Source organism: Bogoriella caseilytica (assembly GCF_003752405.1).
GTDB classification, from domain to species: Bacteria; Actinomycetota; Actinomycetes; order Actinomycetales; family Actinomycetaceae; genus Allobogoriella; species Allobogoriella caseilytica.
The window spans coordinates 2,680,687-2,738,357 of the sequence record NZ_RKHK01000001.1 but is presented as its reverse complement, the minus strand read 5'-3'; the positions used below and the strand labels follow the sequence as shown (position 1 = coordinate 2,738,357).

Below are 57,671 nucleotides of genomic sequence, written 5' to 3'. Positions count from 1 at the left end.
AGTGTCCTGGGACGCCGCCACACTCGCCCCGGTGGTCCTCATTCGCGGAAGCGAAGGCCTCCTGGCCGACCGGGCTCTGGCGGCGCTGCTCGATCAGGCCCGGGACGCCGATGCCGCCGTTGAGGTCACACGCCTGGAAGCCGCTGCCTACGAGCGTGGCCGCCTGGAGATGCTCGCCAGTCCGTCGCTCTTCGGCGAGCGGCGCTGCATAGTGGCCGATGGCGCCGAGGCCATGAACGACGAGTTCCTCACCGACGCGCTCGCCTATCTCCAGGCACCACCGGACGACGTCTGGCTGATCGTGCGCCACGGGGGCGGCACCCGGGGCAAGAAGTTGCTCGACGCCCTCTCCGCGAAGCACCCCGTCATCGTCTGCGACGCGATCAAACGTGACGCCGACAAGGCCCAGCTCGTGCGCGCCGATGTGCAGCGCGCGCGCCGTCGCATCGAAGGCGAGGCCGTGGAGGCGCTCGTCGATGCCCTGGGTTCCGATCTGCGGGAGCTCGCCTCAGCCACCAGCCAGCTCGTGGCCGACACGACGGGAACGATCACCGTCGATGATGTGTTGCGCTACCACGGGGGCCGGGTGGAGGCCACAGGCTTTGCCGTCGCCGATGCCGCTGTGGCGGGGCAGGCCGGGCAGGCGGTGACTCTCCTGCGCCACGCGGTGGCCACAGGGACCGGGCCGGTCCCCATCGTGGCGGCGCTGACGGTCAAGCTCCGCACCCTGGCCAAGGTGGCGGCCACGCGCGGGCGTTCGGGGGTGACCACAGCCGATCTCGGGCTGGCACCGTGGCAGGTCGATCGGGCGCGCCGGGATCTGAACCGGTGGACTCCGGAGGGCCTGGCCGCGGCCATCACTGCCGTGGCTGCTGCCGACGCCGAGGTCAAAGGGCTCAGCCGTGACCCGGTCTTCGCCGTGGAACGGGCGGTGTTGCGCGTCGCGGCCGCCAGCGGACACTGAGGCAATCCGGCGATGGGCACCGCGGTCTTCACCGAACCGACATCAACACGTCGCCCCAGACACCCCCGATGGTTACCCACGGCGGGCACGGTGAAACCGTGAGAGTCGCCATCGTGACCGAATCTTTCCTTCCGGCAACCAACGGCGTCACCACCTCAGTCCTGCGCGTGCTGGATCACCTGGCCGCCCGCGGGCATCAGGCCATGGTGGTCTGCCCTGGCCCGGCGCCCGCCCACTACGCCGGCTTCCCGGTCCGAGAAGTGACGTCCTTCACTTTCCAAGGCTTCCGTGCGGCTGTGCCCAGCCCGCTGCTGGCCCGGCACCTCGACGAGTTCCGGCCCGATGTCGTCCATGCCGCAGCGCCCTTCGCACTCGGCTACCAGGCTTTGCTACTCGCGCGCCGCCGCGCGGTGCCCACTGTGGCCATCTTCCAGACCGACATCGCCCGCTTCGCGCTGAAGTACGGACTTGTCGGCACCGAGTGGGCGTCGTGGCGCTGGGTTCGCACGGTCCACGACCAGGCAGATCTCACCCTGGCGCCATCGAGTGCGGCCCTGCACGACCTGCACACCAATGGCGTGGCGCGCACTCGGACGGCCTTGTGGGGCCGGGGCGTCGATGCCGTGACGTATCACCCGCGCCACCGCGCCACCGCCGCCGGCCAAGCACTGCGCGAGGAACTCCTGCGAGGAACTCCGGCAGGGACGGCCCTGGTCGGCTACGTGGGCCGGCTCGCACCCGAGAAGCGCGTCGAGCGCCTGGCGGCTCTCGAGGGGCTGGGCGTGCGGTTGGCGATCGTCGGTGATGGCCCCTCGCGTAGCGCCCTGGAGCGCAAGCTCACGAACGCGGTATTTCTCGGCAAGCGCACCGGGGAGGAGCTCGCGCGCTGCTACGCCGCTCTCGATGTCTTCGTGCACACCGGCATCCATGAGACCTTCGGCCAGACCCTCCAGGAAGCGATGGCTTCCGGTGTGCCCGTCGTGGCTCCGGCTGCCGGAGGGCCACTTGACGTGGTGGCCCCCGGGGAGACCGGGTACCTCTACGGCCCCGAGGACGACGCCGATCTGCGCAGCGCCGTCGCCGCGCTCAGTGCGCCGGATGCCGCCGCCCGGCGCGCACAGATGGGCGAAGCCGGACGGCGGCGCGTGCTGCCGCGCTCCTGGGAGGCTCTCGGTGAGACGCTCCTGGAGCATTACGCCGCCGTGGCCGACGCCACGCCGGTCCTGAGCCGCTAAGCGCTCCGCACATCCGGGGAGCAGACGCAACAGCGGCGCCGCACCCGTGGGTGCGACGCCGCTGGCGAACCGGCTGAGTCAGCGGGTTCAGGACAGCTGTGCGACCTGCTTGGCCAGCTTCGACTTGCGGTTGGCTGCCTGGTTGGCGTGGATGACGCCCTTGGAGACGGCCTTGTCCAGCTTGCGGCCCGTGACCTGCAAAGCCTCGGTGGCTGCGCTCTTGTCGCCAGCGGCGACAGCCGCACGGGTCTTGCGCACGTGCGTCTTCAGCTCCGACTTCACGGCCTTGTTACGCAGGCGCGCCTTCTCATTGGTGAGGATGCGCTTCTTCTTGGACTTAATGTTCGCCACGTGTGGTCTTCCTGTTGCGGACTGTCAACGGTCGGTGAGGGTATCGCCTCGACCGGGACTGGGGCGTGGGGTACCTCGTGGTCGGTCGTTGGCCGGGGCTCTGCTCGCCGCACAATGGTAGAGGTGCCACCATGAGCGAGCTGGAAGCCCGAACATCCATGCTAACAGTGGGCTACATTGAGCGGCCAGGCACGGAGATGAGACGGCGCTCTCATTCGATGCGGAAACACATCGGCAATGGCGATACGTCATACTCCTGGCCACGACCCCGATGCCGGCGAACCTCGCCGGCATCATCCTTCGACCCAAGGGGACGAGCATGAAGATCCGTGTTCCGATTGCGATCTCAGCAGCAGCAAGCATGCTGGTGCTGGCCGCCTGCAACGGCGACTCTGAACCAGAGGACCCGGCCACCGACGACGCCACCACCGACGAGGACACCGACGACGGTGACGAGGACACTGACGACGACGCCGATGACGAGACTGATGACGGCGCGGCCGAGGGTGACTTCATCACCAACCTGACCTTCGCCTCCGGTGGCACCGCCGGCACCTACTACCCCCTCGCCGGCGAGCTCTCGACGATCTTCGCCGACAACACCGAGGCCACGGTCGACTACGTGGAGTCCGGCGGCTCGATAGACAACCTCGGCCGCCTCCTGCAAGGCCAGGCCCAGCTGATCCTCACCCAGAACGACACCGCGGCCAATGCCGTCAACGGCACGTTGGGCGATGACCTCGATGGCGTCGAGGTGGACAACGTGGGGTGGATCGCGAACCTCTACCCCGAGGCCATGCACATCATCGTCCTCGACGACTCCGAGTACCAGAGCATCGAGGACCTCAACGGTGCCACGATTGCCGTCGGCGACGTCGGCTCGGGTACTCGCGCGATCTCGGACGCCATCCTCGAGCACTACGACATCGACTACACCCCGGAGGAGACCGACTTCGGTTCCTCCACCGAGATGCTGGCCGATGGCCAGATCGACGCCACCATGTTCGTGGTCGGCGTTCCCGTGGCCGGGCTGGTCGAGCTCACTGCCACCCGGGACGCACGCCTGATTTCGCTGGACGAGGGTGACGCCGAGGACATCGCCGACGGTGGCTTCTACGAGTCCTACTCCATCTCCAGTGACTCCTACGACTTCCTCGACGAGGACGTCACCACCATCTCGGTGTTCGCTGCCCTGGCGGCCTCGACCACCGAGGTCAGCGAGGAGCTCGCCTACGAGATCACCGCCGCGCTGTTCGAGTACGCCGACCAGATCACTGTCTCCGCCGGCGAGAACATCGACATCGATGAGGCGCTCCTGGGTATCGGCGACATCCCGCTGCACCCGGGCGCTGAGCGCTACTACGACGAGCAGGGCATCGAGCTGCCGTGACCGCAGCCGCAGCAGCGGCGGATCAGCCTCGGGCGTCGGTGTCTGACCAGACACCGACGCCCGGGGCGTCGGCCGAGGACGAGCAGGCCGATGAGCTCCTCCGTGAACATGACATCTCCAGCCGCTACCGCACCGACCTGGGGTGGTGGGGCTGGCTCATCGGGGCCCTGGCGGTGGCCTTCACGCTCTACCACCTGTACGCGGCGTTCTACCGCCCCTACAACGTGTGGATGCACGCCTCGCTGCACGTCGCGGGCGGCACCAGCCTGATCTTCCTGCTGTACCCAGCCTCCAAGCGCCTACTGCGCCTGGGAGGCGGATCCTCGGCGCTCAACGCCTTGACCGGGCGCCACCGGGGCGTGGCCTGGTACGACGTGGTGCTCGCCGCCGCGGCCATCGGTTGCAATCTCTACATCTTCTTCAACTACCAGTACCTGGTCTCCCCGCGGGTCAACCTGGTCGGTCATGAGACCCTGGACATCGTCGTCGCCACGGTCGGTCTGCTGCTCGTCCTCGAGGCCACGCGCCGCTGCGTGGGCCTGCCCATCGTCATCGTTGCCGGTGTGGCCATCGCCTATGCGCTGTTCGGTGATCGGATCACCGCCTCCGGCTGGGGCCACCGCGGCCAGGACTGGAGCGAGCTCGTCGGGAACATGTTCCTGTCCTCCGGCGGCGGCATCTTCGGCACACCGATCCAGGTCTCCTCGACCTTCATCTTCTTGTTCTTGTTTTTTGCCGTGGTGCTCATGCGCACCAATATCGGCCAGTTCTTCAACGACCTGGCCTTCCGGGCCGCCGGCCGCTTCGCCGGCGGGCCGGCCAAGGCCGCGGTGGCGGCCTCAGGGCTGCAGGGCATGATCTCCGGATCCTCGGTGGCCAACACGGTGGCCTCCGGTTCCTTCACGATCCCGATCATGAAGAAGGCTGGCTTCAAACCGCACATCGCGGCTGCCACGGAGGCGACCGCATCCACGGGCGGTCAGATGATGCCGCCGATCATGGGTGCTGCCGCCTTCATCATGGCGCAGAACATCACCGACATCGATTACAACGATCTGATCATCATCGCGATCATCCCCTCGGGTCTGTACTTCCTCGGCGCCTTCCTCTCCGTGCATTTCGAGGCGAAGCGCAACCGCCTGAAGGGCCTGGCGGGCAGCGAGCTCCCGAGCTACAAGAGCCTCTTCCTCCGCATCGACATGCTGCTGCCCCTGGTGGTCATCATCGGCTCCCTGCTCAGTGGCACCAGCGCCATGCGCGCCGCCCTGTTCGGGATCGGCACCGCGCTGGGCCTGAGCCTGGTGCGCGCCATCATCACCCAGTTCCTCATGCCTCGGCTCATCGCCCACCGCGGCGTGGAGGTCAGCGACGCCGCCATCGAAGCGGGGACTCGCACCAAGCCGGTGGGGACCCTCACCCTGGTCGTGGGACTGGTGCAGGTGGTGGTCGCCATGCTCGTCGGTGGCGCCCGCACCGCGCTGCCGGTGATCGCCGCCTGCGCAACCGCCGGGATCGTGGCCGGCACAGTGACCACCACGGGCCTGGGCGGGCAGCTAGGCCGGGGCTTGGTGGACCTGGCCGGAGGCAACTTCATCCTGGTGCTGTTCTTCGTGATGATCGCCTGCATCGTGCTGGGCATGGGCCTGCCGACCACGGCGAACTACGTGGTCACCGCCACCGTGGCCGCCCCAATCCTGTACCAGAACTTCGATGTGCCTTTGGTGGCAGCCCACCTGTTCGTGTTCTTCTTCGGCATCCTCGCTGATATCACCCCGCCGGTGTGTCTGGCGGCCTACGCCGGCGCCGGGATCGCGCGCGCGAACCCGCTCCGGGCTGGCGTGGCCGCGCTGCGCATCGCGGTGGCCGGTTTCCTCATCCCCTACGTCTTCGTGCTGCAGCCGGCTCTCCTGCTCGAAGGCAGCATCACCGAGCTGTTCGAAGCGCTCACCACGGTGATCGTCGGGATGATCGCGCTCGCCTCCGGCTTGGCCGGGCATCTGCTGATCAGAGCCAATGTCCTTGAACGGGTACTCCTCATCGCGGGCGGTTTGGCGCTGATCTACCCCGAGCTCGTCATCTCCGTCGCAGGCATGGTGGCCATGGCGCTCGCTGTCGTGCTGCAACTTCTGCGGTGGCGAGCTGGGCGCGGAATTGGTACCTCAGGCGAAGCCGACGCGGACAGTCCTGACCTGGACACTCCCGAGGGCGGCGGCTCCGACGAGGAAGTCCCTGACGAGAACGACTGGGACGAGGACTTCCCCGACGACGTCGTGGCGGGTGCCACGGCGGACCGATAGCCATGGCACGTGCCGGCTTGACGGCACGTGCGATTTAGAGAGCTGACGCGTGGAGGAGCTCGATAATCAGATGCTCGCGGCGCCTGCCATCATCGTCCGATACCGGCTCGGGCGGATGTCGAACTGGCGGGTGAAGGCCGTGCTCAGGGCATAGGCACTGGAGTACCCGACCTGACGGGCGATCGACTCGACCGTGTCCTCGCTGCGTTCCAGCAGATCGGCCGCTAAACAGAGCCTCCACCCGGTGAGGTAGGCAATGGGCGGCTCGCCGATCACCTCGGCGAACTGGCGGGCGAAGGTGGCCCGGGATGCCCGTGCCGTCCGAGCCAGGCTCTCGACGGTCCATGGCCGGGCCGGATCGTCATGGATGGCGGCAAGGGCGGCACCCACGACAGGATCGGCCGATGCTCGATGCCACCCGGGCACGGCCGATCCTGGCAGGGCAAGCCAGTCGCGAAGGGTGCCGATCAGCACCAAATCGAGGAAACGGCCGAGCACCGCCTGCTGGCCGGGCTCGTCACGTACGAGTTCGGCCTCGAGAAGCTTGAGAGCCGCTGATCGTTGTTCGTGGTGCGGAACCACGAGAACGCGCGGGAAACTGGCGAGCAACCGCTCGGCAACTCGGCCGGTCAGCGTAAAGGATCCGGTGAGCAATGCGTGCTCAGCATCCAGGCGCGTCCCACAGGTTCGCACGTCCAGGCAGATCTCGTCGGTGAGTACACTGCCCGTTCCATCGGTGCAGACACCGTCTTCGGTGAGCACGTAGAGGACGTCAACAGTCGAATCGATCTCGCTGGCGAGGGTAAACGACGTCGGCCCCTGGACGATGGCAACGTCCCTGTGCTGAAGCCGCACCGGCGGGGCGCCGTCGGGGACCACCCATCCCTCGCCCCGCAGCATCGTCACGAGCGTCATCGATGCGCCCTCGGTGAATCGTACTGACCACGGCGGGGTCATCAGGCTCTTGCCGAGCAGCGCGCCCGCCGAGCGGAACTCGTTGAGCATGTTGGTCAAGGCATCCATGTGCCAACGTTAGACGATGGCGTATCCGCTCAATACGTTGAAGCATTGAGCGTCTCACCCACGGCTGATGCAATGGGGCCATGACCACACAACAGACCATCGGTGTCCTCGGCGTCACCGGCAAGACCGGACGACGGATATTCGCGCAACTGCGAGACGCCGGCCATGAGGTTCGAGCCGCGTCCCGAGGCGGGATCCCTCGATTCGACTGGGATGAGGAAGGAACCTGGGACGCCGTCGTGAGCGGCGCAGACAGCATTTACATCCTGCCCCACGAAGCACCAGGCGGAAACGATCGGCTTGCAGCGTTCACCAGCCTGGCCGCGAAAGCCGGCGTGCAACGTCTGGTACTGCTCTCGGCTCGTGAGTGGACCGACCTCCGTTTCACCGAGGCGCTGGAGCGAGAAGACATCGTGCGCAATTCCGGACCGGACTGGACCATCCTTCGACCCGTGTGGTTCGCGCAGAACTTCAGCGAGGAGCCCTTCTTCGCGGAGGGCGTCGCTGAGGGCGAACTCGTGCACGGAACTGGCGAGGGCCGTCACCCCTTCGTGGATGTCAGGGATATTTCCGCCGTGGCGAGCGCCGCCCTCACGGACGATCGTCACGCCGGGCAGTACTACGCGCTGACCGGCGCACGCGCCATCTCCGTCGACGAAGCTGTGCAGTCCATCGCGACCGCCACGGGTCGCGCGATTCGCACCCGATCCCTGGATACGGATGCCTATCGCGACTACCTGAGTCGGCACTACCCTCCCGGGGTCAGCGAAGGGGTTGTCACCCTGAGCGAGTACATCCGCAACGGTGAGGATGCCCACCTCTCCGACGGGGTTCAGCGGGCGCTGGGGCGCGAACCACGTGATTTCTCGGATTACGTCGCCGAAACCGCGAGCGAAGGAGTGTGGGGATCATGAGCACGGGGCGCGAGATTCACCTGCGATCCCGACCCACGGGGCTTCCCCGCGCTGAGAACTTCGCACTCATCAGCGCCGACCTGCCGGAGCTCGAGCCCGGCCAGGTCCTCATAGAAAATACCTGGATCTCTGTGGACCCTTACATGCGAGGACGCATGGACGACGTCGAATCGTACTTGCCCCCGTTCGAACTGGGCTCAGCGCTCGATGGCGGCGCCATCGGTCACGTCATCGACTCCCGAGACGACACGTTGCCCGCAGGCACGACGGTCTCCCATTTCGCCGGATGGCGCAGCCATGCGGTACTCACCCGCGACGCCGTCGTGCCGATCGATACCGGTATCGGGCGCCCGCAGGACTACCTCGGTGTGCTGGGCACGACCGGCCTGACCGCTTACGTCGCCCTGACGGACATCGCTCCGGTGCACGAGGGAGACGTCGTGTTCGTCTCGGCCGCGGCGGGTGCTGTCGGGAGCATCGCCGGGCAACTCGCACGTTTGCAGGGAGCGTCCAAGGTGATCGGATCGGCTCGCGGGAAGGCGAAGGCGCAGCGGCTCCGTAACGACTTCGGATTGGATGCGGCCCTGGACTACACAGCGAGCGATCTCGCCGAGCAGTTGCGGGAAGCCGCACCAGAAGGAATCGACGTCTACCTCGATCTCGTAGGAGGCGATCACCTCGACGCAGCCCTCGACGTGCTCAACCCCCACGGTCGCGTCGCGCTCGTGGGCGCGGTCAGCGGCTACAACGCCACCGATACCGTTGCCGGCCCGAGCGACTTCTTCAGGGCCTACGCGAAGCGGCTGTCCTTGCGCGGAATGTTGATTTCCGACCATCTGGACGCTTTTGGCGAGTACATTCCGAAAGCCGCGGCCTGGCTGGCCGACGGGCGCCTTCGCGCCGAGTCGACGGTCGTGGATGGACTCGATCACGCCCCGGAAGCGTTCATCAGTCTGTTCCGAGGCGCCAACATCGGCAAGATGCTCGTCCGGTTGTGACTGCCCAGGCGCGATGGGAAGAACCCACCGGCGAGGCCAAGGGACAGCCACCCTTCTGATCTCTCGCGGCACGCGCCACGGCGGACCGATAGCCAGGGCACGTGCCGGCTGACGGCACGTGCCATGGCTACGGTTCAGTGACCGCGCTCGAAGACCCACTCGGCGCGCAGGCGGCGGCTGTGGCCGGGGGCGATCAGCATGGCGTCCAGTTCGCGGTTGAGCGCGTCGGCACCGAAGGTGCAGGGCTCGATCGCTGCTGAAGCGCGGCGGTCGCGTTCGAGGAAGTCACCGGTGAAGAGGTGCACGATGTCGGTTTCCTCGGCCCGCTGCCACAGGCTCAAGCGGTCACCGGTGCGCGGTGAGCTCAGCGTGGTTTTCACCATGCCTTCGTCGTCGGCATGTAGCCCCGCAAAGGCGAGGTCGATCTCCGCACCGGCCACCGGGGTCAGGGAGAGCTTTCCGCCGGTCGATTCCAGGGGATCGGCCAGTGGGATGAGCTTGTCGTCCACCGTGACCACCGAGGCGGCGGGCACCTCCAGGTGAAGTTCGTCGATGGTGGCGTGACCGGGCAACCGCACGTAGGGGTGCCAGCCGAGCCCGACCGGGGCGTGCCGATCCCCGGTATTGAGCGCAATGATCTCGATGCTCAGGCTCTGCTGGCCGTCCGGGCCCTCGGCCAGGGCGTAGTGCACGCGCAGCTCAAGCTCGAAGGGGTAGGCGGGACGCGCCGCGATCGTGGTCGCGAGGGTGAGTTCATGCGCGGTCTCCCCCGGGGTGATGTCGCCCCCGGCGGGCTGGAAAGACTGATCGGTGACCAGTCCGTGCAGCGAGGCGTCCTCGCGCTCCTCGTCCACGCCGGGAGCGACATCGAGGATGTCTCCCTCGTAGCGCCATCGGGCGTCTCGCAGCCGGTTGGACCACGGCGCGAGCACCGCGCAGCGATAGCCGTCTTCGGCGGCCAGCTCCTCGGCGTCACGGTAGCCGTCGAGCAGATCCACGAGTGCGCCGTCAGCCCCGGGGACGTGCCAGCTCAGAGCGGTGGCGCCAGTGGCCGCAACATCGAGGCGGGCGCCGGAGGGATGGGTCAGGGTCCAAGTGGTGGCAGTATTCACAGCCCACAAGCTACCCACTGCCGAAGGCTGAGGGGCACGGGCCGCGCCCGTGAGACCCAGGATCAGCGCAGTTCGACCTCGCCGGCCGGCCCTGCCAGCCTGGCCACCAGTGCCGGACGGGCTGCCGGGCGCACCTCGACATCGAGGCCGATGGCGGCGTACTGGCGGCTTAGCACCTCAGGTGCGGGGTGCTCGGCGTGCAGCCCGAGCAGCTCCACTGTGGGGAGTTCGGCGAGTGCCGGGTGCGCTGTGCTGCCCCAGTCGATGAGGAAGGGGACGAGCGGCTCCTCGCTCTCACCGGGCTCCTGAAACGCCAGAAGCCACTCGAGCAGCTCACCCGAGGGCGTGCGCCGGGAGAGGGGTGAGATCTCCGCGTAGGGCACCCCGGCGGCCCGGCCGGCCCGTGCCGTGGCCTCGATGTTCTCGGGATGAATCGCCCAGGTGGCCAAGGCGGGGGCCGTGCGGCGATCGATCCCGAAGATGGTCACTGGACCGGTGGTCTGCCGCTGCGGATCAGGGCCGATGACCTCGAGATACCAGGGCGAGCGCCGGCCCTGATGCGTGAAGGCCACCAGGGCGTTGGCCGTGCCTGCGCCGGGGTGCCGACCACCGGCCGCGGGGCGCACACCGAGCAGATCCGCGGTGTGCTCCACCGCCTCGGACAGGCGAGGCCCGGCCAGCACCAGGTGATCCAGGGTCGCGGGGATGACCATCGGTACGCCTCGGGATCGCCGGCTCAAGCCGGGACGATGTTGACCAGACGGGGGGCCCGCACGATGACCTTGCGCACTCCCCGGCCGTCCAGGGCACGCTGCACTCCCGCAGTAGCCAGCGCCTGCGCCTCCAGCTCCTTCTCGGCGATATCCGGGGCGACCTCCAGGCGATCGCGAACCTTCCCGGCCACCTGCACCACGCAGGTGACGGTCTCCTCGACCAGGAGGGCCGGATCGGCCTGTGGGAAGGGCTGGTAGGTCACCGAGTCCTGGTGGCCCAGCTTCGCCCACAGCTCCTCCGCCACGTGCGGCGCCACCGGCGCGGTCATGAGGACCAGCGGCTCGATGGCTTCACGGGGCACCCGGTCCAGGGAGGTCAGGTGATTGTTCAGCACGATGAGTTTGGCGATAGCGGTGTTCGGGCGCATGGCCGACATCTCCGCCTCGACGTCAGCGATCGTGCGGGCCACCACGCGGCGAGTCTGATCGTCAGCCGGCTCATCGGTGACGGTGACCTCGCCAGTCTCCTCGTCGATGACGTTGCGCCACAGGCGCTGCAGGAAGCGGTGTGAGCCGACCGCGGCGCGGGTGTCCCAGGGCCGGGAATCTGCCAGCGGGCCCATGGACATCTCGTAGACGCGGAAGGTGTCGGCACCGTAGGACTCGTACATGTCGTCCGGGGTGACGATGTTCTTCAGGGACTTGCCCATCTTCCCGTACTCGCGGAAGACCTCCTGGCCCTGCCAGATGTAGCTCGCCGGCTCTCCGTTCTCGACCTCACCGGCCCCCTCGGTGGCCTCGACCTCCTCGGCCGGCACGTACTGACCCCGGGCGTCGGCGTAGGCGTAGGCCTGAATGTAGCCCTGGTTGAACAGGCGGTGGAAGGGCTCGGAGGAGCTCACGTGGCCCAGGTCGAAGAGCACCTTGTGCCAGAAGCGCGCGTACAGCAGGTGCAACACAGCATGCTCCACACCGCCGACGTACAGATCCGCTCCCCCGGCCGGCTTGGTCGCGGTGGGGCCCATCCAGTAGCGCTCGGTGGCAGCATCGACCATGGCGTCATCGTTCGTGGGATCCAGGTAGCGCAGCTCATACCAGGAGGAGCCGGCCCACTGGGGCATCACGTTGGTCTCACGGCGGTACCGCTTCGGCCCGTCGCCCAGGTCCAGCGTGACGTGTACCCAGTCCTCGGCCTTCCCCAGGGGAGGCTCCGGGGCGGAGGTGACATCGTCGGCGTCGAAGGAGCGCGGGGAGAAGTCCTCGACCTCCGGCAGGTTCACCGGCAGCTGTTCCTCGGGGATGGCGTGGGGGTGGCCGTGCTCGTCGTAAACGATCGGGAAGGGCTCACCCCAATAGCGCTGACGCGCGAATAGCCAGTCGCGCAGGCGGTAGGTGATGGTGCCCCGCCCCGTTCCCGCACGCTCCAGGTAGGCGATCATCGCCTCCTTGGCCTCGGCGCGGTGCAGGCCGTCGAGGCTCACGTGCTCGTTCGCGGAGTTGATGGAGGGCCCATCACCGGTGTAGGCGCCCTCGACGTCCTCCTCCGGAGGCTGGACGGTGCGGATGACCGGCAGATCAAAGGTCTCGGCGAAGGCGAAGTCACGCTCGTCCTCGGCCGGGACGGCCATGACCGCTCCCGTCCCGTAGCCCATCAGCACGTAGTCGGCCGTGAAGACCGGGACCGGCCCGCCGGTGACGGGATGGGTAGCGAAGATTCCGGTGAACACACCGGTCTTGGTGCGCTCATCGTCCTGGCGTTCGGCCTCGGTCCGGGCTGCGGCCTGGGCCCGGTAGCTGGTCACCGCCTCGGTGGGGGTCGCGGCACCGGCGGTCCAGGCTTGCTTCGTACCCTCGGGCCAGGTGCCGGGGATCAGCCCTTCATCCAGCAGAGGGTGTTCGGGAGAGACCGCCATGAAGGTCGCACCGAACAGCGTGTCGGGCCGGGTGGTGAAGACCGTCAGCGACTGCTCGCGCCCGGGAACGTCGAAGTCGACCTCAGCGCCGGTCGAGCGGCCGATCCAGTTGCGCTGCATGATCTTGATGCTCTCGGGCCAGTCGATGCCCTCCAGGTCATCGGCCAGCCGGTCGGCATAGGCAGTGATCCGCAGCATCCACTGCCGCATGGACCGCTTGAAGACCGGGTAGTTCCCCACCTCGGAGCGGCCGTCGTTGGTGACTTCCTCGTTGGCCAGCACCGTGCCCAGGCCCGGGCACCAGTTCACTGGCGATTCGGCGACGTAGGCCAGCCGCTGGGGGTCGACCAGCTCGGCACGCTCGGCAGGACTCAGCTCGCCCCAGGAGGCACCGCCCGGGATCGGACGTGATCCGTTCTCATAGTCGGCGACCAGTTCTGCGATCGGGCGTGCCCGTCCGTGACCGCCGTCCGGCCGTTCGGCCTCGGGGTCGTAGAAGGACTCGAAGATGCGGGTGAAGATCCACTGGGTCCACTTCACAAAGGCCGGGTCCGTGGTGGAGAAGGAGCGGCGCTCATCGTGGGCCAGGCCCAGCCGGCGCAGCTGGCGGCGCATATTGCTGATGTTCTGCTCAGTGGTGATCCGCGGGTGCTGCCCGGTTTGCACGGCGTACTGCTCGGCCGGCAGCCCGAAGGCGTCGTAGCCCAGCGCATGCAGCACGTTCTTACCCTTCATGCGCTGGTAACGCCCGACGACGTCGGTGGCGATGTACCCCAGCGGGTGCCCAACGTGTAGCCCTTTACCGGAGGGGTAGGGGAACATATCCAGCAGGTAGAAGGGCTCGCGGTCCGCCGCAGGTCCCGCTTCCGCCGATCCGTGGGCCAGTGGACCGCTGGGATTGGGCGCGTGGAAGGTCCCCTGCTCGGCCCAGCGCTGCTGCCAGGCGAGTTCGATCTCGTTGGCCTTCGCCGCTGTGTAGCGAAAGGCGGGAACTGCGCCGCCGTCCGGTGCTGGAGTAGCGGGCTCCGCCGGGGGCTGGCCGGTGCGGGGGTCGGTAGTCATCGGATCCTCACTCGCTTGCTTCTCGTCTGCGTCGTCTCACGGCTCCTGACATGAAAAAACCTCCCGGGCAGGGAGGTTCGCCGCGCTGAGGCGATGCCTGGTGGCATCTGCTGTCGTCAGCGCGGCTGCGTAAGGAGCAGACGTCCAGCCGTCATGGCAGCGAGTCTATCGCACCACACCTCACACCCCGCCGGGCCGCGACGAGGCGATCACGGGGCAGAACGTCCACCCGATGCTTGGCAGCCCAGCCGCAGCTTGACCGTGAGCTCATGCAAGGTCCGCATCTCCTCATCGGTGAGCGCCTTGCCGAGCTCACGGCTGATGGAGCGCACGTGCTGGCGGCCCACCTGCTTCTGGAGCTCCAGGCCTTTCTCCGTCAAGGAGACCACGAGGCCGCGAGCATCATCATCAGCCTTGCACCGCTCGACCAGGCCGCGATGCTCGAGCCGCTCCGCCATGCGCGACATCGACGGCTGCGAGAGCAGCATCGACTCGTTGAGGTCGCGGAGCCGCATGCGATGCCCGGGGGCGCGAGCGAGGGTGAAGAGCACATCGTACTCACGCGCCGGCAAGGGTGAGAAGTCGCCCGCAGCTTCGAAGCGGCGCATCAGAGTGACCTGGGCACGGAAGAGTGACTCCCAGGTCTCCGCGGCCAGCCGGGTGTTCGACTCACCGTTCATGGGTGCTCTCCTCGGTTCCTTCGGGCTCCGGCCCGGCACGCACCGGGCCTGTCCCCTGCCCCGCTCACTCTGCCACCATGAGTGGCATGTCCACCATTTTCACCTCGATCATCGAGGGTCAGATCCCCGGCCGCTTCGTGTGGGCCGACGAGCACTGCGTGGTCTTCGCGACCATCGCCCCTATCTCCGACGGGCACATGCTGGTGGTGCCCCGCGAGGAGGTCGAGCGCTTCACCGACGCCGACGATGCCCTCGTGGCCCACCTGATGATGGTGGCCAAGCGGATCGGCTCGGCCTTGGAGGAATCCTTCGATGCGCCGCGAGCAGCGATCCTCGTGGCCGGCTTCGAGGTCCCGCACCTGCACATCCACGTGCTGCCGGCCTGGGGGGAGTCCTCCCTGAGCTTCGAGCACGCCGACCCGGATGTGCCGCCCGGGCGCCTGGATGCCGCGACCGAGAAGCTGCGCGAAGCACTGCGGCGCGCGGGACACGGTTCCCAGGTGCCACGCGAGATGGGCTCGCCCGCGCTCTGAGAGCCGGGCGCCCAGCGGGCTAGAAGCCGAAGATCAACCGCCACTGGTCCCAGAACCACACGGCGATCAGGACCACCAGAGCGAGATACCAGCCGGCGATGATGAGCCAGCGGTCCATCACCAGGAAGCGGGTCAGGCGCTCACCGAGAGGCAGGTGGCCGCCCTGCGCCGCCCGCGCCATCACGTGGACGAACACCGGGATCGTCACGGCCCAGACCACCAGGCAGTACGGGCAGAGCATGCGGAAGTTCACCAGGGCGTGGTACTGGAACCAGATCACCCAGCCGATCCCGAAGGTGGTGCCGGCGGCCAGCCCGCGCCAGAGCCAGGTCGCGGGCCGCGCCCCCGCAGCGAAGAGAACGCCCACAGCCAGGAGGGCGGAGAAGCCGATCGTTCCCAGGACCGCGTTCGGCCAGCCGAAGGCTGAGGCCTGCCAGCTCGTGATGAACTCACCGCAACCCACCAAGGGATTGAGATCGCAGCCGAGGGAAGCGTCGGGGTCCAGCGCGAGCGTGATGCGCGAGAGGATCAGCTGGACCGAGGCCCAGGTGCCCAGCACGCCGGCGATGATCAGCACGACGATCAGTTCGCGGGGCGCTCCACCGGCGCGCTGATGCGCGCTGGGTCTGGCCCTGTCGAGTCGCGCCAACTCCTGGTCGAGGAGCACGTCCTCGTCCAGGAACTCCTCGTCCTCCGGCTCCTCGGCGTCATCGAAGCGGTCACTCGGGGTGACCTCGTAGCCGAGGTCGGCGTCGGCGTCGCGGTCGCGCTCGCTCTGGGGCGGCTCAGCGCGCCGCTGCTTCCTGCTCACGCTCTCAGTATTGCCTGTCCCACCAGGTGCTTGAGATGAAACGGATCACAGGGAGGAGCCTGTGTCCATCAAGCCACCCACCCAGGCGAAGACGGCGCCCACGAAGGCGTAGAGGCCGACAGCGAGCCCGGCCAGCCCTGGCCATCGGGGCTGGCGGCGCTGGGCGATGCCGACGATGCCGAGTACCGCTGCGGCCAGCCCGAGCACGAGGGTCACGAAGAGGGAGACCGGGTAGAACGAGTTCCATGCCGAGGGGTCGTTGGCCGGATCGATACCGCCGAGGTGCAACGAGGAGATCGCCTCCCAGACGGTGAGCAGGACCGCCACGAGCAGGGCGATCCAGGACACGATCGCTTTGTCCCGGCCCGCCGCCGGCTCGTCCCGGGCGGGCGCACGGCTGGTGCCGCGCTGCGCGCCGCCGGCACTCCCTGAGGTCGCGGAGCCGGGCGCACCCTGGGCTGGCCGTGACGCGGGTGCTGCTGCGGCCTCGCGGCCGCTACCGCTCTGGCTGGATGTGGTGTTCTCGGAGCCATCGGCACCCTTGCGTGCTGCGTTCACCGTTTCCTCCTTGGCCTGTGCCCGGGGTCGGGCTGGTGCGGCGTGAGCCTTAACACTGCCAGGTCACATGCCCTCGCGCACTGATGGCAAGCTGGCGGCATGACTCACACCTCACCGACATCATTGGCCATCACCGGCGGATACGTCGTGCCGATCGACGGCGCGCCCATCGACGGCGGCACCGTGCTCATCGAGGAGGGGCGGATCACCGCCGTCGGGACCGACCTCGCCCTCCCGGCCGACGCCGAGGTCATCGACGCCACCGGGCAGTGGGTTCTGCCCGGATTCGTCGATGCCCACGCCCATCTGGGCGTGCACGAGGAGGGCATCGGGCCCGCCGGAGGTGACGTCAACGAGATGACCGGCACCAATATGGCTGCGGTACGCGCCATCGATGCCATCAACATCGATGAGGAAGGTTTCCGTGATGCCCTCAAGGGGGGCGTGACCTCTGCGGTCATCAAGCCCGGCTCCGGCAACCCGATCGGCGGCCAGACCGCCGCCATCAAGACCTGGGGCGGTCGCACCGTCGACGAGCAGATCATCAAGGACACCGTTTCGATCAAGTCCGCGCTCGGCGAGAACCCCAAGCGCGTCTACGGCGAGCGCAAGCAAACCCCCTCCACCCGGCTCGGCATCGCCAAGGTCATCCGCGAGGCCTTTGTGGCCGCGGCGAACTATGCCGCCAAGCGTGACCACGCAGAGGAGGAGGGCAAGCCCTTCGAACGCGACCTCACCAAGGAGACACTCGCCCGCGTGCTCGCCGGGGAACTGTACTGGGACCAGCACACCCACCGTCACGATGACATCGCCACTGCGATCCGCCTCGCAGAGGAGTTCGGCTACAAGCTCGTGGTCAACCACGGCACCGAAGGTCACAAGATCGCCGATGTCCTCGCCGAGAAGAACATCCCGGTCATCTACGGCCCGATGATCACCTCGCGCTCCAAGGTCGAGCTCAAGGACCGCGCCATGGAGAGCCTCGCCGCCATGGCGAAGGCGGGAGTGAAGGTCGCCATCACCACGGACGCACCGGTGGTGCCGATCGACTTCCTGGTCCACCAGGCCTCCTTCGCGGTGAAGGCCGGCCTGGACCGCGAGACGGCCCTGCGGGCACTGACCATCAACCCGGCCGAGATCCTCGGCCTCGATGACCGGGTCGGGGCGCTGCGGCCGGGTCTGGACGGCGATGTCGTGGTCTGGTCCGGCGACCCCCTCGATGTCTACAGCCACGTGGAACACACCGTCATCGGCGGCGTGCCGGTGTACTCGCGCAGCGGCGGCGTCGTCGAGCGACCCACCCGCTTCGCGGGCTGAGCACCCGGGCCTGCGCACGCTGAGCACGGCGCGTGCGCAGGCCATAGGCTCGGTCCATGACCACCAGCGAGCAGCACGGTTCAGACCGCCCCGAGCACCGCACGGGCGGGAAGTACACCACCGCGGGCCAGGAGTTCGTCCGAGACACGAACTACATCGAGGACCGCGTGGTCGCCGATGTCGACGCCGTCCAGTCGGCTCCGCGTGAGGAGGCCTCGACCATCGGGGATCCGCGCTGGCAGGGCCTGACCGAGGGCGCGCAGGCCTGGCCGGTCGAGCCCGGGCGGTACCGGCTGGTGGCCGCGCGAGCCTGCCCGTGGGCGCACCGTTCGATCATCATCCGCCGCCTCCTCGGCCTGGAGCAGGTCATCTCGCTGGGCACCCCCGGGCCTACCCACGACGAGCGTTCCTGGACCTTCGATCTCGACGAAGGCGGCCGCGACCCCGTGCTGGGCACCGAACGGCTGCAGGAGAATTACTTCGCCCGCTTCCCCGACTACCCGCGCGGCATCACCGTGCCGGCACTGGTGGACATCCCTTCCGGCGGTGTCGTGACCAACAACTACCCGCAACTGACCTTCGACCTGTCCACCCAGTGGCGCGCGCACCATCGCGAGGGCGCCCCGGACCTGGTCCCGGCGGACCTCGTGGCCGACATGCTCCCGGTCATCAAGCGCATCTATACCGAGGTCAACAACGGCGTATACCGCACCGGCTTCGCCGGTTCTCAGCAGGCCTACGAGGATGCCTACGAGCGGCTCTTCGTGGCACTGGACTGGCTGGAGGAACGTCTCTCCGGGCAGCGATATCTCATGGGCGAGTCACTCACGGAGGCGGATGTGCGGCTGTTCACCACGCTGGTGCGCTTCGACGCCGTCTACCACGGCCACTTCAAGTGCAACCGGAACAAGCTCACCGAGTTCCCGGCCCTGTGGGCCTATGCGCGCGATCTCTTCCAGACACCAGGATTCGGCGACACCACCGACTTCGAGCAGATCAAGCGGCACTACTACGTGGTCCACACCGACATCAATCCCACTCAGATCGTGCCGGCCGGGCCCGATCTGGGCGCCTGGTGGAGCGAGCACGGCCGTGAGGCGCTCGGCGGTCAGCCCTTCGGCACGGGTACCGCGCCGGGCCCGGTCGCCGCCGGCGAAGAGGTCCCGGCTACTGGTAGGAGATGAACATCGGTTCGGGGTCGACCTGATCGATGGTCTCCTCCGGGGTGAGCATGGGCTCGTCCTCATCGATGAAGTTCTTCCACCCCCACCACTCGATGTTGGAGGCATGCTCGCGTAGGGTCCGCCACGTCGTGTGCTTGGCGCTGGGTGGCCCCTGGCCGTCGGCGTGCAGCACGACAGCCAGCTCCGGCCGGGAGAGGTCCACATCCTGCACGTCAGGGATCATCGAGTTGCGGAAGGCGTGCAGGATCAACATTTTCTGCGGGAGATGGTTCTCCTGGGTGAGGTCGGCGAGATAGTCGACCACCTCGTTGATCTCGGCGGCGTCCACCGAGCCGATCTGGGCGAGGTGCACCTGGTCGTCCTCGAGACGCCACTCTGGGTCCAGCGCCAGCCCCACGTGCGGTTCGAGCAGCAGTTCCTCATACATCCGGGCCTGGGTGAGGAAGTCGAGGCGCCCCGGCTGCAGATCCAGCACTACGTACTGGTCGTTCTCCCCCGCGGCATCGACCAGTGGCCGGATCTGGTCGATCGCCAGGGCGCGGGTGTACATCCCGCCGTCACCGGGATCGGCAGTGGCGATCGAGGTGATGATCTCCATCGTGGGCACCACGGTGTTCTCGGTGAGCGGCGCATAGTCGGCTGCGTACTGCTCAGCGAGCGCGATGGTGTCCTCGATGCCCTGCTGTCCAAGAATGCCCAGGGCGGAGGAGCCAGGGCTGCCGTACAGCGCCACGTAGGTCTTGTCGGGCACGATCAGCTGGCCTCCGCCGGGGAGGTTCACGCCCGTGGCGGCGGCATCGATGCGCCAGCGCAGGGTCTCCTCGTCACCGAAGGCGGAGCCCAGGGCCACGACCACCGCGGGATTGCGGTCGGCGATCTCGGCGACCAGGTCGCTGGTCTCACCCGGGTGCCCGCCCGGCACCTCCAGGATCTGGGCGCCGGCAGCCTGGGCCGTGGCCTGTGCCGCGCCATAGCCGTGGCCTCCGGTGGTCAGCACCAAGGCGTCCCGGGCATCCCGCAGGGCTGGCGCGGTCTGCGGCAGGCTGCTCACGTCAGTGACCACCTCGACCTCGGCCTCCTCGGGGAGTTCGGCCTCACCGAGAAGGAGCACCACCTCGGTGCCGAGTTCCTCGAGCGCCCCGAGGAGTGCCTGCTCCTCCGGCGTGAGCTCCGGCGCCTCCTCGGCACCCTCGTCGTCAGTGCTCTCGCTGTCAGGATCGCCCTCGGCATCGTCCTCGTCCTCGTAGCCGTCGCCGGGGTCGGCGTTCTCGGCACGCAGGGCGCGGTGCTGTCCGGTGCTCGCGCTGGCCTGCTGGGTCGGCACGGCAGAGGACTGCGCCCCGGCGCTCTCCTCAGCCTCATCCTCAGGTTCGGCCGGCTCCTCACCGTCCGGGTCGGGAGCCGGGTCCTCGCCGTCCTCGCCGTCCTCGTCTGGCTCCTCGGAGGGCTCTTCGGTGAGCAGGGCGGGCAAACCGAGTTCACGCGCCAGGTCACCCGCGCTGGTGCTCCCCGGGACGGCCACGACCACGACGGGTGCGTAGGTGAAGAAGGTGGTGGCCGTCTGCGCAGCGATCTCGGCCGGCGTCTCACCCTCGATGACGGTGGTGGCCTCCGGCAGCCGTGACTCAGCGGTCAGCAGCGACTGCTCTGTCTCGTCACTCTCCTCCTGCTCCGGGTCCTCTGTCGGGCTCGCCGTGGGCGTGGGGGACGGCGGATCCTCGGCCGGAGCCGTCCCCGAGCAGGCCGCCACGGCCAGGGCGCAGGCGGCGAGCGCCGTCAGGGCCATCCGGCGCACCGGCGTCGTGGATTGCCGCATCAGTCCTCCTCAAGCCTTAGGTGCATCGGCCGGACACCACGCTACCGGGCTCGCAGCATGCGGTGTTGGCGACGGTAGGCCCGTGCCAGTGCAGCGGTTCCCGCCTCGAAGCCGATCTGCGGCTCCCAGTCCAGGGCCTTCCGGGTACGGCGGATGTCGAACCAGTGAGCGGTCGAGAGCTGCTCGGCGAGGAAGCGCGTCATCGGTGGCACGCCGTCGTCGGAGAGCCGGGACGTGAGGCGCTCCGGCAGGACTGTCCACAGCCCTTCCACCGCAGAGCCCGCTGCCTTGGCGAGAGCTGGAGGCAACCGGCGGCTCGGCGGCCGGACCCCGGCGGCCTCGCACCAAGCGGACAGAATGTCAGCGATCGGCCGTGGATCGCCTCCGCTGACCACGAAGGCCCGGCCGTGGACCTCTGGGGCCTCCGCGCGGTCCACGGCCGCCACGATCGCCGAGACGGCGTCGTCGACGTAAGTGGTGTCCACCAGAGCGGCGCCGGAACCGAGGATGGGGAGCCGCCCGGCACTGGCCCGGTCCACCACCCGCTGCACGAGCTGGGTGTCTCCTGGGCCCCACACGATGTGCGGCCGGATGGCCACCACGGAGAACCCCGCGGAATCGGCGCCGAGCGCTTCGATCTCCGCCGCGGCCTTGGTACGTGCGTAGGGGCCTCGCGTGCCGAAGGGATCGGCCGGACCGGCGCCCTCGCCCACGATCGAGGAGCCGGTGTGGGCCACCGAGGGTGTGGACAGGTGCACGAAGCGGGTCACGCCCGCCTGACGAGCCGCACCCAATAGCGAGCGCGTGCCATGGATGTTGACACGCTCGAACTCCTCAAGGTCGCCAGTCATGGTGACCTTCGCGGCGAGGTGGATGACGGCATCCTGGCCGGAGACGGCGCGGGCAACGGCAGACTCGTCATCGATGGAGCCGAGGATCTCGCCGGCCCCGTCGATACCGGCCGGCCGGCGCTGCAACACGGTGACCTGGTCTCCGCGAGCCACCAGGGCCTCGGCCACGGAGCGGCCGAGCATGCCGGAGGCGCCGGTGACCAGCACCCGCATGACGTCCTGACCCTGGGAAGCAGTGGTCATGGGGCACCGACCTTTCCGCCGGCGAGCACGCCGGCGGCCCAGGTGGCCAGCCGTGATCGGTCGACCTTGGCGTTGTGCCGAACGTCGGTCGGGATGACCGGTACCCGCAGGACGGCGGAGACCGGGACGACCGGGTCGCTGGCAAAGGCATCGGCGCAGGCTGAGCGGACCGCGCGGCTCAGGCCGGGCGGCGCCAGGCCCGGCGCGGCGAGGGCACCACGGTGGAACGCGGGGTCCGTCTCGACGACCACGACCAGGCGCTGCGTGCCGGCAGGCCCCACGCCGACCGCTGCTGCGCGCAGCACCCCGGGCAGATCCAGCACGGCGTTCTCGATGCCGACGGGGGTCACGATGCCGCGGTCGCTGGTGATGAGGTGCGCCATCCGGCCCTCGATCCAGAGCCTGCCGGAGGTATCGAGGTGACCGACGTCCCCGGTGCGGTGCCAGCCGGGCCAGGTGCGCGAGTCATCCTCGGTGGCCCAGAGCCGGTCGTAGCGATCCTTCACGTGCGGGCCGCGCACCACCACCTCACCGGTGACGTGAGGGTCCTGGGTCGGGTCACCCACACGGGCACCGGCCTCCACCGCGGCGATCCGCACCTCGACGCCCGGCACGGGGAACCCCACGCAGGTTCCGCGCCGCGCAGGAGAGACGCCGGCGGCCTGGGATTCGGCCTCGAGGATCTCCTCGAGGGAGATGTTGGTGACCGGGAGAGCCTCGGTCATGCCATAGGGCGTGCGCAGCGAGGCATTCGGCAGCAGTTGCTGAGCCCGGGCGAGCCGCGAGGCCGAGATGGGAGCACCGGCGGAGAGGAAGATCTCGACCTGTGCCAGCGCCTCGCGGCCGGCGCCGCTCAGGCCTCCCGCGGTGCGGACGGCATTCTCCAGCGCCGAGGGCGAGGCGAAGACGGCACTGGCGCCGATGGCCGCTGCCGCCTCCCCCAGTGCCGCGGCGGTGAGGGTGGCCGGAGCGGTGACGTCCATCGCCGGAACAGCGCTCGGCGCCCCAGTGGCCGTGCCCAGCAGGGCGAAGGGCGCGAAGCCCGCCACGAAGGGCCGTTCCGGCGATAGCTGGCAGATCTCTGCCACGGTGGCGACCATCGCGGACAGGCTCCGGTGGGTGTGGACCACGCCCTTGGCGGGTCCGGTGGAACCGGAGGTGAACAGGATCGCGGCGTCGTCCTCGGGCGCAGGCTCACCGGGCAAGCTCGCGCCGCGACGGGCCATTCCTTCGCCGCGTTCCACCAGCTCGCCGGTGGTGCCGGCATAGCCGAGGGCACGCCGCCGCCACGGGCTGCTCTCCAGGCCCGCGGCGAGGTAGCGCTGCCCGGGCCAGCGCAGCGTGCGCGCAGCGGCCAGCGCGCGCTCGATGCCGATGATGTGGTCGGGGCGTGCGCCGCGGACCGCGCGGGTCAGTCCGCTCACGCCCAGCCCGGCGTCGGCAACCACCGCCACCGCTCCGAGGCGGAGCACGGCGAAGAGGGCCGCCGTGAGCTCCGGGCCGGGCGGGATGAGCAAGGAGACCCGCTGCCCGGCCCGGACGCCGGAGTCGCTCAGACCCAGGGCCAGGTGCTCGGTGCGTTCGAGCAGCTCCCCCCAGGTGGTGATCTGCGGCCCGGCGTCCTCGGTCATGGCAACGACCGCCGGACGAGCTGCAGACTGGGGATCGGATCCCTGCTCCTGCATGGCCGACCAGATCGGCTGGAAGGGTCGTTCGGTCCCCGTGGGGTCGGTGGTCAGCGGCCCGGCAGCCGGAAGGCCGTCGATCCTGCGCTGGATCCAGCGCAACGCGACCCCGGCGACGTCGGCGTCTTCCGGGAGCAGATGGCTGGCGCCCTCGAAACGGTGGACATCGGCATGCGGGAGGCGCTGGAGCAGGTCGTGCAGGTAACGCTCCTGGAAGACGGGATCGCGCGGGCCCCAGAGCAGCAGGGCGGGGCGCTCAAGGTCGCTGATACCCGCGGCCACCTCCGCCAGGGTCTCGTGGCTCGGGTGCCCCGGGTGTGCCGGGATGTCCTCCACGAAGCCCCGGATGGCGGCACGAGAGCGAGCAGAACGGTACGGGGCGCGGTAGGCGTCCTTGACGTCCTCGTCGAGGTCGGCGAGAGCGAGCGTGGCTTGCAGGAAGGCCGGACTGCGCTCGGTGGCACCCGGCAGCACGCCGGGCATCAGGGCCAGGCGCAACAGGGCGGGCAGATGCTCTCCCTCATCCTGGTGCAGGCCAGTGTTGGTCAGGATCAGTGCCGCGGTCTCCCGGGGATGCCGCCCGGCCCACCCGCTGGCCACCACGCCACCCCAGTCGTGACCGAGGGGGATGACCGGCCGGCCGTCCCAGGTCGCGCCGGACAATCCGAGTTCGTCGGTGAAGGCAGCCAGATCATCAAGACGCTGCCCGAGACGGCGGGGCTGACCGGGGGGTGAGGGGGGTCGTTCGGAATGACCCATGCCGATCTGGTCGACCGCCACGACGCGCCACGCTGCGGCGAGGCCGGCATCGAGGACGGTGCGCCACACGTACGACCAGGTGGGGTTGCCGTGAACGGCCAGGATGGTGCCCCGTGGCTCCAGACCGGCGGCGCGCAGATCCGTGAGGTTGTCGAGGTAGTGCCAGTGAAGGCCGCCGGCGACGCCGTGATGCGACCATGAGGCGGGAACGCCGGGCCAGAGCTCGTCGCGGCGGACCGAGGACTCGTTCGCCGTGAGGTCGTCGGCGCCGGTCACCACGCGAGTTCCAGCATGGCGGTGTTCAGGCCGGAGCCCACCCCCAGGCACATCACGCGATCACCAGGTTCGAGGTTCTCGGACTGCTCCGAGAGGGTCATCGCGATCGCGGCGGGCCCCACGTTGCCCCATTTGTCGAAGGTGATCGGCACGGCACGGGGGTCGAGGTCCACCGCATCGATGATGGCCTTGGTGTACGGCGTGGAGATCTGGTGAGTCACGTACCGGTCCATACCGGAGAACTCCCAGCCGTTCCCCTCGGCCTCGCGCCACGCGTCCACCACGAGCTTGAGACCGTTCTCGAGCAGCCCCTTGGTATCGGTGCTCATCTTGCCCACCGAACCGATGCAGAGCTGGTGGTGCTCGGAGCCGGAGCGCGCCACTGCGCCGACGATGCGGTGACCGTCCGGGCGCAGTGAGGCACGCGAGACCACGGCGGCTGCGGCGCCGTCACCGAGCGTGAGGGAGGCGAACTGATCGGAGAAGTCCTGCCGCGTGGTGCCGTCCTGTCCGAGACGCGCGATGGTGTCCTCCTGGGTGCCGCGCACATCTTCGGCGTTGACCACCACGGCGTGGTCGATCTGCCCGGCATCGATCATCGCCGCGGCCATCTGCAACCCGTTCACGAAGCCGAGGCAGGCATTGGTGATGTCGAAGTTCAATGCGGAGGACGGCAGACCCATGCGGTGGTGCACACGGACCGAGACCGAGGGCTCCAACTGAGCGCGGGAGACCGAGGTGTTGATGAGCAGGCCCACGTCAGCGGCATCCACGCCGGCCGCTGCCAGTGCTTTGGAGCCCGCCTCCGCGGCCATGTCCTCGAAGTCGGTATCGCGGTGCCACCAGCGCCGTTCGATCACGCCCGAGACCCGCTCGAGCAGGTTATTGGGCAGCTTCAGCCGCTTGCGGGCCGGCGCAAGGCGCTCCTCGAACTCTGCGGAGGACACCACCTGCGGAGCCTCGATGTGGGAGAGGCCGACAATGGCGGCGTCGCGGTAGCGAAAAGTGGAGTTGCCCGGGATCACTTGGTCAAGATTACGGAAGGTCGCGGTCCTGCGCAGACCAGCCTCATCCCCTGGGCAATCAGTCACAGATCGAGCGCTGGTGGGAACTCATTGATGCCGCCGTTCGTCTTGTGCTCTTCCTGTGCTGTCCTGGGAGTGGCCGGGGGACTGGCCACCGGGCTGCTCGAGGCGGCTCGGCTCGGGAAGCACGCGGGGCCTACGATGCGCAGGTGATGCCCTTGCCCTTCGCTCCGGAGCGCTCCCCTGCCGTCCTGGTGCCCGTCCTCGCGGCGCAGCCCGCCGATGTGCTCACTCAGGCGGCGTCGCTGGCCGCCCTCGGCGCGGGTGAGCGGCCGGACGTCGTGGAATGGCGTGCCGATCACCTCGCCACGCTCGATGCCCACCACGCCGCGGAGACCGCTCGCGCCGTGAGCGGCGTGCTCTCCCCCGTCCCGCTGCTCGCAACGCTGCGCTCTGCCGACGAAGGTGGTGCCGCTGGTGTCCGCAACGCGGACAGTATGCAGATCCTGACCGCCCTCGCCTCGACCGCCGGCGTGGCAGCCGTCGATGTCGAGTTCGCCTACGGTGGCGCCTTCGTCGAGGAGATCCGGGCCTGCGCGCGCGAGAACGGCACCGCCGTCGTGGTCTCCGCGCACGACTTCGCACACACCCCACCGGTGCATGCCATGGTCGATCACCTGCTCGCCATGCAGGCCACGGGTGCTGAGGTGGTGAAGCTGGCGGTCACACCGGGCTCTCCGCGCGACTCCGCGGCCCTGCTGGAGGCCACCGCCGAGTTCACTGCGCACCACCACACGCCCGTCATGACCATGTCCATGGGAGCCATAGGGATGGTGACCCGCTTGACCGGTCACCTGTTCGGATCAGCGGGGACCTTCGCCAGCGCCGGGCGCTCCTCCGCTCCCGGTCAGCCCGGCTTGGCCCAGCTTCATGCCGCGCTCCGGGCGATCCGGGCGGCCGGCTAGGCGGGAGAAACCGTGCCCGAGGGTGACATCGTGCTGCGTGTGGCGCGCCGACTGGACCAGGCCCTGGCGGGGCAACGGCTCAGCCGCGGTGAACTGCGGTGGCCGAGCGTAGGCGGGTACGACCTCCGTGGCCGGGTGATCACCGGCCACGCGACGCACGGCAAGAACCTCTTGGCGCGACTGGATGATGGCCGGACCTTGCACACACACCTGCGGATGGACGGGGTATGGCGGATCATCGCCACGTCCGAGCTGACCTCCGCGGGACGCGGCAGCGGGCGAAGGGCGGACCGCTCACCTCGCGTGCGGGCAGTGCTCGCGACCCCGGCCTGGACAGCGCTGGGAATCGAACTCGGGATGGTGAATCTCGTGGCCACGCGTGATGAGCACCAGGTCATCGGTCACCTCGGACCCGATGTACTGGCGCCGGACTTCGATGCCCCTGCGAGTGCGGTACGTCTGGTGGACCAAGGCCAGCGACCCGTCTGCGAAGCGCTCCTGGATCAGCGCGTCATCGCCGGATTCGGCACCATCTACTGCGCGGAGACGCTCTGGCACCATCGAGTGTGGCCGTGGTTGGCCTGCGGTGACCTCGACGCCGAGACCGCGACAGCCCTGCTGAGCGCCGGACGTCAGCTCATGTGGCGTTCCGCGATGGCGCGCACCCCGACCGCCACGGGCGAGGAGGGTCCCCGGAGCAACGTGCACAGCCGACTCAACCGGCCGTGCCGTCGCTGCGGCCAGCTCATCGCACGAGGCGTGGCTCAGGCCGGTGATCCCGATGCCGGCATCGGGGAGCCTGGATCAGGCCTGGGGACGCGGCCGATCTTCTGGTGCCCCGGCTGCCAGCGGCAGAGCTGACCCGGTGCGCGCACGGGAGGTGCGGATGTGCCCGGCCCTGACGGACCGGGCACATCCGGCCACAGCGAGAAGGGTCTCAGCCGACCGGTTCGAGCAGATCGCGGTCGCCGAGCAGATCCTCGGGCCGGAACAGGTCCTCCGGCACGGTGTCCGGAATCGCGACGCCCTCCACCACGGCCACACGATCCGAGACGGCGCGCAGGACGAAGCTCAACGGCACGTTCAAAGCCTCGCAGATCGAGGCAAGCAACTCTGAGGAGGCTTCCTTCTGGCCTCGCTCGACCTCGGAGAGATATCCCAGCGACACCCGTGCAGCTGATGAGACCTCACGCAGGGTCCGACCCTGACGTTGGCGCGCCTCGCGGAGCACGTCCCCGATTTCCCGGCGGAACATGATCATTTCCCTGCCTCCTCTCCCCGATACCTCGGGCTGACTGGCGACCCAGCCCTGTGATGGTTTTCTACGCTACACGGATGGAACGACACGGCGCCTTGCTTTGTTCCCCGTCTCAATCTCGGAGCACCTCACCCAGCAGTGCCAGCCCCGCCTCGACCGCCGCTGTCCTCACTGCAGCGCGAGGGCCGGACAGAAGCAGGTACCGGGTGGCCGTCACGCGCGGGCCGATGGCCGCGAGGTAGACAGTCCCGGCGGGGTGTCCGTCCGAAGGCCCGGGACCGGCCACGCCGGTGGTGGCCACGGCGTAGTCGGCCTCGAAGATCTCACACGCCCCGCGTGCCATCTGCCGTGCGACCTCCGGGTGCACGGTGCCGTGCTCATCGAGCAACGCACTGTCCACGCCGAGGACCCGCGACTTCGCATCCGGGGCGTAGGCGGTGACGCTGCCACGCAGCACTGCGGAGGTCCCGGGGACCGAGACGAAGGCGTCACACAGAATTCCCCCGGTCAGGGACTCCGCGATGCCCAGGGTGACGCCGCGGGCGTTGAGTGCGGCGATCACGGCCTGGGCGCGCGAAGCCCGGCCCGCCGCTTCTGGGCTGACGTGGCCCACCTGAGCCACTTCGGTGCGACCCTCAGCCTGCCCTCGGGATCGGTCTCCCGAGTGCGGGCGTGGTGAATCAGGATCGTTCAGCGCAGTTCCTGTTCTGGTGCGCGCTCCAAGGAGGAGCAGACGTCGTCGAGCTCGTGGCCGGCGTGCAGGGAGTCCTCCTCCGCAGCAGACGCAGAGTCGGCTGTGGGAGCTTGCCGCTCCTGCTGGGTGGAGCGGGAGATGCGCACGGCACTGACGACGTAGTCCAGACCCGTCACCACCGTGATCGCCACGGCGATCAGGGCCAATGCCCATCCAGCCAGGTGCAGCACGTCAGCCACGCCACCGGGGACCATCTGCCCCCACGGCACCAGGAGCACCATGATGAAGGCGAACTGGAAGACGGCCTTGATCTTGCCGCCCTGGGAGGCGGCCATGACGGCGCGCCGGACCATCACGAAGCGCAGCAGGGTGATGCCGAGCTCACGCACGATGATGACGATGGTGACCCACCAGGGCAGCACCGTGGACCAGGAAAGCAACACCAGGGCGGCGATGACCAGCGCCTTGTCGGCAATGGGGTCGGCGAGCTTGCCGAAGTTCGTGACCAGGCCGCGGGCGCGCGCGATCGAGCCGTCGAGCTTGTCGGTGGCCGCGGCCAGAGCGAAAACGCCCAGCGCGGTCAGCGAGTATCCGACCGTTCCGGTGAGGTCGCCGACGGCGCCGGCCAGGAAGATGGCGATGAAGACCGGGACGAGAACCAGCCGCAGCACCGTCAGTGCGTTGGCGATGTTCAGCAACGGGGGTTGCTCAGCTGGTACGTCAGTCTCCGTAGAGGTTGACTGCTCTTGAGACACGAGGGACACCATAGGACGGCAACGATAGACCCGAAAGTCACTGTGCGGCGGTTCACCAGAGTGCGACCGGATCGTTATGGGCGCTCGGCACGCCACAGTGGCGTTCCCAGGCCCCTGGGCTGGCGTGTCGCCGTGCCAGGTTTCTCGCCAGAGCACGGCTCCCGTGCCGGTAACCTCGCGCTCATGAGGGTTGTCCACACTGCCGCGCGCCGCCGCCGATTCGTGATCGGCCCGAGTCTCGCGGCGGCGCTGACGCTCCTGGCATGCACACCCAGCAGCCCGGGCGTGTCCGACCCCGATCCGCCCCACGCGCCGAGTCGCACTGCCGCCCCGGAGCCGGAGACGCCCGCCACCGAGCCGGAGACGCCGGAGGTCGCTCCGGAGTCGCCCGACGTCGAGCCGGAGCCCGAGTTCGAGGCCGCAGAGTTCACCATCGTCTCCTCCGGTGATGTCCTCCCCCACCCGTGGGTGGTGCTCTCTGCCGAGCGGGAAGCGACGGAGGCCGGCGGTGGGCAGGGCTGGGACTTCTACCCGTTGATGGCCGGGGTGGAGCACTGGATCGCCGGCGCGGACCTCGCTCTGTGCTCCCTGGAGGTACCCATCGCCCCTCCGGGCCAGGAGATCACCTACTACCCCACCTTCGGCGCCCCGGCACCGATCGTGGCCGGGTTGGGCGAGTTGGGCTTCGACGGCTGCACGACGGCGAACAACCACTCGATGGACCGAGGCGTTGCCGGGGTCGTGCACACCCTCGAGGTCTTCGATGAGGCGGGGATGGGGCATGTGGGCACCGCGCGCACCGAGACCGAAGCCGAACAACCCCAGCTCTACGTCCTCGAACGCGGCGGACGAGAAATCACCATCGCCCACATCGCCGGCACCACCATCGACAACGGACTGCCCCCACCGGCCGATCAACCCTGGATGGTCTCCGACGCCGACCCCGACCGCCTCAGCGAACAAGCACGCCAAGCCCGCGAAGACGGCGCAGACCTCGTCATCGCCTCCCTGCACTGGGGCATCGAATACGTCCACGAACCCGTCACCGAACAACTCGAGATCGCCGAAGCACTGGCCGCCGACGGCCAGATCGACCTCATCTACGGCAACCACTCCCACACCCCCCAACCCATCGAGACCCTCGACGGCGGCCCCCACGGAACCGGCATGCCCGTGGTGTGGTCCATGGGCAACTTCATCTCCAACCAGAGTGACCACTGCTGCGCACCCGAGACGGCGACCGGGACCATGGTGGTCGCGACCGTCGAAGCAGCGGCCACGGGTGAGGTCCGGGTCACCGGTCTTGAGTGGGCCGGCGTGGCCAACGACCGCGACGGTCAGCAGTACCTCTACCCCATCGCCGAACTTCTCGATGCTGATCCGGCCGAGCGGCCAGCGCGATTGACGCTCTCCGAGACGACTCTGGTCGCGCGTTACGCCCGGCTCCAGGAGGTCATGGGCACGGAACACGAGCGTTCCAGTGCCCCGGAATCCAGCGGCACACCCGCCGTGGTGGTGCCACGCGAACAGTGAGCACGGGTAGCCTCCGGGCCATGACCTCCCCTCGACTGGCGCGCAGGCGCTCCGCCGTGGCGATCGCCGCCCTCGTCGCGGTCGCGGCCTGCACGCCGAGCACCCCCGACTCCGCCGTCTCCGGCGCTGACCCGAGCCCGGAACCGACATCCGAGGAGCCCGGTGCCGAGCCGAGCCCGGATCCCGAGACCAGCCCGGAACCCACGCAGGAACCTGAACCGGAGTTCGAGCCGGCCGAGTTCACCATCGTCTCCTCGGGTGACGTCCTCCCCCATGCGACCGTGAACTGCTCCGCGGACTGGGCCACCACCGGAGATGCCTGGGAGGCCTACCCGCAGAACTGCACGCAGACCTGGCCCGGCGATGGACAGGGCTGGGACTTCTACCCGTTGATGGCCGGGGTGGAGCACTGGATCGCCGGCGCGGACCTCGCTCTGTGCTCCCTGGAGGTACCCATCGCCCCGGAGGGCGAACAGGTCACCGCCTATCCGATGTTCGGCGCGCCCGATGAGCTCATCGCCGGTCTCGGTGAGCTGGGCTTTGACGGCTGCAACACCGCCACCAACCACTCCATGGACCGCGGAAGCGCCGGCCTGATGCGCACACTCGATCTGCTCGATGAGGCGGGGATGGGGCATGTGGGCACCGCGCGCACCGAGACCGAAGCCGAACAACCCCAGCTCTACGTCCTCGAACGCGGCGGACGAGAAATCACCATCGCCCACATCGCCGGCACCACCATCGACAACGGACTGCCCCCACCGGCCGATCAACCCTGGATGGTCTCCGACGCCGACCCCGACCGCCTCAGCGAACAAGCACGCCAAGCCCGCGAAGACGGCGCAGACCTCGTCATCGCCTCCCTGCACTGGGGCATCGAATACGTCCACGAACCCGTCACCGAACAACTCGAGATCGCCGAAGCACTGGCCGCCGACGGCCAGATCGACCTCATCTACGGCAACCACTCCCACACCCCCCAACCCATCGAGACCCTCGACGGCGGCCCCCACGGAACCGGCATGCCCGTGGTGTGGTCCATGGGCAACTTCATCTCCAACCAGGACGAGCTCTGCTGCATCATGGAGACGGCCACGGGAACGATGGTCGTGGCCACCGTGGCCGTCGATACCGAGGGCGTGGCTCAGGTGACCGACCTGCAGTGGGCGGCCAACACCGTCGACCGGTTGGGCGCGCAGCGAATCTGGCCTCTGGCGGAACTGCTCGAGACCGATCCGGCCGAGCGCCCTAGCGGACTCCAGCTGAGCGAAGCCGATCTGGAACGTCGATACGCGCGAGTCACCGAGGTGATGGGCACGGAGCTCGAACGGCCCGAGGCGCCCGAGCCCAGTGGTGAGCCGGTCGTGGTCGTCCCACGCTCGCAGGAGTAGGCCAGCGCTGTGCGCCCGGCGGCAGCGCCGCCCGGGGAGGACCAGCCTCAGCCCGAGTCAGCGGCGATCGGTGAGGCCCCAGGCGTCCTCATCGCCCTCGTCCTCCTCGTCGTCCCAGCTGTCGGCGGCCGGCGGCAGATGACCGCTCGTGCCCTCGGCGTAACGGTCGGCCGGGAGCGCACGGGTGACGCTCTCAGCGTCCTGGTCGTCGGTGCCGGTCGAGACGGAGTCCTCGCCGTAGCCCACGGTCTCGTCCTCCTCGGGTTCCTCGCCGCGCATCCGCGCCAGGGTGGCCGGCAGGTCATCGGGGCTGATGAGCACGTCGCGGGCCTTCGAGCCCTCCGTGGGCCCGACGACCTCGCGTGACTCGAGCAGGTCCATCAGCCGCCCGGCCTTGGCGAAGCCGACGCGCAGCTTGCGCTGCAGCATCGAGGTCGACCCGAACTGGGTGGTGACCACGAGCTCTGTGGCCTGCAGCAGCAGATCGAGGTCGTCACCGATGTCCTCGTCGATCTGCTTCTTCTGCACCGAGGGGACGACGTCCTCGCGGTAGGTGGGCTTGAGCTGGGACTTCACGTGCTCGACGACGGCGTGGATCTCCGATTCGGTGACCCAGGCGCCCTGCACGCGCATCGACTTGGCAGATCCCATGGGCAAGAAGAGCGCATCGCCCTGGCCGATGAGCTTCTCGGCGCCCGGCTGGTCGAGCACCACGCGCGAGTCCGCCAGGGAGGAGGTCGCGAAGGCGAGCCGTGAAGGAACGTTCGCCTTGATCAGGCCGGTGACCACGTCCACCGAGGGGCGCTGGGTGGCGAGCACCAGATGGATCCCGGCAGCGCGAGCAAGCTGGGTGATGCGCTGGATCGCGGCCTCCACGTCGCGCGGAGCGACCATCATCAGGTCGGCCAGCTCATCGACGATCACCAGCAGGTACGGATAGGGCGCGACTTTGCGCTCACTGCCCGGAGGCGGGGTGACGTGCCCGGCACGGACCGCGGCATTGAAGTCATCGATGTGCTTGTAACCGAAGAAGGAGAGATCGTCGTAGCGCGCGTCCATCTCCCGCACCACCCAGTCCAGGGCTTCGGCAGCCTTCTTGGGGTTGGTGATGATGGGGGTGATCAGGTGCGGGATGCCCTCGTAGATGGACAGCTCCACGCGCTTGGGGTCCACCAGCACCATGCGCACCTCTTCGGGCGTGGAGCGCATCATGACCGAGGTGATCATCGAGTTCACGAAACTCGATTTACCTGCCCCAGTGGCTCCGGCGACCAGCAGGTGCGGCATCTTGGCGAGGTTGGCCACCACGTAGCCGCCCTCGACGTCCTTGCCGACACCCACCACCAGCGGGTGCTCGGTCCGCCGGGCCACCGAGGAGCGCAGCACATCCCCGAGCGCGACAGTCTCCCGGTCGGCATTGGGGATCTCGACCCCGATGGCCTTCTTCCCGGGGATCGGCGAGAGGATCCGGACGTCGGCACTGGCCACGGCGTAGGCGATGTTCTTGCTCAGCGCCGTGATGCGCTCGACCTTGACGCCCGAGCCGAGTTCGACCTCGTAGCGGGTGACCGTGGGGCCGCGGGAGAATCCGGTGACCTCGGCATTGACGCCGAAGTCCGCGAAGACCTGAGTCAGGGCCTCGACTACGCGATCGTTGGCCGCTGAGCGGGCCTTGTGGGGAGCCCCCTTCACCAGGACTTCGTCGGAGGGCAGGGTGTAGGTGATGTCCGGCGAGAGTTCGAGTTGCTCGGCGCGCGCGGGCAGCGGCTCGGTGGGCGGGGCCTGAAGCTCGGGCTTGTCCCCCTCGCCTGCGGCCGGGACCTTCTTCTTGCCCGGCGTCGCCGGCTTTGGTCGTTCTGCAGCGCCACCCGACGTCTCAGTAGGACCGACGGCCTCGTCCGGGGTGCCGCGCAGGGCCGGGTTCTCGAAGGCCTCGTCATGCGCGTACGCACCCGGCATCACCTCGGTCGCGGCACCGCCCTCCGCTTCGGCTCGTGCCCGGCGCCCACGTCGCTTGGGCTGCACGGGGCGCGTGGAGTCGATCAGATCCTCCTGGTCGACCTCATCCTCAGCTTCCGCACGAGCCGGGACAAGACGCCGGAAGAGGTCGCCGACCTGACGGCCGAAGGTGGCCACAGGCGTACCGGTGATGACCAGGACGGCGAAGAAACCCAACAGGATCAGGATCGGTACCGCACCCCACTCCGAGAGGAGCACGGTGAGCGGAGTACCGATGAGCCAGCCCAGGAGTCCGCCGGCTGCCATGAGCGCGTCGAAGTCCCCGCTGGGTGCCGGGAGACCGGAGAAGACATGGATGAGGGCGCACACCGCCATCACCAGAGCGGTGGTACCGATGACGATCCGCACATCGGCCTGCGTCTGCCCACGACGCAGGAACATCCGGATCGACAGGCCGACCAGCACCAGGGGTAGCAGCACAGCGAGGAGGCCGACGGCGCCGGCCGCAGCGTAGTGGATCGCTTCGCCCGCGATTCCGGACAGGCCCGCCCATTCGCGCAGCGCGATGATGATCGCCAGGCCGATCAGACCGAGGGCGATGCCATCGCGGGCCAAGGCCGACTCACCGGCGGGCTGCTTCTCCGGCGGAGAGTCGGCCCCCTTCTTCGGGCTCGCCGCAGCAGCCGCGGAGCGCGGCGAGCGGGGCTTTCGCTCGTTGGCCGGCTGCTTCCGTGGGGCAGATTCGTTTTTCTTGGTGCGCGCACTCATGACCTGGCCACGCTAACCGTCACGGCCGACGCCGCCCGGGACGACTCCCGGTGTGGCGGGGTTTCAGGCCTCGACCACCGTGGGAATGATCATCGGCGAGCGGCGGAGTTTCCGGGCGGCCCAGCGCCCGACGACTCGCCGCATGGCCTGCTGCATCTGGTGGGTGTCTGCGTTGCCGCGCGCCACCACCTCGTTCAGGGCGTCGGTCACATCCGGGAGGATCGCATCGAAGACCGCATCATCCTCAGCCATGCCGCGTGCCTGGATGTGCGGCCCGGTGAGTACCGTGCCGTTCGTGGCGTCGACGGCAGCGAAAATGGCGATGAAGCCCTCTTCGCCGAGGATCCTGCGGTCCTTCAGCTCCGCATCGGTGATCTCACCGACGGAGGAGCCGTCGACGTAGACATAACCGGCCGGCACGGCCCCGGCGATCCGGGCCTTGCCCTCGAGGAGGTCGACCACCACGCCATCCTCGGCGAGCACCACGCGTTCGGCGGGCACACCGGTCTGGACCGCGAGCGCTCCGTTGGCCACGAGGTGGCGGATCTCGCCGTGCACCGGCATGACGTTCTTCGGGCGCACGATGTTGTAGCAGTAGAGCAGCTCACCGGCCGAGGCATGACCAGAGACGTGCACCTTGGCATTGCCCTGATGGACCACCTTCGCACCGAGACGCATCAGGCCGTTGATCACGCGGAAGACCGAGTTCTCGTTGCCGGGGATCAGTGAGGACGCGAAGATCACGGTGTCGCCGGGTCCTACGGAGACGCGATGGTCCTTGTTGGCGATGCGGCTCAGCGCCGCCATGGGCTCGCCCTGGGAGCCGGTGGCCATCAGCACGGTCTGTTCCGGGGGGAAGTCGGTGATGTGCTTGACGTCGATGAGAGTGCCCTCGGGGACGTCGAGGTGCCCCAGCTCCTTGGCGATCCCCATGTTGCGGACCATCGAGCGACCGACCAGGGCGACCTTGCGGCCGTGTGCGTGTGCGGCGTCGAGGACCTGTTGGACGCGGTGAACGTGTGAGGCGAAGGAAGCCACCACGATCTGGCCACCCGCCTCGGCGAAGACGTTCGACAACACCTTGCCGATGTCACGTTCCGGCGCGGTGAATCCCGGGACCTCGGCATTGGTGGAGTCGACCAGGAACAGGTCGACGCCCTCCTCGCCCAGACGCGCGAAGGCGCGTAGGTCGGTGATCCGCCCATCGAGCGGGAGCTGGTCCATCTTGAAGTCACCGGTGTGGAGCACGCTGCCAGCGGTGGTGCGGATCATGACCGCCAGCGCGTCGGGGATGGAGTGGTTGACCGCGACGAACTCCAGATCGAAGGGCCCCAGGGAGTCCTGCTGCCCCTCGCGCACCAGGCGGGTGACGGCCTTGATGCGGTGCTCCTTGAGCTTGGCCTCGATGAACGCGAGTGTGAGTTCCGAGCCGATGACCGGAATCTCGCGATGGTGCCGGAGCAGGTAGGGCACCGCACCGATGTGGTCCTCGTGGCCATGGGTGAGCACCACCCCCACGACGTCGTCCCAGCGGCCCTCGAGGTAGCTGAAGTCCGGGAGGATCAGATCCACGCCAGGTTGGCTGTCCTCCGGGAAGAGGACGCCGCAGTCCACGATCAGGATCTTGCCTGCGTGCTCGAAGACGGTCATGTTCCGGCCCACCTCGCCGAGGCCGCCGAGCGGGATGATCCGCAGACCTCCGTCGGGGATGGGACTCGGCTCGTTCAGTTCAGGGTGGGAGTGACTCACGGGTTCGATTCTGCCAGGTCGGTGCGGCAAAGGCCCCGCGGACAGGCCCGCGGGGCCCATGTCGAAACCCACCGCCCCATCTCCGAAAGCCCACCCCGCGCGTCGAGCACAGACCGGTCCGAACGCCACGGATGGTCACGGTTGGACTACAGCACGCCGGGGATGTCGATTTCGAAAGACTTTCGTGTCAGACTCTGAAACGTTCCGGGCAAGAGAACCTTCTGGCCCCGTCAACGGTGACTGGAGAGGACGATCACGACAATGCGATCAACGACGAGAAGTACCCGCAGGCGGAGAGTGGTGGCGCTCAGTGCCGCCGCTGCCATGGCGCTGGTCGCCGCCTGCGGCAACGGCGACTCGGAGGACCCGCTCGCCGGGACCGATGACGACGCCACCGAGACGGACGACACCACCGACACCGACAGTGAGACGGACGACGCCGGCGAGTCCGGTGACGCTGTGACGCTGACCTGGTGGCACAACTCGAACAACGAGCCGGGCCAAGGCTTCTACGAGGAGGTGGCTGCTGATTTCGAGGCCATGCATGAGGGCCTCACCATCGAGATCGAGGCGATGGAGCACACCGACATGGTCGACCGGCTTGCCGTTTCGTGGCAGACGGGCGACAACCCCGATGTCTTCATGGAGCGCGGGGGCGGCGAGATGGCCGCCAAGGTCGAAGCGGGTCTGATCAAGGACCTCACCGACCTGGCCCCGGACACCATCGACACCATCTCGGCCACCGCTGCTGCCTATGAGCTCGACGGCCGCACCTACGCCCTGCCCTTCTCGATCGGCCTGGTCGGCTTCTGGTACAACACCGACCTCTTCGACGAGGCCGGCGTGGAGCCGCCCACCACGATGGATGAGCTCTACGACGTCATCGACGGGCTCAAGGCAGCCGACATCGAACCGATCTCGGTCGGAGCTCAGGACGGCTGGCCGGCAGCGCACTACTGGTATTACTTCGCGGTGCGTCAGTGCTCGGTGGAGGCTCTGGAAACGGCCACGGTCGACATGGACCTCTCCGACGAGTGCTTCACGCGCGCCGGCGAGGACCTGCAGGCCCTCATTGACGTCGAGCCCTTCAACACCGGATTCCTGGGCACCCCGGCTCAGGCTGGTCCCACGAGCGCCTCGGGCCTGCTGGCCGCCGAAGAGGTCGCCATGGAACTCGCCGGCCACTGGGAGCCCGGAGTGCTGCAGGGCCTGACTGAGGACGGCGAAGGACTCGACGGCCGCTTGGGCTGGTTCCCCTTCCCGGCCGTGGACGGCGCCGACGGCGACCCCGAAGCACAGATGGGCGGCGGTGACGCCTGGGCCTGCGCCGAGAACGCCCCGGACATCTGCGTGGACTTCATCGAGCACCTGCTCTCCGATGAGGTGCAGCAGGGCTTCGCCGAGAACGACATGGGCCTTCCCACCAACCCCTCGGCCACGGAGTACGTGGCCGACGAGTCCATGGCCCAGCTGCTTGAGTACCGCGACACGGCACCGTACGTGCAGCTCTACCTGGACACCCTTCTCGGTGAGGCTGTCGGCGGTGAGATGAACGACGCGATCGTGCGCATGTTCGGCGGACAGGCATCACCGGAAGACATCGTCAACGCGATCGAGTCCGCTGGCTGATGTCCGACCTTCACACCCTGTCCCGGCGGCGGACCGAGGTCCGCCGCCGGGATGGGGACCCCGCACCCCAGCGCCGGCGACGCGACGGCTCACGTCCCAATTCCTGGCGCACGCGCGCCGAGATCGCCTTCTTCGTCACCCCGGCACTCGTGCTCTTCGCGATGTTTGTGGTGGTCCCCGTCATCCAGGCGGCGCGCTACTCGGTCTACTCCTGGAACGGCCTCGGGCCGCCGACCGACTTCGTCGGCCTGGACAACTACCGCCGCGCGCTGACCACACCGACCTTCACCGGTGCTTTCTCGGGCAACATCGCTGATCCGTCACTGAGTGACTTCTTCTCCGGCGCGATCATGCACAACCTGGTGATCGTGGTGCTCTCGATCGTGATCCAGTTGCCGCTGGGCCTGGCCATCGCGCTGTTGCTCAACCGGAAGATCTGGGGACGCACCCTGCTGCGCGTGGTGATCTTCATGCCCTACGTACTGGCGGAGGTCGTCGCCGGCGTGATCTGGGCCATGTTGCTCCAGCCGCGTGGCCCGTTCACGGCCATGTTCGAAGCCGTCGGCCTCGGTGATTACGCGCAACTCTGGTTGGCCGATCCGGACATCGCCCTGTTCACCGTCATGGGCGTCATCACGTGGAAGTACCTGGGCCTGGCCATCATCCTCTTCCTGGCCGGTCTGCAGGGTGTGCCCGAAGACCTCTACGAGGCCGCGCAGCTCGATGGTGCGAACTGGTGGCAGGTGCAGTGGCGGATCACGGTCCCGCTGCTCGGGCCGACCATCCGCACCTGGGGCTTCCTGTCCATCATCGGCTCACTGCAACTCTTCGACATGGTCTACATCCTCACCGGCGGCGGGCCCCTGGACTCGACGATCACCATGGCGATCTACATGATCGACAACGGCGCCAACCGCAGCCTGTACGGCTACGCCTCCGCGGTGGCCGTGATCCTGTTCGTCATCTCCTTCACCATCGCCGTGCTCTATCAGACTCTTGTGCTCAAACGCGACAACGCGGATGACACCGTGGTGCGTACCCGGAAGCAGCGTCGCGCCGAGGAGGCAGCCCGATGAGCCCCCAAACTGCGAACCGTGGCCTGCGCCGCGGCGGCGGTGGCAACCCGCTGGTCTACGCCGTGGCGCTCATTGTCGTGGCCGCGACCGTCGGGCCGGTGCTCTATGCCGTCCTCGGTGGTTTCCGGTCCAACGCCCAGCTCGCCAGTGAGCCGGTGGGCCTGCCCGATCCGTGGATCTTTGAGAACTACGCAGGGATCTTCAACTCGCCGACCTTCTGGCAACTCACCCTGAACTCGGCGATCATCGCCATCATCACCACGGTGATCGTGGTGATCTTCGGGGTGATGGCCGCCTACCCGTTGGCGCGCTACCGTTTCGCCGGGCGGGACCAGCTCTATCTGGTCTTCGTCCTCGGCCTGCTGTTCCCGCTGACCGTGGCGATCGTCCCGCTGTTTCTCATGGTGCGCGATCTGTCGATGACCAATACGTGGTGGGGCGTGGCGCTGCCCCAGGCGGCCTTCGCGCTGCCGATGACGATCGTGATCCTGCGGCCTTTCCTGAGGGCACTGCCCAAGGAACTGGAAGAAGCCGCCCAGATCGACGGCGCCTCGCGCATCGGTTTCTTCTGGCGGATCCTGATCCCGCTCTCCGGTCCAGGCATGGTGACGGTCGGCGTTCTCGCCTTTGTGGCCTCGTGGAACGCCTACCTGCTCCCGCTGCTCATCCTGCGGGGCAGCATGCGAACTCTGCCGCTGGGTGTGGCGGACTTCTCCAGCCAGTACGCCTCGGACACCGCCGGGGTGCTGGCCTTCACCACGGTGGCCATGATCCCGGCATTGGTCTTCTTCCTCGCCATGGAGCGCCGTATCGTCTCCGGCCTGCAGGGAGCCGTGAAGGGCTGAGCACCCAGCTCCGTTGAGCAGACGATTCCGCTGTGGGCGGCCGGCGCCACGCCGGCCGCCCACAGCGGTTCAGGCGTCAGCGGTTCGGAGCAATCCCTCAGTCTGGAGCTCGGACGTCAGTTCCGCCACCTCGGCCTCGGTGGCGGTCACCAGCGGAAGCCGGACCGCCGGGGAGGGGATCACACCCATCTGGTGCAGGGCGTGCTTGGCCATCACCGCCCCCTGGCCGGTGCCCATCAGCGCGGAGACCAGTGGTCGCATGCGGCCGGCCACCACCCGCGCCGCCGGGAGATCTCCGGAGTCCACCGCGGCGATCATCTCGGCGTAGGACCTCGCTGCCACGTGCCCCACCACGGAGACCACGCCGGAGGCTCCGTGGGCGAGCCACGCGAAGTTCAGCGCGTCGTCCCCGGAGTAGAACTCCAGCCCGGTGCGCGCCATGCGCTCGAAGCCCGCCGGCACGTCTCCGGTGGCGTCCTTGACGGCGAGGATGCGTGGGTGCTCGGCCAGGCGGTCCAGAGTATCGTCGGCGATCGCCACGCCGGTGCGGCCCGGGATGTCATAGACCATGACCGGCAGGTCGGTGGCGTCGGCAATCGCCACGATGTGCCGGTACACGCCCTCCTGAGAGGGCCGGTTGTAGTACGGGGTGAGAGCGAGCAAGCCGTGGGCGCCGGAACGTTCACCAGCCTTGCCCATGCGGACCGCGTGCGCGGTGTCATTCGATCCGGCGCCGGCAATGATCATCGCGCGGTCGCCCACGGCCTCGACCACGGCGCGGGTGACATCGTCCTTCTCCGGCTGGTGGGTGGTGGAGGACTCACCTGTCGTGCCGTGCACCACGAGCGCATCGGCGCCGTCGCGGACGAGCTTGTCCGCGACGACCGCGGCCGCGTCGGCATCGACTGAGCCGTCCTCTCTCATCGGGGTCACCATGGCCACGGCTACCGAGCCGAATGTTCGCTGCATAGCGGCACCGTACCGCCGGATCCGAGCCATCGCCGCCACCCCGGCAGGCCTCCTGCCGCGGCACTGTCCCACCGGAAATCCTCCGGCTGGAGAGCACACGTGAGGGACGGCCCGTCGATGACGGCACGGAGTGACCACCGCCGGGCCGTAGGCTGAGTAGATGCGCCTCGCTTCTCCCACGGCCGATCTCTCAGTGCGGCCTGCGCTCCCTGAGGACGCCCCGATGATCGGTGACATCCACGCCCGCACCCTCCGTGCCTCGTTGGCGGCGGGACTGGGGCACGAACTCGATGCGGCGGTGCGCGAGATCCTGGATGCGGATCATTTCGCGTCGCAGTGGCACGAGGCCATCACGGCGCCCCCCTCCAATCAGCACCGGGTCCTCACCGCGCTCGACGGTGCCCGGGTGGTGGGCTTCGCTGCCTACGCACCGGCTGAGGTACCCGTCGAGATCGTGAGAGCAGAGCAGAGGGAGGCAGAGGACGGATCCATGTTGGCGGGATCCGACACCCCGCCCACGGCGGAGATCCTGGCCCTCGAGGTCCCAGCTGCCGAGCAACGCCGCGGGCACGGATCGCGCCTGCTCGCCGCCTGCGCCGATCTCGTGCGCGACCAGGGCATGGAGCGCGTACAGATCTGGATCGTCAAGAACGACGAATCTCGCACCCGCTTCCTCTCCGAGGCCGGGTTCGCGCCGGCCGGGGCACGGCGGACCCTCGACGTCGCCGGAGACGACGTGGAGGAGATCTGCTGGTTCGCCGGACTGTAGGGCGGGTCTCTCAGGAACGTGCCGGATCGTCGGGGAACCGGGTCGGCTGACCAGCACCGTCGACCTCGCGACCTGGTGACTGATCGCTCTTGCCCACCGTCCCGGTCTTGCTGAGCAGGGCCGCCTGCTCGGGGGTGCCGCCGGCCTCGTCCACGCGCCGCTGGGCTTCCTCCGGCGGCAACACCTTGCGCCAGCGCCGGGTGCGCAACGGGGGCCGCTCTCCGGCGTCTTCCTTCAGGGCACGCAGCAGGCTGTACATCATGAAGTAGCCCAGTGCGAAGAAGGGCAGGCCGACCACGATGATCACCTGTTGCAGGGCACTGAGTCCGCCTTCTCCGGTCGCGCCGAGCAGCGTCGCTGCCACGGCGCCCACGCCCACTCCCCAGGCAAGCCGCTGGCGCGTGGGCGCCTTCTCCTCGTGGCCGTTGCTGATCATGTCCATGACCAGCGCAGAGGAGTCCACGGAGGTGGTGAAGAAGATGATGACGATGAGGATGGCCACCGCGGAGACCGCGGGCGCGACGGGGAAGGACTCGAGGAACACGAACAGGGCGCTGGCCGGGTCGTCGTCGTCGACCACCGGCTCAATGAGGGTGCCCGGGGCGTTGAGCTCGATGTCGAAGGCCGCCCATCCGAAGATGCCGTACCAGATCATCGAGAAGGTCACCGGGATGGCCAGCACCCCGACCACGAACTGCCGGATGGTGCGACCGCGGGAGATGCGGGCGATGAAGATGCCCACGAAGGGCGACCACGAGATGGTCCACGCCCAGTAGAAGACGGTCCAATCGTTCTGCCAGCCGGAGTCGGCCAGCGTGTCGTTCCAGAACGCCAGCTCGGGCAGCATGCCGAGGTACCCGCCCACGCCCTCGATGGTGCCCTTGAGCAGCAACAGGGTGGGCCCGGTGACGAGCACGAAGACCATGAGCGCCACGGCGGCGATGATGTTGATGTTCGACAGCCGCTTGATGCCCTTGTTCAGGCCCACGGCCACCGAGATCAGCGCGATGAGGGTGACGGCGGCGATCAGCAGCACCTGGACGAGCCGCGATTCGTCGATCCCCCACAGGCTGCTCAGACCGGAGTTGATCTGAAGAGTGCCCAGCCCGACGGAAACGGCGACGCCGAACATGGTGCCCACGATCGCCGCAACGTCGATGGCGGCACCGAGCGGTCCATGAATCCGGTCGCCCAGAATGGGGTGGAAGACCGAACTCACCCGCGGCGGCAGGTTCCGCTTGTACATGAAGTACGCGAAGGCCAGTGCCGGCAGGCAGAAGATGGTCCAGGTGTGGAGGCCGAAGTGGTAGAAGGTGACGCCGAGCGCCTCCCTGATGGCCTCGGGGCTGCCGCCCTCGACATCCCCCATCGGCGGGTTGGCGAAGTGGTTGATCGGCTCAGCCACCCCCCAGAACATGAGGATCGTGCCGATACCCGCGGCGAAGAGCATGCCGAACCAGGTGCGCCCGGAGTGTTCGGGGCCTTCGCCCTCAGGCCCGAGCTTGACCCTGCCGAAGCGAGAGACGGCGAGGTACGTCAGGAAGACCAGGAAGGCGGTCACCCCGAAGATGTAGAACCACCCCATGTTGGTCAGCAGCCAGCCCGAGGCACCGGCGAAGGCCGAGTCCACCGGTTCGGTGAAAGCGATGGTGCCCGCCACGAAGATCACGATGATCGCCAGCGCCCCGAAGTAGATGCGAGGGCTGGTGCGCAGGCCCAGGGCGTCGTGCAGTCGGTCCAGCATCGTCACAAGACTTCTTCCGCTCGCCGGTGTGGGTCGCCGAGAGCGTAGCGTTTTCGGCCCCGCCGTGCCCACCCAGAGCGACGGCAGGCCGGGAGCTCAGAGGTCGAGCAGATGCTCCAGGCCCACGGTCAGGCCAGGTCTCGTGCCGATCTGCCGGATGCCGAGCAGAACCCCCGGCATGAAGCTGGAGCGGTCGAAGGAGTCCGTGCGGATGCTGAGCTGCTCCCCCGGGTTTCCCAGCAGGATCTCCTCGTGGGCGACCAGACCACGAAGCCGGACCGAGTGGACCGGAATGCCGTCCACGTCGGCACCGCGGGCACCCTCGAGCGCGGTCTCGGTGGCGTCGGGCATGGGGGCGAGGCCGGCCTCGCGGCGCGCTGCGGCCATGCCCTGCGCGGTGTGCACCGCGGTGCCAGAGGGCGCATCCACCTTGCCGGGGTGGTGGAGCTCGATGACCTCGGCGGACTCGAAGTACTGCGCTGCCTGCGCCGCGAAGCGCATGGCCAGCACGGCGGAGAGAGCGAAGTTCGGCGCGATCAGCACGCCGAGCTGGGGGTCGGCGGCGCCCGCACGCCCAGCATTGGCGGCCTGCAGGTGATCGCGCACCCGGCCCAGTGAGTCCTCGTCCCAGCCGGTGGTGCCGACCACCGCGTGCACGCCGGCGTCGATCAGAGCATGCACGTTGGCTTCGGTGGCCGAGGGCACGGTGAAGTCAACCGCCACCTGCGCACCGCTTGCTGCCACGGTGGCGGCGTCGTCCCCGGCGTCGAGTCGACTTGCCAGGGTGAGGTCGGAGGCCGTCTCGACCGCGTGGCAGACGGCCTGGCCCATTCGCCCGGCGGCACCGAGCACTGCTACATGAGTCACGCGGTCGAGCTTAGTGCGTGGCGCCGCGCGAGCGCCGTCGCCACCAGCTCCGTGCCATGGCCACGCAGGCAGGGATCTCAGCCGAGCAGCTGCTCGGCCAGACCCTCCTCGAAGGGCCCGACCAGCACCAGTGACCGAGGCCGGCCGGCCAGGTCGGCCGCGAGTTCGCGCACCTGCTCGGCGGTGACCGACGAGATGTGCTCGACAGTCTCGTCCAGGGTACGGAGTTCGCCGTGGACGATCTCACTGCGGCCGAGCCGTGACATGCGCGAGCCGTTGTCTTCCAGGCCGAGGACCATCGAGCCGCGCAGCTGGCCGATCCCCCGGCTGAGTTCCTCGGCCTCCAGCCCTTCGTCTGCGAGACGCTGCCATTCGGCTGCGAGCAGGCCGACGACATCTCCGACGTTGCCCGGGGCGCAGCCGGCGTACAGACCGAAGATCCCAGCCTCGGCGTAGGTGGAGGCAAAGGAGTAGGTGGCGTAGGCCAGTCCGCGCTTCTCGCGCACCTCCTGGAACAGCCGGGAACTCATCCCGCCACCGAGAATCGAACTCAGAACCAGCATCGCGTAGCGGCGCTCATCCTCGACCGCCAGCCCGAGCGTACCGAGCAGCACGTTCGCCTGTTCCGTGGGGCGCCGGATGGTTCGAGCGGCGCCGCCCGCCGGGAGCGCCACGCCGCTCGATCCGCGCCGCGCGGCAGGTACTGCCGCCGGGTCGAGTTCCCACCCGCCCTTGCGCACGGCGTCGAGCACCTGGGTGCACAAGGCCTCATGGTCCACGCTGCCCGCCGCGGTCACCACGAGTTCCCGCGGCACATAGGTCCGCTGGTAGTGCTCCCACACCGCTTCGCGCGGAACGGCGCGAATGGTGGCCGCGGTGCCGCCGATGGGGCGGCCGAGCGGGTGATTCCCGAGTACGGCCGCGGCGAAGGCCTCGTGGGCGACGTCGGTGGGGTCGTCGTCGTTCATGGCGAGTTCTTCGAGGATCACGCCGCGCTCGAGCTCCAGCTCCGCGGCCTCGAGCCGGGCCGAGGTGACCATGTCGAGGATGACCTCGGTGGCCATGGGGAGATCGGCGTCGAGCACGCGCGCGTAGTACGCCGTGTGCTCCTTGCCGGTCGCCGCATTGGCCTCCCCGCCGACCGCGTCGAAGACCTCGGCGATTTCTCGTGCTGAGCGGGAGGGTGTGCCCTTGAAGAGCAGATGCTCCAGAAAATGGGTCGAGCCGTGGTGGCCGTCGGTCTCATCACGGGAACCGACGGCCAACCAGGCTCCGATGGCCGCCGAGCGCTGACCGGGCAGCGACTCGGTGAGCACCCGGATGCCGCCGGGCAGGACGGAGCGCCGGATGACGCTGCCGTCCTGCTCGGTGCGGATCTCGGTGGCCGGATCGCCGGCGGGCCCCAGGTGCAGGGGGAACGCCATGGACCGGATCAGTCCTCGGAGCGGGTGCGGGTACGGCGGCGGTTGCGTCCGCCGCTGCGCGGGCGCTCCGTGCCCTCGGAGGAGGCAGCCTCGTTGCCCTCTGGCTCGGACTGGCCGGACTCCGCCGGAGCGGACTCCGCCTCGCCCTCAGACTCCTCGCCCTCGACCACCGCGTGCAGCGAGAGCTTGCCGCGCGGGTCGATCTCGGCGAGCTCGACCTGGACCTGCTGGCCGACGCCGAGCACGTCCTCGACGGCGTCGATGCGCTTGCCGCCCACGAGACGACGCACCTGGGAGATGTGCAGCAGGCCGTCCTTGCCCGGCGAGAGCGAGACGAAAGCACCGAAGGACGTGGTCTTGACGACCGTTCCGACGAAGCGCTCGCCCACCTCGGGCATCTGGGGGTTGGCGATGGCGTTGACCGCGTTGCGTGCCGCCTCGGCCGAAGGGCCGTCGACGGCGCCGATGTAGACGGTGCCGTCGTCCTCGATGGTGAGGTCCGCGCCGGTGTCCTCCTGGATCTGGTTGATCATCTTGCCCTTGGGGCCGATGACCTCACCGATCTTGTCGACCGGGACCTTGACGGTCAGCACGCGCGGCGCGGTCGGCGCCATCTCGTCCGGAGCGTCGATGGCCTCGTTCATCACATCGAGGATGTAGACACGGGCATCGCGGGCCTGCGTCAGCGCCGCACCCAGCACCGAGGCGGGGATACCGTCGAGCTTGGTGTCCAGCTGAATCGCAGTGATGAACTCGCGCGTGCCGGCAACCTTGAAGTCCATGTCACCGAAGGCGTCCTCGGCACCGAGGATGTCGGTCAGCGCCGCGTAACGGGTCTCACCGTCCACCTCGTCGGACATCAGGCCCATGGCGATACCGGCCACGGCGGCGCGCAGCGGCACACCGGCGTTGAGCAGCGACAGGGTCGAGGCACAGACCGAGCCCATCGAGGTGGAGCCGTTGGAGCCGAGCGCCTCGGAGACCTGACGGATCGCGTAGGGGAACTCCTCGCGGCTCGGCAGGACCGGCATGAGGGCACGCTCGGCGAGGGCACCGTGACCGATCTCGCGGCGCTTGGGCGAACCCACGCGGCCGGTCTCACCGGTGGAGTACGGCGGGAAGTTGTAGTTGTGCATGTAGCGCTTGCGCGTCACCGGGGAGAGCGAGTCGATCTGCTGTTCCATGCGCAGCATGTTCAGCGTGGTCACACCCAGGATCTGGGTCTCACCACGCTCGAACAGGGCTGAGCCGTGCACGCGGGGAATGACCTCGACCTCGGCCGAGAGGGTGCGGATGTCCTTCAGGCCGCGACCGTCGATGCGCACACCCTCGGTGAGCACACGCTGACGGACGGCGGTCTTGGTGGCGGAGCGGAAGGCAGCGGAGAGCTCCTTCTCCCGGCCTTCGAACTGGGCACCCAGGGCGGACAGGACGTCGTCCTTGATCTCGTCGAGCTTGCGCTCGCGGGTCTGCTTGTCGGCGATCGCGATCGCCTCAGCGAGGTCGGCGCGCACGTGGTTCTCGACGGCGGAGTAGGCGTCGTCCTGGTAGTCCAGGAAGCGCGGGATCTCGGCGGTGGGCTTCGCGGCCGCAGCGGCGAGCTCGGCCTGAGCGGCGCACAGGGACTTGATGAAGGGCTTGACAGCCTCGAGGCCCTCGGCCACCACCTCTTCGGTGGGCTTGGGGGCGCCGGCGCTGATGAGCTCCCAGGCGTTGTCAGTGGCCTCAGCCTCGACCATCATGATCGCGACGTCGTCGCCCACCATGCGGCCGGCCACGACCATCGAGAACACGGCCTTCTCGAGCTCGCTGTAACGCGGGAAAGCCACCCACTGGCCCTCGATCAGGGCGATGCGGGTGCCGCCGATCGGGCCGGAGAAGGGCAGGCCGGAGATCTGGGTGGAGATCGAGGCGCCGTTGATGGCGAGCACGTCGTAGGCGTCGTCCGGGTGGGCGGCCATGACGGTCTCGACCACCTGGACCTCATTGCGCAGGCCCTTGGCGAAGGTGGGACGCAGCGGCCGGTCGATCAGGCGGCAGGCCAGGATCGCCTCGGTCGAGGGGCGGCCCTCGCGGCGGAAGAAGGAGCCGGGGATCTTGCCGGCGGCGTACTGACGCTCTTCGACGTCCACGGTGAGCGGGAAGAAGTCGAAGTGGTCCTTCGGCTGCTTACCCACCGTGGTGGCGGAGAGCACCATGGTCTCGTCGTCGAGGTAGGCGACGACGGCGCCGGCGGCCTGGCGGGCCAGGCGACCGGTCTCGAAGCGGACGGTGCGGGTGCCGAAGCGGCCATTGTCGATGACGGCTTCAGCGGACGTGATTTCGGGTCCCTCCATGGGGATCCTCCATTCTGGAGTCTCGCGCCCCGGCCGACGGCCTTCGATCGAGGCCCACGGACCGGCTCCGCGACCAGCCTGAGGGCATGGAGCGGAGCTTCCGGGGGCCACTACCGAGGACCGGGTGAGCCGGTGGGCGCAGTGTTCACGGGTATTGAGTTGTCGTGTGGCGGACCGCCACGGGTGCGGCGCGATGCCGCACACGTGCCGGGACGGCGGTCTCTTCCACCCACCCGGCACGGTCGAACGGCCCGGACTCGCGAGGAGTTCCGGGCCGTTCGCAGGTGTTACCGGCGCAGGCCGAGGCGGGCGATCAGCGCACGGTAGCGCTCGATGTCCTCGGCTGCCACGTGGGCGAGGAGGCGCTTGCGCTTACCGATCAGCAGCATCAGGCCGCGACGGGAGTGGTGGTCGTGCTTGTGGGTCTTGAAGTGCTCGGTCAGATCCGAGATACGGCGGCTGAGCAGAGCCACCTGGACCTCCGGCGAACCGGTGTCCCCTTCGTGGGTGGCGTACTCGGCGATGATCTGCTGCTTGATGTCGGCTGCGAGGGCCATACAGGTTCTCTCCTGAAGTCGCTGCACGGAGCACCGGGGCCTATTCTCCCGGGCATGACGGATCCGTGGCCGGCTTGGACGGCATCGACCACGGTATCAGCACCGGCCATGCGGCGACCCCGCCTGCCGTGGCGGCGTGCGTCACTCTGCATCGCCGGCCCAGCCGCAGGACCGTCCTCAGTTCGACTCAAGGATCTGGGCCACGCGCTCGACGTCGCGGGCCATCTGCTCCAGTAGCGCCGGGATTCCGTCGAAGGCCACCTGACCCCGCAGTCGTTCGACGAGCTCGACCACGACCTCCTCACCGTAGAGATCCAGATCCGTGCGCCCGAGGACGTAGGCCTCCACGGTGCGCTCGGGTTCGCCGCCGGTGGTGAACGTGGGGTTGGTGCCCACGGAGACGGCGGCAGGCAGACGCTTGCGGACGCCGGCGGCCGGCGGGTGTTCAGGCCGGATGAGCCACCCGGCGTACACGCCGTCGGCGGGGACCACCCCGAGATCGTCTGCGCGGAGATTGGCTGTCGGATACCCCAGGTCGCGGCCCCGTTTGGCGCCGTGGACCACTTCGCCCCGCACCCGGTGCGGGCGGCCGAGGACGTGGGCGGCCTCAGCGACATCGCCGTCGGCCAGACACTCGCGCACCCAGGTGGAGGACCAGCGCCGTCCGGTCTCCGGGCAGGTGAGATCCGCGATGACCTCGACGTCGAACCCGAACTCACGCCCCAGGGCAACCATGGTGCGCTGGTCACCGGCATTGTCCCGGCCGAAGCGAACGTCCTCCCCCACCACGACCTGCCGCGCGTGCAGCAACTCGACCATGTAGCGGCCGACGAACTCCTCCGGGGTCGCCCGGGCGAACTCCAGGGAGTACGGAATCACCAGCACCCCGTTGAGGCCCGTGGCCTCGAGGCGCTCCAGACGATCGGTCAGGGAGGCGATCAGGGTGAAGTCCAGTTCGGGCCGGTGCACGGTGGCCGGATGCGGATCGAAGGTGATCGCCACCGAGCGGAGACCGTGCGCCTCGGCATGCGCCACGGCAGCGCTCAGCACCTGCTGGTGCCCGCGGTGAACGCCGTCGAAGACGCCGAGAACCACGACTGTCGCGCCGAAGTCGGCGGGGACCTCGTCAACGGAATGCCAGACCTGCAAGCGCGGGCTCCTTGAACGTCGGTGATGTGCCGGGACGAGCTTAGGCGGGATCGAAGACGAGGACCGGACGCGCCCGCATCTCGCCGAAGCGTTCCTCGTCACGGAGCAGTGCGATGGCGCGCCCGTCTGGGGCCAGAGCCGCCACGATGGTGGCAGGATCGTCGATCGTGGGCGTGTCGAACGCCTCGGGCTGCGCGCCTGAGTCAGCCGGCTCGCCTGACCCGGGCTGCGCACCTGACTCGGCCGGCTCGCTGGATCCGGACTGAGTGCCGGGCCCACTGGGATCCAGGGACTTGCCGAAGCTCACTGTGGCCGTCTCCCTGTCGGTGAGGCGGCGGACCGGGAAGAGCGCGCTGATGGCGTCCGCCAGCCCGGTCACTGGTAGTCCGCGCGGGGGGTCCTCGTCGGCGCCCGCGCCCACCGCCTCGGCGAGTTCGGCGAGCGTGTGCGCGCTGCCGATGGCATAGGGACCGACTCGGGTCCGACGCAGCGCGGTCAGATGCCCGCCGGTCCCCAGCGCTGCCCCCAGATCGCGGGCCAGCGCTCGGATGTAGGTGCCCGAGGAACAGCCGACGATCACATCGAGGTCGAGCACCGCGGCGCCCTCGTGCTCGCTGGGTCGCGGCTCGCCGAGCACCTCAAAACGATGGATGGTGACCGGCCGGGCGCTGAGCTCGACATCCTCACCTGCGCGGACACGCGCGTAGGACCGCTGGCCCCCCACCTTGATCGCGGAGACCGCGGACGGTACCTGCTCGATCGGCCCGCTCAGCGCGGCGACGGCCTCATACAGGGCCTCGAGAGTGAGAAAAGGGTGGCTGCCAGCAACCATTTCCTCACCTTCAGCGCGCAGCAGCGCGCCGGGGGTCGCGGTGACCTCGCCCTCGGCGTCGTCGGTGAGGGTCGACTCCCCCAGCCGGATGGTGGCGGTGTACTCCTTGTCCGCTCCCACCAGGTAGGTCAGCAGCCGGGTGGCACGCCCCACCCCGAGCACGAGCACACCGGTGGCCATCGGGTCGAGCGTGCCGGCATGTCCCACCTTCTTGGTCGCCGCCAGGCGACGAGTGCGGGCGACGACGTCGTGGCTGGTCAGACCGGCGGGCTTGTCGATGATGACCAGACCGTGATCAGCCGTCACCGCTCCGCGGGGCACGTGATGCCCACGGTCGCCCCGCCGCCCGGGTCCCCCCGACCCCGCGCCGGTCTCGCCCGCCTCGCTCCGGCTCACGCCTGGTGCTCGCCGCCCTCACTGTCAGCGTGCTCGCCCGGCTTGCGGTAGGGGTCCGCGTCTCCGGCGGGCTGGGCTGCCGCTGCCCGGGCAGCCAGCTCGGCGTCGCGTTCACGAGCAGCACGGAGCGCCTCCTCGATGGAGGCCGCCGACTCCGGAAGCGCATCGGGGATGAACTCCAGGGTGGGGGTCAGCCGGACACCGGTCTGTTGTCCCACCTCGGAACGCAGCAGGCCCTTGGCGGACTCCAGTGCCGCGGCGGTGCTCTCGCGCTCCTCATCGGAGCCCAGCACGGTGTAGAAGACGGTGGCGTGCTGGAGGTCGCCGGTCACGCGCACATCGGTGACGGTGACGAATCCCAGGCGCGGGTCCTTGATTCGGGTGTCGAGCATGCCGGCCACGATCTGCTGGATGCGATCGGCCAGGCGGCGCGCGCGGGGAGCATCACTCATGGGGTTCTCCTATCAGAGGGTCAGGATCTGCTGCGCAGTCAGCGATGCCGGGTGCCCCGACCCTGACCTACGTGGCCGGAGAGTGATCTCCGTGTTCGTAGGAGGACCGGCGCACCCGGCAGTCACCTCAGTCGCGGGGCTTCTCGCGGGTCTCGTAGATCTCGACGATGTCGCCCTCGGCGATGTCGATCCCCTTGCCCAGGCCGATACCGCACTCGAAGCCCTCACGGACCTCGGTGACGTCGTCCTTCTCACGGCGCAGCGACTGGATGGAGAGCTTGTCCTCCACCACGTTGCCGTTGCGCACCAGGCGGGCATTCGCATTGCGTCGGATGATGCCCGAGCGCACGATCGAACCAGCGATGTTGCCGGCCTTCGAGGAGCGGAAGATCGCCCGGATCTCGGCGGTACCGAGCTGGACCTCTTCGTACTCCGGCTTGAGCATGCCCTTGAGGGACTGCTCGACCTCGTCGATGGCGTCGTAGATGACCGAGTAGAACTTCAGTTCCACGCCCTCGCGGTCAGCCAGCTCCGTCACGCGCTCAGCCGGGCGCACGTTGAAGCCGATGATGATCGCGTTGTCGACCGTGGCGAGGTTGACGTCGTTCTGCGTGATGGCACCCACACCGCGGTGGATGATCCGCAGCGCGACGTCGTCGCCGACCTCGATCTTGAGCAGGGCGTCCTCCAGCGCCTCCACGGCACCGGAGACATCGCCCTTGAGGATGAGGTTGAGGTGATCGACCTTCCCGTCCTCCAGAGCCTGCGTGAAGTCCTCCAGGGAGACGCGCTTGCGGCGCTTGGCCAAGGTCGCGGCGCGCTCCGCGGCGGCTCGCTTGTCGGCGATCTGGCGGGCAGTCCGGTCGTCCGGCGCTGCGAGGAAGGTGTCACCGGCTCGCGGCACGGACTGCAATCCGAGCACCTGGACCGGACGGGCCGGACCCGCCTCGGACAAGGGCTCACCGTGTTCGTCGAACATGGCCCGCACGCGGCCGTGGGCCGTGCCCGCGACGATGGCATCGCCGACGCGCAGCGTCCCGGACTGCACCAGCACCGTGGCAACCGAGCCGCGCCCCTTGTCGAGGTTGGCTTCGATCGCCACGCCCCGGGCGTCCTTGTTGGGGTTGGCGGTGAGTTCCAGAGCCGCATCCGCGGTGAGCAGGACGGCCTCGAGGAGGTCGTCGATGCCCTTGCGCTGCAGCGCGGAGACGTTCACGAACATGGTGTCGCCGCCGTACTCCTCGGCGACGAGCTGGTACTCCGTCAGCTGCTGGCGGATCTTGTCGGGGTTGGCCCCCTCCTTGTCCACCTTGTTCACCGCAACCACGATCGGCACACCCGCAGCCTGCGCGTGGTTGAGCGCCTCAATGGTCTGCGGCATGACGCCGTCATCGGCGGCGACCACGAGGATCGCGATGTCGGTGACGTCGGCACCACGCGCACGCATGGCCGTGAAGGCCTCGTGACCGGGGGTGTCGATGAAGGTCAGCGCGCGCTCGATGTCCTCGTGCTCGTGGTGGACCTGGTACGCACCGATGTGCTGGGTGATCCCACCGTGCTCACCGGAGACGACGTCGGTGGAGCGGATCGCGTCGAGCAGCTTGGTCTTACCGTGGTCGACGTGACCCATCACGGTCACCACTGGAGGACGTGCTTCCAGTTCCTCCTCGCCCTCGCCCGCCTCTTCGGCAGCCAGGTCGATGTCGAAGGACTCGAGCAGGGCACGGTCCTCGTCCTCGGGCGAGACGATCTGGATCTTGTAACCCAGCTCGGCGCCGAGCGCCTGGAAGGTGTCCTCGTCCAGCGACTGAGTGGCCGTAGCCATCTCGCCGAGGTGGAAGAGCACCGTGACCAGCGAGGCGGGGTTCGCGTCGATCTTGTCCGCGAAGTCCGCCAAGGAGGCACCGGCGCGGATCCGCACCTCGGTGTTGCCGTCACCACGAGGGATCTGGACGCCACCGATCGACGGTGCCGACTGCTGCTCGAACTCCTGGCGCTTGGCGCGCTTGGACTTCCGCCCACGAGCCGGCTTGCCGCCCGGACGCCCGAAGGCTCCCTGCGTGCCACCACGCCCACCAGCGCCACGACGCGGACCGCCGCCGCTGCGGGGCGGGCCGAAACCGCTGCCGCCTCCGGGGCCACCGGCACCGGGAGCACCGCGGCCGCCGCCAGGGCCGCCACGTCCGCGACCGCCACCGGCGCCGCCACCGCGTGCCGGGGCACCGGGGCGCCCGACTGCGGACTGACCCGGCATCATCCCCGGGTTCGGGCGGGCACCACCGGGTCGCGGGGCGGGGCGCGGAGCCCCACCGGGTGCGCCCTGGCCGCCACCGGGGCGAGGGCCACCGGAACCACCGGGGCGGGGCATGCCCTGGGAGCTGGCGAAGGGGTTGTTGCCCGGGCGCGGTGCGCCGGGGCGTCCGGAGTCCTTGCCGCCCTCGCGGGCGCCGTCACGCCCGCCATCACGCCGGCTGCCCGAACGGGGCATGCCCTGGGAGCTGGCGAAGGGGTTGTTACCCGGGCGCGGTGCGCCGGGCTTGGCGCCGGGCTTGGGTGCCGCGGAACCGGGCCGGGCTGCTGGCTTCTCCGGCGCGGCAGGCGTCTCGCCGCCCTCCTGGGTCTGCGCAGCGGCAGGAGCCTCGGGTCGCTCCGGGGCGGGTGCCTCGGCAGCGGGCTCGGGTGTCGGCTTGGGGCCGGGCTTGCGCGGTGCCGGCACAGCCGGGGCCGCGGCGGCCTCGGACGGCGCTGCGCCCGAGGCATCCTGCTCGGGCTCGGCCGGGGCTGCCGGAGCGGCGGCCGGCTTGGGGCCGGGCTTCTGGGGTGCCGGCTTCTTCGGGGCCGGCTTCGTGGTGTCCTGCTGGGCGGCGCCGTTCTCCTGCTTGGGGAACGCCTCCCGCAACCGGCGGACCACCGGGGCTTCGATCGTCGACGATGCCGACTTCACGAATTCGCCCTGTTCGCGGAGCTTCGCGAGCACCGTCTTGGAATCGGTGCCGAGCTCTTTCGCGAGCTCGTGTACGCGGACCTTTGCCACATCTCTCCTGTCTCGGCCCATCCCGAAACAGGACAGGTCGTCTTAGTGCTGGCAGCTCATCGCTGGGTACTCATCGGGTGCCCATCGGCTTCCAACCCGCTTTCGTCTCGTTTCTGTGCCCCTGCACTCAGGGACCTGGCGAACCACTCCTCGACGGCCTCCATGCTGAGCGGCCCCGTTGTTCGTAGGGCCCGCCCGAGCGCACGACGTCGCAAGGCGAGGTCCAGGCACGCCTGGCTCGGATGGAGCCAGGCTCCTCGTCCTGGTGCCCGTTTGGCCTCATCCACCACCGCGACGGCGGCGGACTCGAGGACCACCCGGACCAGAACTGACCTGGTGGACGGTTCCCGGCAGCCCACACAGGTGCGGATCGGCTGGTGACGCCCCGACTGCTCGGACGTCATGCGCCAGCCCCCTTCACCTCGGCGCTGACAGGAACATGCCCGTCGCACACTGTACCCCGGTCACGGCGGAGCGCGAGCAGGGAAACGACCTCCGCGCCTGTGAGGTGAGGCGCCTTCCTCACACCCCGCCGGTCTCTGGCGCGGCGGACATCGGCTCCGCCTGGGTCTCGGTATCGGAGTGGATATCGATCTTCCAGCCAGTCAATCGGGCGGCAAGCCGGGCGTTCTGACCCTCCTTGCCGATGGCGAGGGAGAGCTGGAAGTCCGGCACCACCACACGCGCGGTCTTGGCCGCCTCATCGACGACCTCCACGCTGGAGACTCGCGCCGGCGAGAGCGCGTTGCCCACGAAGGCGGCCGGTCGGTCGGAGTAGTCGATGATGTCGATCTTCTCGCCACCGAGTTCGGCCATGACCGCGCGCACCCGCTGGCCCATCGGTCCGATGCAGGCGCCCTTGGCGTTCAGACCCGGCACGGTGGAGCGCACCGCCATCTTTGAGCGATGCCCGGCCTCCCGGGCGAGTGCCACAATCTCGACGCTGCCGTCGGCCACCTCCGGGGCCTCGAGAGCAAAGAGCTTCTTGACCAGGTTGGGATGGGTACGCGAGAGCGTGACGGAGGGGCCCTTGGCGCCGCGGGCGACCTCCACCACGAAGGCACGGAGCCGATCGCCATGCCGGTACGTCTCGCTGGGCACCTGCTCGTGCGGAGGAAGCACCGCCTCGATCTCGCCGAGGTCGACGTAGACCATGCGCGGATCGCGGCCCTGCTGGACCACGCCGGAGACCAGTTCGCCGGTCTTGTCCCGGAAGGAGCCCATCACCTGATCGTCCTCGGCGCTGCGGAGCCGCTGCAGGATCACTGAGCGGGCCGTCGACGCCGCGACTCGGCCGAAGCCGGAGGGGGTGTCGTCGAACTCACCGATGCGCTGATCGTTCTCGTCGAGTTCAGCAGCCCAGACCGCCACGCGACCCGTTCGCCGATCGACCTCCACCCGAGCTTGCTCGACCGCGCCGGGAGTGCGCTGGTACGCCATCAGGAGCGCTTCTTCGATCGCGCCCACCAGCACATCCAGGCTCAGACCACGCTCGGACTCGATCATCCGCAGGGCTGTCATGTCGACGTCCATGTCAGCCCTCCTTCTTGAACTCGACCTCGACGTGCGCGGTGGCCACGTCGGAGTACGCGATGTGCTGGGGTGTGCCCTCGACATCAAGCACGGCTGTCTCGTCGTCGGCCTCGGTGAGCCGGCCGGTCAGCGAGGAGCCGGAGGTGGTGGTCACGCGCAGGAGGCGGCCGGTATTGCGGCGATAGTGCCGCGGTTCGCTCAGGGGGCGATCCACACCCGGGGTGGTGACCTCGAGCGTGTGCTGACCCGCGATCGGGTCAGCCTCGTCCAGCGCGGCAGAGACCGCCCGCGACACATCGCCGAGCTGGTCGGAGCTCACGCCACCGGGACCGTCGGGGAGGTCGACGACCACCCGCACCACGGTGCGCCGGCCGGCGTTGGCCACCGTGAGGTCTTCAAGATAGAGGTCGGCGTCATGCACCGCTGGGCGGACGACGGCGCGGATGCGCTCAAGGAGGTCCGAATTGCTACTCATCGCGGTGTTCAACTCCTGCAGGATCGGGCATGGTCAAAGGACGACTCTACCGAGCGGATCGAGCCCGCGGCACGCCCGGCGTGGAATGATCATTGCCATGTCCCGCCGACCGTCGTCACCGCGCGCCGCCGCTGTCGTCGCGATCGCCGGTCTAGCGCTCAGCGGGTGCTCGCTGGGTGAGCTACGCCTGGAGACCGACCCGCCCCAGGCGCCCGTGGCGGATGCCGCTGAGCAACTACGCCAGGACAGCGCCGCCATGGCAGCACGCATTGCCGCCACCGCCGATGAAGTCGCGGCCGCGCTCGAGGACGCAGGCTCGACGGACGACACCGACGGAAGCGATGACGACGGGGGCAGCGCACTCCTGGAGCGAGTCAGGCAGATCGAATCAGCCGCCGTCGAGCATGAGGCGGCGCTGGGAGGGATCTGGCAGGCCTGGCCCGCCGGCGTACCCGAGGGCTCCGAGGAGCCGTCCGCTCCGGACACTGCCGCCCTGGCCGAGACCACACCGGCCGCTCTGCATGCCCTGCTCCAGGACGGCGTCGATCAGGCTTGGCAGGAGGCACTCTCCGCGCCGCAAGGCCCTCAGGCGGCCATGCTCGGATCGATCGCGCTGAACCGTGCCCTGGATGCCGCCGAGCTCGCCGATGCCGCCGGGCTCGAGGTGGAGAGCGAGCCCCTACCGCGCTCGCCCCTACCGGTCGCGGCGCTCATGGCACGCGGGGTCGACGGGCCGACCGTCGCGGTCTTCGACCAGGCGCGTTTCCTCTACGAGACCCTGGCCGCACGCTCCAGCGACGGT

The 57,671-nt window shown here is 68.8% G+C and carries 48 protein-coding genes (2 of these 48 only partly in view); 18 read left to right on the top strand and 30 right to left on the bottom strand.

The window, feature by feature from the left end:
- Positions 1-964: the 3' portion of a DNA polymerase III subunit delta gene (holA, locus tag EDD31_RS12280; RefSeq protein ID WP_123304405.1), read on the top strand. The gene continues 38 nt to the left of window position 1, outside the view; the window shows 964 of its 1,002 coding nt (coding positions 39-1,002); the start codon falls outside the window, past its left edge; it ends in the stop codon at positions 962-964.
- Positions 965-1,077: 113 nt separating this feature from the next.
- Positions 1,078-2,199 (top strand): glycosyltransferase family 4 protein, encoded by a 1,122-nt coding sequence (locus EDD31_RS12275; protein WP_342768053.1) that lies wholly within the window; start codon positions 1,078-1,080, stop codon positions 2,197-2,199.
- An 87-nt stretch (positions 2,200-2,286) separates the two neighbouring features.
- Here EDD31_RS12275 and rpsT read toward each other — a convergent pair whose 3' ends face one another.
- Positions 2,287-2,550: a 30S ribosomal protein S20 gene (rpsT, locus tag EDD31_RS12270; RefSeq protein ID WP_123304403.1), complete on the bottom strand. Its 264-nt coding sequence runs from the start codon at positions 2,548-2,550 to the stop codon at positions 2,287-2,289.
- A gap of 319 nt (positions 2,551-2,869) precedes the next feature.
- Between rpsT and EDD31_RS12265 the strand changes: the two genes are divergently transcribed.
- Entirely contained in the window at positions 2,870-3,940 is a 1,071-nt protein-coding gene (locus tag EDD31_RS12265; protein ID WP_245991173.1) for a TAXI family TRAP transporter solute-binding subunit, read from the top strand.
- Between the two features lie 38 nt (positions 3,941-3,978).
- Positions 3,979-6,237 carry a TRAP transporter permease gene (locus tag EDD31_RS12260; RefSeq protein ID WP_123305513.1) on the top strand — a complete coding sequence of 753 codons (2,259 nt, stop codon included), beginning with the start codon at positions 3,979-3,981 and terminating at the stop codon, positions 6,235-6,237.
- Positions 6,238-6,303: 66 nt separating this feature from the next.
- Here the strand turns inward: EDD31_RS12260 and EDD31_RS12255 are convergent, their stop codons facing one another.
- Complete coding sequence (locus tag EDD31_RS12255; protein WP_123304402.1) at positions 6,304-7,260, bottom strand: AraC family transcriptional regulator; 957 nt, start codon at positions 7,258-7,260, stop codon at positions 6,304-6,306.
- Between the two features lie 80 nt (positions 7,261-7,340).
- Between EDD31_RS12255 and EDD31_RS12250 the strand changes: the two genes are divergently transcribed.
- Positions 7,341-8,174 carry an NAD(P)H-binding protein gene (locus EDD31_RS12250; protein ID WP_123304401.1) on the top strand — a complete coding sequence of 278 codons (834 nt, stop codon included), beginning with the start codon at positions 7,341-7,343 and terminating at the stop codon, positions 8,172-8,174.
- Positions 8,171-9,172: an NADP-dependent oxidoreductase gene (locus tag EDD31_RS12245; protein WP_123304400.1), complete on the top strand. Its 1,002-nt coding sequence runs from the start codon at positions 8,171-8,173 to the stop codon at positions 9,170-9,172. Before EDD31_RS12250 ends, EDD31_RS12245 begins: the two co-directional genes overlap by 4 nt.
- Before the next feature lie 134 nt (positions 9,173-9,306).
- Here EDD31_RS12245 and EDD31_RS12240 read toward each other — a convergent pair whose 3' ends face one another.
- The 4 genes from EDD31_RS12240 to EDD31_RS12225 form a co-directional block, all read right to left on the bottom strand.
- The gene (locus EDD31_RS12240) at positions 9,307-10,284 is read right to left on the bottom strand and encodes an aldose 1-epimerase (RefSeq protein WP_170163296.1); all 978 of its coding nucleotides are present in this window, start codon (positions 10,282-10,284) and stop codon (positions 9,307-9,309) included.
- Between the two features lie 62 nt (positions 10,285-10,346).
- On the bottom strand, positions 10,347-10,997 hold the full coding sequence (locus EDD31_RS12235; RefSeq protein ID WP_123304398.1) for a VOC family protein: 651 nt from the start codon (positions 10,995-10,997) through the stop codon (positions 10,347-10,349).
- A gap of 23 nt (positions 10,998-11,020) precedes the next feature.
- Positions 11,021-13,972 (bottom strand): leucine--tRNA ligase, encoded by a 2,952-nt coding sequence (leuS, locus tag EDD31_RS12230; RefSeq protein ID WP_123304397.1) that lies wholly within the window; start codon positions 13,970-13,972, stop codon positions 11,021-11,023.
- Positions 13,973-14,181: 209 nt separating this feature from the next.
- Positions 14,182-14,652: a MarR family winged helix-turn-helix transcriptional regulator gene (locus EDD31_RS12225; RefSeq protein ID WP_123304396.1), complete on the bottom strand. Its 471-nt coding sequence runs from the start codon at positions 14,650-14,652 to the stop codon at positions 14,182-14,184.
- 86 nt (positions 14,653-14,738) lie between these two features.
- Between EDD31_RS12225 and EDD31_RS12220 the strand changes: the two genes are divergently transcribed.
- Positions 14,739-15,185, top strand: a complete 447-nt coding sequence (locus EDD31_RS12220; RefSeq protein ID WP_123304395.1) for an HIT family protein — start codon at positions 14,739-14,741, stop codon at positions 15,183-15,185.
- 19 nt (positions 15,186-15,204) lie between these two features.
- Here the strand turns inward: EDD31_RS12220 and EDD31_RS12215 are convergent, their stop codons facing one another.
- The gene (locus EDD31_RS12215; protein ID WP_123304394.1) at positions 15,205-15,996 is read right to left on the bottom strand and encodes a vitamin K epoxide reductase family protein; all 792 of its coding nucleotides are present in this window, start codon (positions 15,994-15,996) and stop codon (positions 15,205-15,207) included.
- A 45-nt stretch (positions 15,997-16,041) separates the two neighbouring features.
- Positions 16,042-16,554, bottom strand: a complete 513-nt coding sequence (locus tag EDD31_RS12210; RefSeq protein ID WP_123304393.1) for a hypothetical protein — start codon at positions 16,552-16,554, stop codon at positions 16,042-16,044.
- A gap of 99 nt (positions 16,555-16,653) precedes the next feature.
- Between EDD31_RS12210 and EDD31_RS12205 the strand changes: the two genes are divergently transcribed.
- Positions 16,654-17,871 (top strand): amidohydrolase, encoded by a 1,218-nt coding sequence (locus EDD31_RS12205; protein ID WP_123304392.1) that lies wholly within the window; start codon positions 16,654-16,656, stop codon positions 17,869-17,871.
- 56 nt (positions 17,872-17,927) lie between these two features.
- Positions 17,928-19,055, top strand: coding sequence for a glutathione S-transferase family protein (locus EDD31_RS12200; RefSeq protein WP_123304391.1), 1,128 nt, complete (start codon positions 17,928-17,930; stop codon positions 19,053-19,055).
- On the opposite strand, the gene EDD31_RS12195 is transcribed toward EDD31_RS12200, so the two are convergent.
- From EDD31_RS12195 to EDD31_RS12180, 4 genes are read right to left on the bottom strand one after another with little or no spacing between them, the layout of a single operon-like run.
- Positions 19,039-20,871, bottom strand: coding sequence for a hypothetical protein (locus EDD31_RS12195; protein WP_123304390.1), 1,833 nt, complete (start codon positions 20,869-20,871; stop codon positions 19,039-19,041). The genes EDD31_RS12200 and EDD31_RS12195 overlap by 17 nt on opposite strands.
- A gap of 41 nt (positions 20,872-20,912) precedes the next feature.
- Entirely contained in the window at positions 20,913-21,935 is a 1,023-nt protein-coding gene (locus tag EDD31_RS12190; protein ID WP_123305511.1) for an NAD-dependent epimerase/dehydratase family protein, read from the bottom strand.
- 26 nt (positions 21,936-21,961) lie between these two features.
- Positions 21,962-24,685 (bottom strand): alpha/beta fold hydrolase, encoded by a 2,724-nt coding sequence (locus EDD31_RS12185; protein WP_245991171.1) that lies wholly within the window; start codon positions 24,683-24,685, stop codon positions 21,962-21,964.
- Entirely contained in the window at positions 24,682-25,707 is a 1,026-nt protein-coding gene (locus EDD31_RS12180) for a 3-oxoacyl-ACP synthase III (RefSeq protein ID WP_123305509.1), read from the bottom strand. The genes EDD31_RS12185 and EDD31_RS12180 overlap by 4 nt, the downstream gene beginning before the upstream one ends.
- 215 nt (positions 25,708-25,922) lie before the next feature.
- On the opposite strand from EDD31_RS12180, the gene aroD reads away from it, so the two are divergent.
- Together aroD and EDD31_RS12170 are read left to right on the top strand one after the other, a co-directional pair.
- Complete coding sequence (gene aroD, locus EDD31_RS12175) at positions 25,923-26,675, top strand: type I 3-dehydroquinate dehydratase (protein WP_123304388.1); 753 nt, start codon at positions 25,923-25,925, stop codon at positions 26,673-26,675.
- Between the two features lie 12 nt (positions 26,676-26,687).
- Positions 26,688-27,536 (top strand): DNA-formamidopyrimidine glycosylase family protein, encoded by an 849-nt coding sequence (locus EDD31_RS12170; RefSeq protein WP_123304387.1) that lies wholly within the window; start codon positions 26,688-26,690, stop codon positions 27,534-27,536.
- A 76-nt stretch (positions 27,537-27,612) separates the two neighbouring features.
- Here the strand turns inward: EDD31_RS12170 and EDD31_RS12165 are convergent, their stop codons facing one another.
- The 3 genes from EDD31_RS12165 to pgsA form a co-directional block, all read right to left on the bottom strand.
- On the bottom strand, positions 27,613-27,936 hold the full coding sequence (locus EDD31_RS12165; protein WP_123304386.1) for a helix-turn-helix domain-containing protein: 324 nt from the start codon (positions 27,934-27,936) through the stop codon (positions 27,613-27,615).
- Positions 27,937-28,045: 109 nt separating this feature from the next.
- Positions 28,046-28,546 carry a CinA family protein gene (locus tag EDD31_RS14815; RefSeq protein WP_170163128.1) on the bottom strand — a complete coding sequence of 167 codons (501 nt, stop codon included), beginning with the start codon at positions 28,544-28,546 and terminating at the stop codon, positions 28,046-28,048.
- Positions 28,547-28,623: 77 nt separating this feature from the next.
- On the bottom strand, positions 28,624-29,382 hold the full coding sequence (gene pgsA, locus EDD31_RS12155; protein WP_245991167.1) for a CDP-diacylglycerol--glycerol-3-phosphate 3-phosphatidyltransferase: 759 nt from the start codon (positions 29,380-29,382) through the stop codon (positions 28,624-28,626).
- A 183-nt stretch (positions 29,383-29,565) separates the two neighbouring features.
- Here pgsA and EDD31_RS12150 point away from each other — a divergent pair, with 183 nt between their 5' ends.
- Both EDD31_RS12150 and EDD31_RS12145 read left to right on the top strand, forming a co-directional pair.
- Complete coding sequence (locus EDD31_RS12150; protein ID WP_123304383.1) at positions 29,566-30,915, top strand: CapA family protein; 1,350 nt, start codon at positions 29,566-29,568, stop codon at positions 30,913-30,915.
- Positions 30,916-30,935: 20 nt separating this feature from the next.
- A complete protein-coding gene (locus EDD31_RS12145) occupies positions 30,936-32,306 on the top strand; it encodes a CapA family protein (protein ID WP_148058947.1) in 1,371 nt (456 codons plus the stop codon).
- Between the two features lie 57 nt (positions 32,307-32,363).
- Here the strand turns inward: EDD31_RS12145 and EDD31_RS12140 are convergent, their stop codons facing one another.
- Complete coding sequence (locus EDD31_RS12140) at positions 32,364-35,033, bottom strand: FtsK/SpoIIIE family DNA translocase (RefSeq protein ID WP_123304381.1); 2,670 nt, start codon at positions 35,031-35,033, stop codon at positions 32,364-32,366.
- A gap of 63 nt (positions 35,034-35,096) precedes the next feature.
- On the bottom strand, positions 35,097-36,782 hold the full coding sequence (locus tag EDD31_RS12135; protein WP_123304380.1) for a ribonuclease J: 1,686 nt from the start codon (positions 36,780-36,782) through the stop codon (positions 35,097-35,099).
- 300 nt (positions 36,783-37,082) lie between these two features.
- Between EDD31_RS12135 and EDD31_RS12130 the strand changes: the two genes are divergently transcribed.
- From EDD31_RS12130 to EDD31_RS12120, 3 genes are read left to right on the top strand one after another with little or no spacing between them, the layout of a single operon-like run.
- Complete coding sequence (locus tag EDD31_RS12130; protein WP_245991165.1) at positions 37,083-38,411, top strand: ABC transporter substrate-binding protein; 1,329 nt, start codon at positions 37,083-37,085, stop codon at positions 38,409-38,411.
- Complete coding sequence (locus tag EDD31_RS12125; RefSeq protein ID WP_123304379.1) at positions 38,411-39,487, top strand: carbohydrate ABC transporter permease; 1,077 nt, start codon at positions 38,411-38,413, stop codon at positions 39,485-39,487. The genes EDD31_RS12130 and EDD31_RS12125 overlap by 1 nt, the downstream gene beginning before the upstream one ends.
- Entirely contained in the window at positions 39,484-40,332 is an 849-nt protein-coding gene (locus tag EDD31_RS12120) for a carbohydrate ABC transporter permease (protein WP_123304378.1), read from the top strand. The genes EDD31_RS12125 and EDD31_RS12120 overlap by 4 nt, the downstream gene beginning before the upstream one ends.
- A gap of 69 nt (positions 40,333-40,401) precedes the next feature.
- Here the strand turns inward: EDD31_RS12120 and dapA are convergent, their stop codons facing one another.
- Positions 40,402-41,301, bottom strand: a complete 900-nt coding sequence (dapA, locus tag EDD31_RS12115) for a 4-hydroxy-tetrahydrodipicolinate synthase (RefSeq protein ID WP_245991163.1) — start codon at positions 41,299-41,301, stop codon at positions 40,402-40,404.
- A 160-nt stretch (positions 41,302-41,461) separates the two neighbouring features.
- On the opposite strand from dapA, the gene EDD31_RS12110 reads away from it, so the two are divergent.
- Positions 41,462-42,070, top strand: coding sequence for a GNAT family N-acetyltransferase (locus EDD31_RS12110; protein WP_123304377.1), 609 nt, complete (start codon positions 41,462-41,464; stop codon positions 42,068-42,070).
- Positions 42,071-42,080: 10 nt separating this feature from the next.
- Here the strand turns inward: EDD31_RS12110 and EDD31_RS12105 are convergent, their stop codons facing one another.
- The 12 genes from EDD31_RS12105 to EDD31_RS12050 form a co-directional block, all read right to left on the bottom strand.
- Entirely contained in the window at positions 42,081-43,814 is a 1,734-nt protein-coding gene (locus tag EDD31_RS12105; protein ID WP_123305504.1) for a BCCT family transporter, read from the bottom strand.
- 96 nt (positions 43,815-43,910) lie between these two features.
- Positions 43,911-44,681: a 4-hydroxy-tetrahydrodipicolinate reductase gene (gene dapB / locus EDD31_RS12100; RefSeq protein WP_281270442.1), complete on the bottom strand. Its 771-nt coding sequence runs from the start codon at positions 44,679-44,681 to the stop codon at positions 43,911-43,913.
- Between the two features lie 77 nt (positions 44,682-44,758).
- On the bottom strand, positions 44,759-46,105 hold the full coding sequence (locus tag EDD31_RS12095) for a M16 family metallopeptidase (RefSeq protein ID WP_123304375.1): 1,347 nt from the start codon (positions 46,103-46,105) through the stop codon (positions 44,759-44,761).
- 8 nt (positions 46,106-46,113) lie between these two features.
- Entirely contained in the window at positions 46,114-48,441 is a 2,328-nt protein-coding gene (locus EDD31_RS12090; RefSeq protein ID WP_123304374.1) for a polyribonucleotide nucleotidyltransferase, read from the bottom strand.
- A gap of 287 nt (positions 48,442-48,728) precedes the next feature.
- The gene (rpsO, locus tag EDD31_RS12085) at positions 48,729-48,998 is read right to left on the bottom strand and encodes a 30S ribosomal protein S15 (RefSeq protein ID WP_123304373.1); all 270 of its coding nucleotides are present in this window, start codon (positions 48,996-48,998) and stop codon (positions 48,729-48,731) included.
- A 177-nt stretch (positions 48,999-49,175) separates the two neighbouring features.
- Positions 49,176-50,147: a bifunctional riboflavin kinase/FAD synthetase gene (locus tag EDD31_RS12080; RefSeq protein ID WP_123304372.1), complete on the bottom strand. Its 972-nt coding sequence runs from the start codon at positions 50,145-50,147 to the stop codon at positions 49,176-49,178.
- 40 nt (positions 50,148-50,187) lie between these two features.
- Positions 50,188-51,285: a tRNA pseudouridine(55) synthase TruB gene (gene truB / locus EDD31_RS12075; protein WP_170163294.1), complete on the bottom strand. Its 1,098-nt coding sequence runs from the start codon at positions 51,283-51,285 to the stop codon at positions 50,188-50,190.
- 86 nt (positions 51,286-51,371) lie between these two features.
- Entirely contained in the window at positions 51,372-51,827 is a 456-nt protein-coding gene (rbfA, locus tag EDD31_RS12070; RefSeq protein ID WP_123304371.1) for a 30S ribosome-binding factor RbfA, read from the bottom strand.
- A 127-nt stretch (positions 51,828-51,954) separates the two neighbouring features.
- Positions 51,955-54,861 carry a translation initiation factor IF-2 gene (gene infB / locus EDD31_RS12065; RefSeq protein WP_123304370.1) on the bottom strand — a complete coding sequence of 969 codons (2,907 nt, stop codon included), beginning with the start codon at positions 54,859-54,861 and terminating at the stop codon, positions 51,955-51,957.
- A 56-nt stretch (positions 54,862-54,917) separates the two neighbouring features.
- Entirely contained in the window at positions 54,918-55,265 is a 348-nt protein-coding gene (locus EDD31_RS12060) for a YlxR family protein (protein ID WP_123304369.1), read from the bottom strand.
- 118 nt (positions 55,266-55,383) lie between these two features.
- Positions 55,384-56,394 carry a transcription termination factor NusA gene (nusA, locus tag EDD31_RS12055; RefSeq protein WP_123304368.1) on the bottom strand — a complete coding sequence of 337 codons (1,011 nt, stop codon included), beginning with the start codon at positions 56,392-56,394 and terminating at the stop codon, positions 55,384-55,386.
- Position 56,395: 1 nt separating this feature from the next.
- A complete protein-coding gene (locus tag EDD31_RS12050; RefSeq protein ID WP_123304367.1) occupies positions 56,396-56,869 on the bottom strand; it encodes a ribosome maturation factor RimP in 474 nt (157 codons plus the stop codon).
- Between the two features lie 97 nt (positions 56,870-56,966).
- On the opposite strand from EDD31_RS12050, the gene EDD31_RS12045 reads away from it, so the two are divergent.
- Positions 56,967-57,671, top strand: partial view of a hypothetical protein gene (locus tag EDD31_RS12045; RefSeq protein WP_123304366.1) — the 5' portion only. It continues 309 nt past the right edge of the window; the window shows 705 of its 1,014 coding nt (coding positions 1-705); the start codon lies at positions 56,967-56,969; the stop codon falls past the right edge of the window.

Bases quoted from the DNA above. Each gene is read 5' to 3' on its own strand.
- EDD31_RS12265 (WP_245991173.1), top strand. From the start codon at position 2,870: ATGAAGATCCGTGTTCCGATTGCGATCTCAGCAGCAGCAAGCATGCTG.
- EDD31_RS12255 (WP_123304402.1), bottom strand. From the start codon at position 7,260: ATGGATGCCTTGACCAACATGCTCAACGAGTTCCGCTCGGCGGGCGCG.
- EDD31_RS12250 (WP_123304401.1), top strand. From the start codon at position 7,341: ATGACCACACAACAGACCATCGGTGTCCTCGGCGTCACCGGCAAGACC.
- EDD31_RS12245 (WP_123304400.1), top strand. From the start codon at position 8,171: ATGAGCACGGGGCGCGAGATTCACCTGCGATCCCGACCCACGGGGCTT.
- EDD31_RS12235 (WP_123304398.1), bottom strand. From the start codon at position 10,997: ATGGTCATCCCCGCGACCCTGGATCACCTGGTGCTGGCCGGGCCTCGC.
- leuS (WP_123304397.1), bottom strand. From the start codon at position 13,972: ATGACTACCGACCCCCGCACCGGCCAGCCCCCGGCGGAGCCCGCTACT.
- EDD31_RS12225 (WP_123304396.1), bottom strand. From the start codon at position 14,652: ATGAACGGTGAGTCGAACACCCGGCTGGCCGCGGAGACCTGGGAGTCA.
- EDD31_RS12220 (WP_123304395.1), top strand. From the start codon at position 14,739: ATGTCCACCATTTTCACCTCGATCATCGAGGGTCAGATCCCCGGCCGC.
- EDD31_RS12205 (WP_123304392.1), top strand. From the start codon at position 16,654: ATGACTCACACCTCACCGACATCATTGGCCATCACCGGCGGATACGTC.
- EDD31_RS12200 (WP_123304391.1), top strand. From the start codon at position 17,928: ATGACCACCAGCGAGCAGCACGGTTCAGACCGCCCCGAGCACCGCACG.
- EDD31_RS12195 (WP_123304390.1), bottom strand. From the start codon at position 20,871: ATGCGGCAATCCACGACGCCGGTGCGCCGGATGGCCCTGACGGCGCTC.
- EDD31_RS12190 (WP_123305511.1), bottom strand. From the start codon at position 21,935: ATGCGGGTGCTGGTCACCGGCGCCTCCGGCATGCTCGGCCGCTCCGTG.
- aroD (WP_123304388.1), top strand. From the start codon at position 25,923: ATGCCCTTGCCCTTCGCTCCGGAGCGCTCCCCTGCCGTCCTGGTGCCC.
- EDD31_RS12165 (WP_123304386.1), bottom strand. From the start codon at position 27,936: ATGATCATGTTCCGCCGGGAAATCGGGGACGTGCTCCGCGAGGCGCGC.
- EDD31_RS12150 (WP_123304383.1), top strand. From the start codon at position 29,566: ATGAGGGTTGTCCACACTGCCGCGCGCCGCCGCCGATTCGTGATCGGC.
- EDD31_RS12145 (WP_148058947.1), top strand. From the start codon at position 30,936: ATGACCTCCCCTCGACTGGCGCGCAGGCGCTCCGCCGTGGCGATCGCC.
- EDD31_RS12140 (WP_123304381.1), bottom strand. From the start codon at position 35,033: ATGAGTGCGCGCACCAAGAAAAACGAATCTGCCCCACGGAAGCAGCCG.
- EDD31_RS12125 (WP_123304379.1), top strand. From the start codon at position 38,411: ATGTCCGACCTTCACACCCTGTCCCGGCGGCGGACCGAGGTCCGCCGC.
- EDD31_RS12120 (WP_123304378.1), top strand. From the start codon at position 39,484: ATGAGCCCCCAAACTGCGAACCGTGGCCTGCGCCGCGGCGGCGGTGGC.
- dapA (WP_245991163.1), bottom strand. From the start codon at position 41,301: ATGCAGCGAACATTCGGCTCGGTAGCCGTGGCCATGGTGACCCCGATG.
- EDD31_RS12110 (WP_123304377.1), top strand. From the start codon at position 41,462: ATGCGCCTCGCTTCTCCCACGGCCGATCTCTCAGTGCGGCCTGCGCTC.
- EDD31_RS12105 (WP_123305504.1), bottom strand. From the start codon at position 43,814: ATGCTGGACCGACTGCACGACGCCCTGGGCCTGCGCACCAGCCCTCGC.
- EDD31_RS12095 (WP_123304375.1), bottom strand. From the start codon at position 46,105: ATGGCGTTCCCCCTGCACCTGGGGCCCGCCGGCGATCCGGCCACCGAG.
- EDD31_RS12090 (WP_123304374.1), bottom strand. From the start codon at position 48,441: ATGGAGGGACCCGAAATCACGTCCGCTGAAGCCGTCATCGACAATGGC.
- rpsO (WP_123304373.1), bottom strand. From the start codon at position 48,998: ATGGCCCTCGCAGCCGACATCAAGCAGCAGATCATCGCCGAGTACGCC.
- rbfA (WP_123304371.1), bottom strand. From the start codon at position 51,827: ATGAGTGATGCTCCCCGCGCGCGCCGCCTGGCCGATCGCATCCAGCAG.
- EDD31_RS12060 (WP_123304369.1), bottom strand. From the start codon at position 55,265: ATGACGTCCGAGCAGTCGGGGCGTCACCAGCCGATCCGCACCTGTGTG.
- nusA (WP_123304368.1), bottom strand. From the start codon at position 56,394: ATGGACGTCGACATGACAGCCCTGCGGATGATCGAGTCCGAGCGTGGT.
- EDD31_RS12050 (WP_123304367.1), bottom strand. From the start codon at position 56,869: ATGAGTAGCAATTCGGACCTCCTTGAGCGCATCCGCGCCGTCGTCCGC.